At 55.8% G+C, this 49,036-nt stretch carries 34 protein-coding genes (1 of these 34 running past the window's edge); 27 read left to right on the plus strand and 7 right to left on the minus strand.

All coding sequences use genetic code 11. The features are described from left to right. The 3 genes from Pla52o_RS16525 to Pla52o_RS16535 all read left to right on the plus strand — a co-directional run. On the plus strand, positions 1 to 229 hold the 3' end of the coding sequence (locus tag Pla52o_RS16525; RefSeq protein WP_146595679.1) for a complex I subunit 5 family protein. The gene continues 1,268 nt to the left of window position 1, outside the view; only the last 229 of its 1,497 coding nucleotides appear in the window; its start codon lies beyond the left edge, outside the window; its stop codon occupies positions 227 to 229. Beyond that, complete coding sequence (locus Pla52o_RS16530) at positions 226 to 1,971, plus strand: complex I subunit 5 family protein (RefSeq protein WP_146595680.1); 1,746 nt, start codon at positions 226 to 228, stop codon at positions 1,969 to 1,971. Before Pla52o_RS16525 ends, Pla52o_RS16530 begins: the two co-directional genes overlap by 4 nt. A gap of 353 nt (positions 1,972 to 2,324) precedes the next feature. After that, positions 2,325 to 4,124 (plus strand): outer membrane protein assembly factor BamB family protein, encoded by a 1,800-nt coding sequence (locus Pla52o_RS16535; RefSeq protein WP_231612399.1) that lies wholly within the window; start codon positions 2,325 to 2,327, stop codon positions 4,122 to 4,124. 15 nt (positions 4,125 to 4,139) lie between these two features. Here the strand turns inward: Pla52o_RS16535 and Pla52o_RS16540 are convergent, their stop codons facing one another. Both Pla52o_RS16540 and Pla52o_RS16545 read right to left on the minus strand, forming a co-directional pair. Next, positions 4,140 to 4,502 carry a DUF971 domain-containing protein gene (locus Pla52o_RS16540; protein ID WP_146595681.1) on the minus strand — a complete coding sequence of 121 codons (363 nt, stop codon included), beginning with the start codon at positions 4,500 to 4,502 and terminating at the stop codon, positions 4,140 to 4,142. A 12-nt stretch (positions 4,503 to 4,514) separates the two neighbouring features. Then, positions 4,515 to 5,801 carry a phenylacetate--CoA ligase family protein gene (locus tag Pla52o_RS16545; protein WP_231612400.1) on the minus strand — a complete coding sequence of 429 codons (1,287 nt, stop codon included), beginning with the start codon at positions 5,799 to 5,801 and terminating at the stop codon, positions 4,515 to 4,517. A gap of 492 nt (positions 5,802 to 6,293) precedes the next feature. Between Pla52o_RS16545 and Pla52o_RS16550 the strand changes: the two genes are divergently transcribed. The 8 genes from Pla52o_RS16550 (at position 6,294) to Pla52o_RS16590 (ending at position 21,178) form a co-directional block, all read left to right on the plus strand. Beyond that, on the plus strand, positions 6,294 to 7,541 hold the full coding sequence (locus Pla52o_RS16550; protein ID WP_146595683.1) for a DUF1559 family PulG-like putative transporter: 1,248 nt from the start codon (positions 6,294 to 6,296) through the stop codon (positions 7,539 to 7,541). Between the two features lie 302 nt (positions 7,542 to 7,843). Next, complete coding sequence (locus tag Pla52o_RS16555) at positions 7,844 to 9,094, plus strand: DUF1559 family PulG-like putative transporter (RefSeq protein ID WP_197169287.1); 1,251 nt, start codon at positions 7,844 to 7,846, stop codon at positions 9,092 to 9,094. A gap of 197 nt (positions 9,095 to 9,291) precedes the next feature. After that, positions 9,292 to 10,512: a DUF1573 domain-containing protein gene (locus tag Pla52o_RS16560; RefSeq protein ID WP_146595685.1), complete on the plus strand. Its 1,221-nt coding sequence runs from the start codon at positions 9,292 to 9,294 to the stop codon at positions 10,510 to 10,512. Between the two features lie 573 nt (positions 10,513 to 11,085). Then, entirely contained in the window at positions 11,086 to 12,504 is a 1,419-nt protein-coding gene (gene miaB, locus Pla52o_RS16570) for a tRNA (N6-isopentenyl adenosine(37)-C2)-methylthiotransferase MiaB (protein WP_146595687.1), read from the plus strand. Positions 12,505 to 12,632: 128 nt separating this feature from the next. Further along, positions 12,633 to 13,877 (plus strand): M16 family metallopeptidase, encoded by a 1,245-nt coding sequence (locus Pla52o_RS16575; protein WP_231612401.1) that lies wholly within the window; start codon positions 12,633 to 12,635, stop codon positions 13,875 to 13,877. Positions 13,878 to 14,009: 132 nt separating this feature from the next. Next, the gene (locus tag Pla52o_RS16580) at positions 14,010 to 15,278 is read left to right on the plus strand and encodes a M16 family metallopeptidase (protein ID WP_146595688.1); all 1,269 of its coding nucleotides are present in this window, start codon (positions 14,010 to 14,012) and stop codon (positions 15,276 to 15,278) included. A 277-nt stretch (positions 15,279 to 15,555) separates the two neighbouring features. After that, positions 15,556 to 17,565, plus strand: coding sequence for a hypothetical protein (locus tag Pla52o_RS16585; protein ID WP_146595689.1), 2,010 nt, complete (start codon positions 15,556 to 15,558; stop codon positions 17,563 to 17,565). Between the two features lie 199 nt (positions 17,566 to 17,764). Beyond that, positions 17,765 to 21,178: a hypothetical protein gene (locus Pla52o_RS16590; RefSeq protein WP_146595690.1), complete on the plus strand. Its 3,414-nt coding sequence runs from the start codon at positions 17,765 to 17,767 to the stop codon at positions 21,176 to 21,178. Between the two features lie 41 nt (positions 21,179 to 21,219). Here the strand turns inward: Pla52o_RS16590 and Pla52o_RS16595 are convergent, their stop codons facing one another. After that, positions 21,220 to 22,416: an amidohydrolase family protein gene (locus Pla52o_RS16595; protein ID WP_231612402.1), complete on the minus strand. Its 1,197-nt coding sequence runs from the start codon at positions 22,414 to 22,416 to the stop codon at positions 21,220 to 21,222. Between Pla52o_RS16595 and Pla52o_RS16600 the strand changes: the two genes are divergently transcribed. Beyond that, positions 22,415 to 23,032, plus strand: coding sequence for a DNA-3-methyladenine glycosylase (locus Pla52o_RS16600; protein WP_146595691.1), 618 nt, complete (start codon positions 22,415 to 22,417; stop codon positions 23,030 to 23,032). The two genes, Pla52o_RS16595 and Pla52o_RS16600, sit on opposite strands and share 2 nt — an antisense overlap. A 3-nt stretch (positions 23,033 to 23,035) precedes the next feature. Here Pla52o_RS16600 and pncA read toward each other — a convergent pair whose 3' ends face one another. Together pncA and Pla52o_RS16610 are read right to left on the minus strand one after the other, a co-directional pair. Continuing rightward, positions 23,036 to 23,665, minus strand: coding sequence for a bifunctional nicotinamidase/pyrazinamidase (gene pncA / locus Pla52o_RS16605; protein WP_231612403.1), 630 nt, complete (start codon positions 23,663 to 23,665; stop codon positions 23,036 to 23,038). An 85-nt stretch (positions 23,666 to 23,750) separates the two neighbouring features. Beyond that, complete coding sequence (locus tag Pla52o_RS16610; RefSeq protein ID WP_146595692.1) at positions 23,751 to 25,238, minus strand: nicotinate phosphoribosyltransferase; 1,488 nt, start codon at positions 25,236 to 25,238, stop codon at positions 23,751 to 23,753. Between the two features lie 359 nt (positions 25,239 to 25,597). Between Pla52o_RS16610 and Pla52o_RS16615 the strand changes: the two genes are divergently transcribed. The 6 genes from Pla52o_RS16615 (at position 25,598) to Pla52o_RS16640 (ending at position 31,982) form a co-directional block, all read left to right on the plus strand. Beyond that, positions 25,598 to 26,080 carry a TadE family protein gene (locus Pla52o_RS16615; RefSeq protein WP_146595693.1) on the plus strand — a complete coding sequence of 161 codons (483 nt, stop codon included), beginning with the start codon at positions 25,598 to 25,600 and terminating at the stop codon, positions 26,078 to 26,080. A gap of 50 nt (positions 26,081 to 26,130) precedes the next feature. After that, a complete protein-coding gene (locus Pla52o_RS16620; protein WP_197169288.1) occupies positions 26,131 to 26,574 on the plus strand; it encodes a TadE/TadG family type IV pilus assembly protein in 444 nt (147 codons plus the stop codon). A 77-nt stretch (positions 26,575 to 26,651) separates the two neighbouring features. Continuing rightward, a complete protein-coding gene (locus Pla52o_RS16625; RefSeq protein ID WP_231612404.1) occupies positions 26,652 to 27,971 on the plus strand; it encodes a vWA domain-containing protein in 1,320 nt (439 codons plus the stop codon). Positions 27,972 to 28,150: 179 nt separating this feature from the next. After that, positions 28,151 to 28,609, plus strand: coding sequence for a hypothetical protein (locus Pla52o_RS16630; protein ID WP_146595694.1), 459 nt, complete (start codon positions 28,151 to 28,153; stop codon positions 28,607 to 28,609). A gap of 175 nt (positions 28,610 to 28,784) precedes the next feature. Then, entirely contained in the window at positions 28,785 to 30,725 is a 1,941-nt protein-coding gene (locus Pla52o_RS16635; protein WP_146595695.1) for a hypothetical protein, read from the plus strand. Positions 30,726 to 30,908: 183 nt separating this feature from the next. After that, positions 30,909 to 31,982 carry a sigma-54 interaction domain-containing protein gene (locus tag Pla52o_RS16640; RefSeq protein WP_146595696.1) on the plus strand — a complete coding sequence of 358 codons (1,074 nt, stop codon included), beginning with the start codon at positions 30,909 to 30,911 and terminating at the stop codon, positions 31,980 to 31,982. A 121-nt stretch (positions 31,983 to 32,103) separates the two neighbouring features. Here the strand turns inward: Pla52o_RS16640 and Pla52o_RS16645 are convergent, their stop codons facing one another. Continuing rightward, complete coding sequence (locus tag Pla52o_RS16645) at positions 32,104 to 32,991, minus strand: carbon-nitrogen hydrolase (protein ID WP_261343353.1); 888 nt, start codon at positions 32,989 to 32,991, stop codon at positions 32,104 to 32,106. A 32-nt stretch (positions 32,992 to 33,023) separates the two neighbouring features. On the opposite strand from Pla52o_RS16645, the gene bioD reads away from it, so the two are divergent. From bioD to Pla52o_RS16675, 6 genes are all read left to right on the plus strand, one after another. Further along, positions 33,024 to 33,755: a dethiobiotin synthase gene (bioD, locus tag Pla52o_RS16650; protein WP_146595697.1), complete on the plus strand. Its 732-nt coding sequence runs from the start codon at positions 33,024 to 33,026 to the stop codon at positions 33,753 to 33,755. Positions 33,756 to 33,952: 197 nt separating this feature from the next. Next, positions 33,953 to 36,424 (plus strand): excinuclease ABC subunit UvrA, encoded by a 2,472-nt coding sequence (uvrA, locus tag Pla52o_RS16655; protein WP_231612405.1) that lies wholly within the window; start codon positions 33,953 to 33,955, stop codon positions 36,422 to 36,424. Between the two features lie 91 nt (positions 36,425 to 36,515). Continuing rightward, positions 36,516 to 37,955 carry a cardiolipin synthase gene (gene cls, locus Pla52o_RS16660; protein ID WP_231612420.1) on the plus strand — a complete coding sequence of 480 codons (1,440 nt, stop codon included), beginning with the start codon at positions 36,516 to 36,518 and terminating at the stop codon, positions 37,953 to 37,955. A gap of 257 nt (positions 37,956 to 38,212) precedes the next feature. Further along, positions 38,213 to 41,314 carry a DUF1553 domain-containing protein gene (locus tag Pla52o_RS16665; protein ID WP_146595699.1) on the plus strand — a complete coding sequence of 1,034 codons (3,102 nt, stop codon included), beginning with the start codon at positions 38,213 to 38,215 and terminating at the stop codon, positions 41,312 to 41,314. A gap of 6 nt (positions 41,315 to 41,320) precedes the next feature. Then, positions 41,321 to 42,760 (plus strand): DUF1501 domain-containing protein, encoded by a 1,440-nt coding sequence (locus Pla52o_RS16670; protein WP_146595700.1) that lies wholly within the window; start codon positions 41,321 to 41,323, stop codon positions 42,758 to 42,760. 98 nt (positions 42,761 to 42,858) lie between these two features. Continuing rightward, entirely contained in the window at positions 42,859 to 43,245 is a 387-nt protein-coding gene (locus Pla52o_RS16675; RefSeq protein ID WP_146595701.1) for a DUF3127 domain-containing protein, read from the plus strand. Positions 43,246 to 43,413: 168 nt separating this feature from the next. Here the strand turns inward: Pla52o_RS16675 and Pla52o_RS16680 are convergent, their stop codons facing one another. After that, positions 43,414 to 45,432 carry a thioredoxin domain-containing protein gene (locus Pla52o_RS16680; protein ID WP_197169290.1) on the minus strand — a complete coding sequence of 673 codons (2,019 nt, stop codon included), beginning with the start codon at positions 45,430 to 45,432 and terminating at the stop codon, positions 43,414 to 43,416. A gap of 819 nt (positions 45,433 to 46,251) precedes the next feature. On the opposite strand from Pla52o_RS16680, the gene Pla52o_RS16685 reads away from it, so the two are divergent. From Pla52o_RS16685 to Pla52o_RS16695, 3 genes are all read left to right on the plus strand, one after another. Continuing rightward, positions 46,252 to 46,599 carry a hypothetical protein gene (locus Pla52o_RS16685; RefSeq protein WP_146595703.1) on the plus strand — a complete coding sequence of 116 codons (348 nt, stop codon included), beginning with the start codon at positions 46,252 to 46,254 and terminating at the stop codon, positions 46,597 to 46,599. 411 nt (positions 46,600 to 47,010) lie between these two features. Next, positions 47,011 to 47,940 (plus strand): DUF1559 family PulG-like putative transporter, encoded by a 930-nt coding sequence (locus tag Pla52o_RS16690; protein ID WP_146595704.1) that lies wholly within the window; start codon positions 47,011 to 47,013, stop codon positions 47,938 to 47,940. 190 nt (positions 47,941 to 48,130) lie between these two features. Beyond that, entirely contained in the window at positions 48,131 to 48,535 is a 405-nt protein-coding gene (locus tag Pla52o_RS16695) for a carboxypeptidase-like regulatory domain-containing protein (RefSeq protein ID WP_231612406.1), read from the plus strand. The last annotated feature ends 501 nt before the right edge of the window (positions 48,536 to 49,036 follow it).

The following is a 49,036-nucleotide window of genomic DNA, read 5'->3' on the forward strand; positions in this document are numbered from 1 at the left end:
GTTGAACGCGATCTACTTTCTGCCGATTGTGTACGCCACTTGGTTCAAACCGCCCGACGGTCCGTGGCCGCACGATCACGGACGCGGACGATTTGAAACCCATCTTCTGTTGCTGATCCCGCCGGTTTTGACCGCCATCTCCGTGGTCTTGGTTGGACTACTTGCCAGCATGCCGTTCAGTCCGCTGGACTGGGCGCGGCTGATCGTCGAGCGGGAGTACCGACCGTGAACGAAACGCTGTTACTACTGACGATTCTGTTTCCGCTGGTGCTGATTGCGGCTTGGCCCCTGCAGTCAACTCGCAGCAAATTGCAGCGGTTCACTGCATGGGCTCCACTGCCAGCGATCCTACTGTCGATTGTCGCGTCGGATTTTGCCGTCGATCTACCTTGGTTGCTGCTCGGTTCGCGACTGGGGCTGGATGCAACCGGACAAATCTTTCTGGCATTCACATCAATCCTGTGGCTGGCTGCGGGAATCTATGCGAATGCTTACCTGGCGAAGGACGCGGCGCGAGATCGCTTTGACCTGTTTCATTTGATAACGATGCTGGGCAATCTAGGAGTCATCGTTTCTCAGGACATGGGCAGCTTTCTGCTGTTCTACACCGTGATGAGCCTTGCTGCGTACGGACTGATCATCCACGATCGTCAACCGGCCAGCCTACGCGCAGGCCACGTCTACATCACGCTGGCCGTATTGGGTGAAGTATTGCTGTTTTGGGCCGTAATTTTGACGGCACAGCAAACGGATTCGCTGTACTTCGATGGCTTGGCCGAGAAACTCGCGGTGTCACCGTTTCGGCGCGTCATCGTGGGCTTGGTTGTGGTCGGGTTCGGAATTAAGTTAGGTTTGATGCCGTTGCACTTTTGGCTGCCGCTGGCTCACCCGGCGGCGCCCACGCCGGCCAGCGCGGTGTTGAGTGGTGCGATCATCAAAACCGGCTTGTTAGGGATGCTTCGCTTTTTACCGTTGGGCGCCCTCGCCATGAACGACTGGGGCGGCGCGTGCATCGTCGCCGGATTGACCTCCACCTTCCTGGCCGTTTTGTTTGGACTGACGCACGACAACCCCAAAACGGTATTGGCCTATTCAAGTGTCAGCCAAATGGGGCTTGTCGGCGTCATGATTGGCATCGCGATGATGACACCTCAGTCGTGGCCGATTGTTTCCACAGCCATCTTGGTTTACGCGACGCACCATGCCATCGCTAAGGCATCGCTGTTTCTAGGAGTCGGCGTCGCCCAATCTGAAATGAAGACAGCATGGCAGCGAAGGTGGGTAAACGTCGGCCTCATCATCGCCGCATTCTCCTTGGCGGGACTTCCGCTAACGACCGGATATGCGGCGAAAATGGCACTCAAAGAATCGGGCTCGGTGCTGGCCGAACCTTGGGCCGCGGCACTCGCGTGGATTCTGCCATTGACGGGAATCACAACCGCGTTGTTGGTTTCGCGTTTTCTGTATCTGGTCCGGCCCAACCGCTCGCATTCGCATGGCGTGCTCACACCCGCGATCGCGATTCCGTGGGCGATTCTAACGGTTTGTGTCGTGCTATTGTTTTTCGTATTGCGCTGGTCACTACCAACCGAAGCCACCTGGTTCTCGTTAGCCGCTTACAAGGTGTGGGCTGCTACCTGGCCCATCCTGACGGCGGCCGTGATGGTGTTGCTGGTTTTATTTGGGGGCGGACTTCGCCGACCTTTGCAAATCCTCCGCATCCCCGCCGGCGATCTGGTGGTTCCGCTAACATTGGCAATGAACCAGTGCGGACGTGCCTGGAAGTTCCTCGCCATCATCGAAACGTCGATGATCAGGAAGCATTCCAACCGCCTCGTCGCCAAACTCGCGTTTTCTTGTAAACGCCTCATCGACTCTCTCACTCGCGGTTTCGAAAACGACGCAGTGGCCGGTATCTTGATCGGCGTGATCGCGGCACTGCTGTTCGCGCTGAACGTCCTGTTAAGTTGATTGCGGGGTGGGCCGTGCAACCCCGAGCATACCTCTCTTAACGGCGTTTAAATTTCCGCAACATCTCCTTCGATAGCGATTACGGTGCACATCCATTTAGTGCCTTGAAACCACCTCCACACACTACTCCAATGGGGGGAAGCTCGTTACGACATGCCTTTGAGTTGCGAACGGAGTAGAAAAATGATTGCGTTTGAGATCCCTTGCCCCGGCTGCAAATGCGAGATGAGCCGGGTTCCGCGTCGATGGTACGAACGTTTTTTCTGTTCTGCGGTTTATCGCTGCAAACGTTGTCGAAAACGACGACGAATGGCCTTTGTGATCCAGACGCTGCTATAGATCGGATCGCTACAATGAACGAGAATCGGGCCTCGTCTTCTGCTGCGGCCCCTTCTTCCCATGTCCTAGGCCTCGTTGTGACCGAATCGAATCAAGCTGCCTCCCCCGACCCCGCGGCTGGAAGTGAACCACCAAGCGACAACGCCTCCCAACCTGATGACGCGTCGGCGCGCGTGATCGACCGCGAACCCAACTACCTGCTGCGGATGACGGTGGTTGCCATCGTTGCCGGTTTAATGGTCTATCTGCTCCAGCGTTTCGTTTCCGAACGTGATCACCAGAACGCGAACCTGTTTTCGTTTGGCGTGATCGGGGTCGCGCTGCTGATCCTGCTGACCCAACTTTTTCGTTTGGCACAGAATCACGGTCATCGGTTGCTGGTTCCCATTGCGGTCGTGGTGGTCACCGCTTTGCTTGCAACGCTGATTCGCTTCGATGGCTTTAGCGGCGAGATGATGCCTCAATTCAAGCCTCGATTTTGGAACGGGAATCAACCGGAGCGACCTTCGCTAGTGACCGGATCGCTCCAGACGCTAACGCCGCTCGAGGAGTCTGAGAGTACCGTTGCACTGGAAGGATCGAGCGGATTTCTTGGAAATAATCGCACCGGTTTTATCGCCCAACGCCATTTCCAGGTCCCCCGCAGTGAAGCGGAGGTCGAGGTGTTATGGAACCAAGGCATCGGCGAAGGATGGTCCGGATTCGCGATTGCCAACGACCGGGCGATTACGTTGGAACAGCGTGACCAAATCGAGTCCGTCAGCTGTTATCGATTGGGGGACGGATCGCTGTTGTGGGGAGTGAACCATCAAGCGAGGCATGAGCATCCGCTGGGCGGAATCGGTCCACGTTCGACCCCCACGATTGTGGGCGATCGTGTCTACGCGCTCGGAGCGACCGGCAAACTTTGGTGCATCGACCTGAACACAGGCGAAGAAATTTGGACAGCCGACCTGCTCGAACTCGCTGGATGGAACCAAACTCAATCCGAGACGGCCATTCCGTGGGGACGATCCGCATCTCCGCTGATTGTGGACGGATTGTGTGTGGTTCCGTTTGGCGGCTCCCGTGATCCCGCCATCCCGCCGTCCGACTTGGCCAAATCGGGTCGCAGTCTGATCGCCTTTGACGCCGCAAGCGGAGAGATTCGCTGGACCGCAGGCGAAGACCAAATCAGCTACGCCTCGCCGATCACACTGACGCTGGGAGGCGAACGCCAGCTTGTTTCGGTCAACGAGACGACCATTAGCGGCCATCGGATCCAAGACGGATTCCCGCTGTGGTCCATCGAATGGCCAGGCCAAACCAACACCTCAGCGAATTGCTCGACCGTAACTCCGGCGGGCGTGAACCGCTTTTTGGTTGGCAAAGGCTACGGTGGTGGGAGTGCGCTTGCCGAGGTGAAACGGGATTCGGATGCAACGTGGAACGCCCAATCCGTTTGGCGCTCCGGACGCATTCTCAAAACCAAGTTCGCCGACACCGTGGTCGTTGGCGAAACGGCGTACGCATTAAGCAATGGGTCGCTCGAAGCGGTCGCCATCGACGACGGCAAACGGCGTTGGCAGCAACCGCGTGGCGAACGGTCCGGTCAAGGCCAGATCTTGGTGTGTGAGGATACGATCGTAGTTCAGAATGAAACGGGCGAAATTCTGTTCGTCGAGCTGAACGAAGATCGCTATTCGGTCCTGCTCCGCTTATCCGCCCTCGACTCGAAAACATGGAACGTGCCCACGATCGCAGGCCGCCATTTGATCGTGCGAAACGATCGTGAAGTGATCTGTTTCCTACTGCCCGAACGCGAGTCATCTTAGGCATCAGCAAGGGAATTAGCCCAGCGGGTTGGCCAACAACTTAATCGGGAAGATGCCCGAGGAGTGACCGTCGCTAAAGGCGATTTGGTAGGCATAGGAGCCCACCGGACGCATCGATTCGATGCGTAGCGGTCGGGCCTCGGCGGCACTCAGCACCGGCAAGCTGAGCGAGGCCTTGGATGCTTCTTTTTTCTCTTGCCCCCGCTTTTTTTCACGACAGGTCGCGCACGGACACGCCGCTCGCAACTGGCTCACCGTCCACCGCGTGCTGGTGCCATCATTCCATTGAATTTGGATCACCGACTCGCCCTCTCGGGAGATCGCGAGGGGGGTCAGATCAGGTTCATCGGGCAGCGATTTGCTTTCGGAGGTATTCATCGTGCTAACGGTTTACCCTTGGCGGGTTCTTTGGTCAACGAGACGACGAGATTTCGCTTGGAAACGAGGCAGCGAATCGATGGCAACCGGGGTGACCTGGACCCGCAACGCGATTCGATCTCGCAGCAACTGGGCGATCTCCGCCGCCTGCTGCGACGTGCCTTCGATCTCGATGTGCAACTGGTCCATTTCGTCGATCTGTTCGACATTGATTCGATATTCCGCCAACTCGTTCGACTCGCGAAGAATCGCCTCGATACTGCTGGGAAAGATGTTCACGCCGCGGATCACGATCATATCGTCGCCGCGCCCGATAACGCCGCCTTGGAGCCAAACAAAGGACGAGGGTTGATCGTGATCGCGATAGGCACGCACGATGTCACCGGTGCGGTAGCGAATCGCCGGCCCGCCGAATCGCCCCAGGTTCGTGAGCACCAATTCCCCCATTTCACCCTCGGCAACCTCCGTGCCCGATGGATCGTCGCCCCCAAAGTCGAGCACTTCGGCAATGAATTCCGATTCGATCACATGCAGCCCCCGCCCATCCGCACTGCCGAATCCCCACGCGCCGAGTTCGCTCGCGCCCGCATGATCGACAAGCGCCGCGCCCCAGGCTTCCTCAATCCGTCTGCGCACCGCGGGCAGCGATCCGCCCGGTTCACCGGCAACGATGATGCGTGAAACGCGATTTCGGGTTAGATCCATGCCGATCGATTTAGCGGTCGCCACCAAATGCAATGCATAGGTGGGAGTGCAGCACAACACGGTACACCCGTAGTCGTCGATCATCTTCAAGCGTGATTCGCTCGAGATGCCTCCGAGCGGGACGCACAGTGCGCCGCGATCGATCATTGCATCATTCGCAGTCCAAAATCCAATAAAAGGACCAAACGAAAACGCCATCATGGCAATGTCTTCGGCCGTCACCTCGGCGGCATCCAAAACGTAGTGCCAACAGCGAATCCACCATTGCCAATCCGCTTGCGTATCGAGCACCGGCAGCGGCCAACCGCGGGTCCCACTGGTTTGATGCATGTGGGTGTATTGCGTGAGGGGCAGATCAAAAATAGCCGCGGGACTTGGTCGCGACTGCGGAATCAAGTCCGCCTTGGTCAGCAGGGGGATGTCACGAAGTTGTCTGAGCGAGGTCAACGGCAACGAAACGTTCTTGAGTCGATCGGCATAGAACGGTCGGGTCCGAGCCACTGCCAATAGCGCATTGAGTCGCTCGAGTTGCAGCAGCACGAGTGACTCGCGAGTGCCGTTTGCAGGGAAACGAGCAAGGTTCATGTCACTCATCCGAAATGTCCAGAGCTTTCGCAGTTAAATCGAGGCGGGAGGATTGGGAAGTCGCAAGAAACGAGACCCCCACTTTACCAAGAACCCCGCCGGGATGCGGCCCCCAGCGCATGAGCAACCCGTTGGCGACCAAGGCGTCATACGACGCTTGAGCCGCAACGTTCCCAGCCGCAGTGCTTAGCGGAACGCCGGAGCAAGCGAATGAACCTTATCGGACTGAACCGGGACCCTGCATCGAGAACGCATCAAAACGGGATCCAGACTCCGATTCTGACTTCCCCCGCTCATCCTCGAACGGGAATGCCCCACGCGAGCTCGTGCAAACAGGTGCGTTCGCCGACACCAGAGACAAATGGTGGCCAACGAACCACCCGGATTTAACGCAACGCTAACCTTGCAGCCATGTTGCCTTCATCTCGCTCGATTCTGATGCGAGCGACATGAACTTGCACCTGTACTTGCAAGCCGGCACCACTCCACCGAGAACCGCAGATGCCCCATCACCGAACGTTGACATCACGCGAGACGATGCGAGCGCCCCGAGCATTCACGTTAGTCGAAATGCTGGTGACCATTTCGATCATCGGAGTGCTTGCCGCATTGATGTTACCCGCGATCAACAAAGCTCGCGAGGCAGCCCGAGGCACGCAGTGCCAAAGCAATTTGAAACAGTTTGGCGTGGGGCTTACGTCCCGCACCATCACGTCCCCCGATTCGACCTTTTGTTCGGGAGACTTCAACTACGAGCGTGATGGCGTGCCGACTGAGTTTGGTTGGGTTGCGAATCTAATTGATCGCGGCGTTTTGGTGGGCGAGATGCGATGCCCGGCGAATCCCGCCAAGGCATCCACGGCGATTCAGCAATTGCTGACGATGGATATCAGCGAATTTAATTTATCGAAATTCGCGGGCTGCTCGCCTTGCCTTAGTTGCCTGAAAGACCGTCGACTTGGCAGTGAACCGTACGAAGATTTGATGGGGGATCGGATCGTGAACATCGCACGTGAAATCGACGAAAAATCCGTAAAGGATCTTGCCGGTCGCGCCGATCTGATCGACCGACGTTTGATCCAAAAAGGCTACAACACCAATTACGCGGGAACCTGGTTTCTCTTTCGCACCGAGTTCACTTTGGATGACAACGGTAATCCCAGCGTCAATCAACCGGTTTGCAGCGAGGCCAGCAGGAACGCATCCACCAGCAGCGCGTTCACAGATCTGGTCAACGACACGCGTGGTCGCTACACGACTCGCGGGCCATTGGCGACAAATCGAGTCGACTCGGGCAAGGCTCCAGCCAGCACGATCCCGTTGCTGTGCGATGCGGCAGCGGTCGGATTCCTCGAGACCGGGATTGGCGAAACCATCCCAGAAAGCTCGCTGTATGCCACTTCGATGGTAGGACAACCCGTTGCCACCAGCGATGGCACGGACTGGAAACGGCTCGATGTCCCCCGTATTCGCAGCGGCACTCCACGCGCAGGCATCTCGGGATGGTTGCGGATCTGGAACCACAAAACAAGGCAAGATTACCGGGGCATCGCTCCGCTGCATCAAGGCGTCGCTTATGCATTAATGGCCGACGGTTCGATTCAAGCGATTCCGGACCGCAATCGAGATGGTTATCTCAACAACGGCTTTACCCAACACCCCCATTACTGGACCAGCAGCGATGTCGAAGCCCCCGAACGCCTGCTGTCGAGCTACTACTCGCTCAACTCCAAAGGCAGCGAGAATTGATGCCACGGATCAATCTCATTTTGGATTCGTTACTAGAAGGAGGGCCAATCGAGCGTGGAACGCGAATTCGTTAGCGGCGAAATCGACGTCTGCAACTCAAGCAAACGCTAATCACCTTAACCATCTGAAATCTCATCGCGAAGCGTCAGGCACGAACCGCTGATGTGCTTGGTATTCAACCTCTCCACCGCGGAGACGGGCGACGACGCCACCACGCTCCGCCAATTTAGCCCTGTCAATTTAGCCCTGTCACTGGACGCATCACTCCGATGCGATCCCAAAATCCTCAAGGAAACTTACGAATGAAGACATCAAAAAGCGGTTTTACTCTCATCGAGATGCTCGTTGTCATCTCGATCATTGCGATTTTGGCAGCGCTCGCACTGCCCGCACTGGCCAAAGCACGCGAAGCGGCTCGCCGCAGTACGTGCTCGAACAATCTTCGCCAATTTGGCATCGGTCTTTTGACCTATGCCGAGCGAGACCAGGTTGGCCGCCTTTGCACCGGTGCGAGCGACTACCGACGCGATGGATGCATGGACACCTATGGCTGGGTCGCCGACTTGGTCAACTCGGGCTCCGCTCTGCCTTCGGACATGCTTTGCCCGAGCAATAGTGGCAAGGGCTCCGAGAAGTTGAACGACTTGGTGGGCACCGACACCACCAACGGCAACGGAACCTCACCGGCACGGCTCAACAAAGGCGCCTGCCGACAAATCTTTGGTTCCTCTCCTGCGCTGGCAGCCAACTCTGACATCCGAGCCCAATACATCGGTGTCGAGTTTATCGAAAAGGGCTATAACACGAACTACGCTGCCGGATACCACCTCGTCCGTAACGCGCCGCTGACTTCGGGAACCGGAACCAGCATCGTGTTGAACACCCGTTCGGCAAGCCAGCGTGATTTCAAACAACGCGAAGGCACCTACGGGCCGATCCAGTTGTCAATCATTGACGGCAGCCGGATTCCTTCGTCGAGCATCGCGTTGCTTGGCGATGCCGGCCCCGGCGACATCGACGAAGCGGTTTTGGCCGTCTCGATCACCGACAGCAACGGCGAAGAACTATTGCCCCAGGGAATGTTGTTGACCGAAGCGTTCAACGACGGCCCCGCCTACGTGAACGGCAGCGATTCGATTGAGCTGGCGAAGCAAAACGCCGCGGGTGGAGCGGACACTTCGCTACCGATCAGTGCCCAAATGGCTTGTGAAAAAGGGGGAGCAACAATCGCGAAGTGCTTTGATTTCACCTCCGGCATGGGCCCTACCGGGAAGGGCGGCAACAACCTCTACCTTCAAGACACGCGTGATTGGTTCGCACTGCACGGCGGCATCGCAAACATCTTGATGGCAGACGGTTCGGTCAAACAGTTCTACGACGGACGCAACGCAGATGGGTACCTCAACCCAGGCTTCCAATTCAGCGGCGGAATCGCCAACAACCCGCAAGTCAGCGGGTACGCCGATAGCGAAGTGGAATTGATGCCCAACGAAATGTTCAATGGACTGTTCATTGATTCCGCCACCCTCAAGGGAACGTTTGAAAATAACTAAATCGGTTCGCTGCTAAAGAAAGCCGATCGAAGTCGCAAAGGAACTCGCGGCCAACATCCGGCTGCGGCGGGAAACGGGCGTGAAAAACGACGTGCCCCATCATCCAAAAGCGGGAAGGAGCGAGGGTCGATCCCCAGCCCTCCTTCCCGCTCATTCCATTCACACCCTCTCTTGCTTGAATCCCGGATCCTCTCCCCATGTTTACACTTCGTTCCACCGGTCCACGCATCCTCTTGGGCTGCCTGGGGATGATGCTTGCCTGCTCGCTTGCCCTCACGATCGGATCGCAAATCAAGTACAAACCCTACGGAGTCCCCGACCATCGCCGATCCGAGTATGACACGATCCTGAGGAAGCTTGCCAAGCAGAGCCAAGCAATCGCGGAAGCCAAGCTAGGGAAAAACCCAATCGCGAAGCTGGAACAAAGCGAATACGACTTTGGTTTACTGGCCCCTGGAACCGCAGGCGCCAAGCACGACTTCTTGATTCACAACGAGGGTCAAGATGATCTCGTCCTGAGCTCAGTGGGAAGCAGTTGCAAGTGTACGGTGGCAACGATCGAGGACCGGATTGTTCCGCCGGGTGAATCTCGCCCCGTGACGCTGGTCTGGAACGTCGGCGAGGATCTCAGCGACGAATACGAACAGACCGCGTTGATTGAAACGAATGATCCCAGCAAACCACGCATCGAGTTGAAGGTCCGCGGCAGGGTTCGTTCAAGATGGGCGGTTAGCTCGAGCGACTTGGTCCATCTCAAAGGCAGTGCCCATCGAGCGATCGAAGCCTCGTGCATCTTGTACAGCCAGGTGTTCGAAGACTTTGTGATCCTCGAGACAGAATCTTCCTCTGGAGCAATCCAAGTCGCGACCGAGCCAGCCGATCCGCTCGACCTCAGCCCGCTCCAGGGACGCTGTGGATACAAGGTCAACATTCACTATCGCGCGCCAACAAAACACACCGGTCATTTTCAAGAACAGGTTCGCGTGTGTGTCTTGGACACCCAAACCGAGGCGACCGAGTGGATGGAATTGCCAATCCGCGGAACGATCGGAAAGCCACTCATTTTCCACGGCCCCGAACTCGACGCGAGCGGGCTAGACCTCGGCACCGTGGAAGTGGGGGATAAAAGGGAATGGTCCTTTTTTGTTCGCTTTCGAACCGAAAATATCGTCACCGATGCGGTGGTCCGCAAAGTGGCTCCGCCGGGCTTGGTGGCGGCGGTGGAACCGGTCAAGCGAGTCAAGAACACCTTTCGAGTCACGTTGAAGTTGGCGACGGATGCTAAACCACACCGATTTTATTTCGACGAACAAGGCTATGTCGAAATCAGCAACCGGGATGACCCAACCCAGGGCGATTGGATGTCGTTGTCGGGGCAAATCATTTCACCCGCAAACAAGAGCTTCGTCGGTCGATAGACGGGGTTTTACAATGTCGAGCCCCCTGTCCACTCGCTTCGATCGCAAATCGGATCGCAAATTTGGGCGGTGTCCCCCCGGCTGCCGTGTCCCCCCCCAAACCACTGCGGACCCGCGGCGCCTTCGCCACGGTGGGTCGCGATTGGCATTAGCCGGCCGGGATATTAATGGCTTGGCTGGCAGCTATTTTTTGCTTCGCTGGCAAAGGAAAGCCGAAAAGCGGCTCTCCGGGGCGTGCCATTCTGAGAGCGATTCACCGGTATTTTTTTGGCCATCGCCTTGATTTCGGGCAATAAACCGTAAAAAACGGCTCCCTCGAGCCTGATCGGTTGCCGAAGATGGCTACCGCACGGGATAGACAAACGGGTATCTTAATGGCATGTTCGCAGCATTCAGCCAGTTTCTAATATCGCCGCCCACCATTCTGTGGCTCGTATTTTCGTTGATCGCGGCGATGCTATTGTTCTCAGGACTCCATCGTCGTCGGGCCCGACTGACCGATGCTCTGCGATCCTTTGTCCAGCGCAGCCGAGATGAGATCGACACGCCCGAAAAGAAGAAATCAAAGTAGACATGAGCAAACGAGTATATATCCACACCGTTGGCTGTCAGATGAATGTGCTTGACAGCGAGATGGTCATCGCCGACTTGAAGCGACACGGTTACTCGGTCGTGGACTCGCCGCTCGATGCGGATTGCGTGCTCTACAACACGTGTAGCGTACGCGAGCATGCCGAAGACAAAATCTATAGCGCATTGGGCAAGATCCGCGTCGCCAAGGAAAACGACCCCCGCAAAACGATCGGGGTGATGGGCTGCATGGCGCAAAAGGACCAGGAAACGATCTTCAAGCGTGCTCCCTACGTCGACATGGTCGTCGGCCCCGGACAATTGCACACGATTCCTGAATTACTGCAGCGGATTGATCGCGGGGAAGGTCGCCAATTGGCCGTTTCGTTGTCCCGCACCGAGGGATCCCAGGCAACGATCGCGCGCAGCCACGAGACGTTTGATCCGTTGCGTGACCCGACAATGCGGCCGACTCCGTTCCAGGCCTACCTGAGAATCCAAATTGGTTGCGACAAATTCTGTACCTACTGCGTCGTGCCCAACACGCGCGGTCCGGAACAGGGGCGTCCGCCCGCACAAATCCTCTCGGAAGCCCGTATTTTGGCCGAACAGGGTTGTCGCGAGATTACGTTGCTCGGGCAAACGGTCAACAGTTACCGCTACCGCGACGGCGATCACACCACCGACATGTCGGCGTTACTCGAAGAACTGCACGAAGTCGATGGGATCGATCGCATCAAATTCGTGACGAACTATCCCAAGGACATGAGCGAACGTCTGTTAACGACGGTGCGTGATTTGCCTAAATGCTCTCCTTATCTCCATGTCCCCGCGCAGAGCGGTTCGGACGCGGTACTCAAGCGGATGAAACGCGGCTATACGATCGCCGACTACATGGAGATGTTCGAGCGGATTGAAAAGATCATCCCCGAAGCGTCGGTCAGCAGCGATTTCATCGTCGGATTTTGTGGTGAAACCGAAGAGGACTTTCAAAAATCGGTCGCGTTGATTGAGCGTTGTCGATTCAAGAACAGTTTCATCTTCCAATACAGCGTGCGTCCGGGAACTCAAGCTTCCAAGCGACTCGAGGACGACATTCCTCACGAGGTCAAGGTGCGTCGCAACAACGAGTTGCTGGCGGTCCAAGATGCAATCGCCAAGGAAGACAATCTGAAATTGGTGGGCAGCGTCGTCGAAGTGCTGGTCGAAGGGCCGAGCAAAAAGGCATTAAAATCCGACCCCGAAGCGAATGTGGTGCAGATGGTGGGTCGCACCCCCTGTGACCGCATCGTCGTTTTCGATGGCAATCGCCGCCAAGCGGGGCAGTTCTTGAAGATCAACATCGACGACGCCCTTGTTCACACTTTGATTGGTCGAGTACAAACGGTCGATGTCGTTTCCATCGATCTGGCTCGAACCTAAATGGCGTTAGCAGCGGAGGCTGATGGCGCTCTTTCGGACAGTGCTTTTTCGGCCTGGGAATCCCAGTCGAGATAGGCGCCGCGTCGCAAACTTTTTCAACTCACCTTGAAGGGCTTATTCTGAATACGTTGTCTTCTTCGACCGAAACCATCCGTATCGAAAAGCTTGATAATGGCATGGCGGTTCTCGTTCAATCGATGCCTTGGCTGCGAACAGCCGCGTTTTCGCTTTCCTTACGCGCCGGGGTGAACGCGGAAACGGACGAGAATGCCGGGCTCGCATCGATGGTTTGCGAAATGGTCCAGCGCGGTGCTGGAAACCATAGCAGCCGCGACCTAGTTGCGATCCAAGATAACCTCGGTATCGATCGCTCTTCGGGGGTTTCCACGTCGACGGTTTCCTACGGCGGGGCGATGCCAGCGGAATCGCTTCCCGAAGCCCTCAAGCTCTACGCCGATATCGTGCGGCGTCCCCACTTGCCGTCGGACCAGCTCGAAGACGCCAAAATGATGGCGATGCAGGAATTGCGTGCGATCGAAGACGAACCGACCCAACGTGTGATGATTCGCTTGCGTGAATTGCAGTACGGCAAACGACTCGGACGCAACAGCCACGGCACGCAACCGAGCTTGGCGGCGATGACTCCCGAGAGCATTCGTGACTTCTATACGTCTCACTATCATGCCAACGGGGCGATCTTGGCGGTTGCAGGAAAGCTCGACATCGATCAAGTGCTGGGCTGGGCCCATGAGAATTTTGGCGATTGGAAGTCGGGTGCCATTGTTCCTTCCGCCCCCTTTGAGGGCGTGGCATGCCAAGAGCACATCGATTCGCCATCGAGTCAAACGCACATTGGCTTTTCCTTTAACGGAATCCCCTTTGGGCACCCCGAGTATTTCAAGTTACGCGCCGCGATTGGAATTCTTAGCGACGGAATGAGTAGCCGGCTGTTTGATCGCGTTCGCGAACAACGCGGATTGTGCTACACGATCACGGCGGGCTGCCATTCACTCGAAAACCTCGGCGCCGTGTTTGGTTATGCGGGCACGACCCCCGAACGCGCTCAGCAAACCTTGGATGTGACCTTGGGTGAGTTTGATCAATTTGTTGACGACTTGAGCGTCGATGAACTGGAACGTTGGAAAGTGCGGATCCAAAGCAACTTGATCATGGAGCAAGAATCGAGCGCCTCGCGTGCCTCGTCGATCGCTTCGGATTACTTTCAACTCGGACGCGTGCTCTCAACGGAGCAACTTGAGCAGATTATCGAATCGCTCTCGCTCGAAGAGATCCGCGACTATTGGTTAGCCCACCGTCCCGCGAACTACCGCATCGTGACGCTCGGGCCCAAACCGCTCTCCGCCCCAAAATGACCTCGCGTTTCGCCGGCGCCCCCTCACGATCGCAAAGGGGGCGATGCCATCACGCTCGAATCCAAATCGGATCGGCAACGCTCCTTCATCCACCCAAGCTTTCTCTAGCCTATCCCTAATCCCGCATTGAATATGGCTCAGTTCCGACACCACACGCTTGCCAACGGTCTTCGCATTGCAGCGGAGATCGATAACCGATGCTACTCCGCAGCATTTGGCTACTTTGTTCGCGCTGGATCCAGAAACGAAACCGATGTCGAATCGGGGCTCAGCCACTTCCTTGAACACATGATGTTCAAAGGCACTGCGAAACGTAGCGCTGCAGATGTCAATCGCGAGCTCGATGAGCTTGGGGGCCAGAGCAACGCCTACACCAGCGAAGAACAAACGGTCTATTACGCAACCGTGCTGCCGAAGTTTCAAGATCGGATCGTGGAACTGTTAACGGACATGCTGAGTCCTTCGTTGGACGCAGGCGAATTTGAAACCGAACGCCAAGTGATCTTGGAAGAGATTGCCAAGTACGAGGACCAACCTCCCTTTGGCGCGTTTGAACGTGTGATGGAAAGGCACTTCACTCCTCGCGGGCTAGGACGTCGCGTGCTGGGAACGAGCGAATCGATCGAGTCGATGCGAGTCGAAACCATGCGTGACTACTTCAACCGCCGTTATCGCGGTGAAAACATCGTGTTGGCAGCCACCGGAAACGTGGACTTCGATGCGCTGGTTGCGGCGGTCGAAACGCAAACCCGCGCTTGGTCGGATCGTCCGCACCCCCCCGAACCCAAGCCCGATGACGTGTCCACCTTGCCCGCCGGGATCGCACTCGATGGGGAACTCGAGATCGAGGACGCGGCGCAGGCCTATTTTGTCCAGATGAGCCCTGGGCCGAGCATGGTCAGCGAAGACCGCTACGCCGCACGGATGCTCGCTTCGATCGTCGGCGACGAAGGAGGCAGTCGCTTGTTTTGGGACTTGATCGATACCGGGCGTGCCGAAGCGGCCACGATCTGGCCGCAAGAGTTCACCGACACGGGGGCGTGGTTTGCCTATCTCGTCTGTGAACCCGATGCGATGGATGCGAACCGAAAATGGATGCAGGACGTGCTTCGCCGCACCGCCGCCGAAGGTGTCACCCGCGACGAACTGAACCAGGCCATTAACAAAGCAACCGCAAGCTGTATCATGCAAAGCGAGCGACCCAGCAACCGGCTTTCCAGCGTGGGTAGCCGATGGTTAATTTGCCAAGAATACGCCAGCACCGACGAAATCCTTGAGCGTTTTCGCAAGGTCGATCAGCAAGCGGTCGCCCAGGCGGCACAAAAATATCTGTGCCAAGCGACAACCGATGTGTTGGCCACGGCAGGTCAAGCAACAGCACGCCAAGCCACGGCATCGTGAACATCGCGGTGATGCAAACCCGCGGTGAAACAAGAAACACGCTAAGCTATACACAAACCCAACGATGGCAAACAAAAAAACGCAGTCCCAATCGGGACTGCGTTTTCGAGAATGACGGTGGTCGAAACAGAATAGATAATAAGCAATCGGAAGCGTGGGCCCAAAAAAACCCGTCACGAGCAATCGCTCGTCGATGTTTCTCGCTTGGATAACCCGATTGAGTTCGACTTGGCTACGAGATTAGACGAAAACGGTTCGTTAGAAAAGAGCATTTCACTTGGATTTTTCTGAAACGAACGATATTCCGCCTCTGTTAAGAATCAGCCCTCGTGTGGCGGTGCTACCGGTGATCCATGGCAGCGGTCAATTTGCCTTGACCGTTCGGCGATGGTTCCTGGAGTACTCCTTTGACTGCTTGGCGGTCCCGTTGCCGGAATCGTTCCGCGCTGCGGTTGAGGCGGGGGTGCTCGACCTGCCTCGCGCATCGATTGTGCTGCAACCGCCCAAACCCAATTTCACCGCGAGCGAGTTTCGCTCCGAATGGTCCCCCCGAGCCTGGGATGAAGTCGACGCGGAAAATCCCGATGACGACGACGATCCTGAAACGCCGCCGACCAGCTATGTTCCCATCGATCCCTGCCAACCGGTGATCATGGCGATCCGTGCCGCGATGGGAGAGCATCTTCCGCGCGCGTACATTGATCTCGAAACCGATCCCTTTTGTCCTTATTCCACCGCAATGCCGGACCCCTATGCGGTGCGGCATGTGGCACCCGAGATCTTCGCCGCGGCATTATTGCCAAGCATCACCCGTCCTCCGGATGTTCAGTCGCGTAACCAAATCGTCCACATGGCGATGCGGCTACGGGAACTGGAAACGCGGCACGAACGAACGCTGTTGGTTTGCAGCGTGCTGCATTGGCCGTGGATTCGTGAAGCGTACAACCAACTATCGCCAACCGATCACAACGGCCCTCGAAACGAATTATCGGCCGACGTCCGTCTGCCCGAACATGATGCCGTGCAGCCTGCCGAGCGATTCGCTGTCAAAGATCGGACGCTGATGTTCTTGCATGGCGAGTTACCGTTCATCACCGGACTCTACGAACGTGCTCGGTCCGAACTCGAGAACGATGACAACATTCAAATTGATGGGGTCAAAGAACTTCTCATTGCGGCGCGCGACAGCTACCGCAACGAACTAGGCAATCGCGCTCGACGCGTGACCCCGCTATTGCTCTCGAAGTGCTTGCAATACATCCGCAACCTGTCGCTCATTCATCGACGCATGACGCCCGATTTGGTCACCATCGTGACCGCCGCGAAACAAATACTCGGGGATCAATTTGCGCTGCATGTCGCCGAGCTAGCCAATACCTACCAACACGGTCGGCGCGAAGAAGCATCCGAGCGCGGCGATACCGAGTCATTACCGGAGGTGACACTCGGGATCGACCAGGTCCGGTTACCCGACGGAGAAACGCATTCTCTGGTCAGCCGATTACCGGGGCCGCCGCTGATGTGGCAAACGATTCAATTACAGCGACGCGCCAGCGTGTACGAGAAAGAACGTTGGAAATACAAATGGAATCCGTATAGTCATTGCAGCTACCCACCCGAAGACGCTCGGATCGAAAACTTTAGAACCCGTGTTTTTGATCGCGCCCAGGCCATCATCGGTAACGATTTGGCCAAAACCGAAAAATTCACGACCAGCGTCAAAGATGGCATCGACATTCGTGATACGCTGCGACACTGGTACGAGCGACAAATCTACGTCAAAGTCGTGCCGCCAAGTCGCGGAGTACTCGACGCCTGTGTGATGCTGTTCGATTCCCCGGCCGATCCACGCAAGTATCCCTGGCGTACGACCTGGTTCGCCGAACATGTCGAAGAATCGACGCTCGCGTTATTTGCGACCCATTACCAAGATGAAATGGTGGGGCCCGGAATTGGGCTGAGCGTTTATGGCGGCGCCCTCTTTTTGTATCCTCCGGTGACGATTCCCGACATCTGGATCGATCCTCGACTCGACTATGCGGAAACGCTCGAAGAACGGCTGATCGCCGCAGCTTGCTTGCATTCGCGTGGACGAGAAATTGCCTTGCTATCACCGCTTCCTCCCGGCCCTGGATGGCAGCGATTGGCACGACGTCATCACAAACGTTTGGTCCACGTTCCACTGAGCTCCTTCAGCGACGAACAAGTCCAACAACTGCGGATGGTCCACGTATTGAACGGCAGCGAGGTGCGAAGTTTTGCGGCCGATTTCATCCGTCGAGTCTAAACCGACGCGTGAATTACGGGGAAACCCAAGGCAAAACCCCACTGAAGCCTCGATTTCCTTCTAAATCAAGGTCGACATGTGTCGCCGGTTCCTGATAAATGCAATCAAGCTGGGCGTTCGTTTGTGATACCTCATCACCGCGCCCCAGTGTCAACCACGTCGGTTGACGTTTCGCTTGCCATTCCATTTGGAATCGAAGATGACCGAGTTGTTTGGGCTGCCGGCTTATTCCATTCTACTATTTGTCGTCGCAGGAGCCTTGATGGGGCATCTGTTGTGGTACCGCGATGGATCCAGTGATCGCAAACGCATCCGAGAGAGCGAAGATCGCTATCTAAAATCGCGTGAGGTCGTTCGGCAACGAAAACAACAACTGCTCGATTTAGAATCCCAATTGAACGCCCAAAAGGCGGAATTCGAGCAGCACTCCGCCGAATCGGAGAAGCAACTTGCTCAACACCGCGAGCTTCAGGACGAACTCAACCGAGCGAACGCCGCCGCTGCCGAGATCGTCGCTGCGCGCGACGATGCCGCAACTCGATTAACCGAGGAAACCCGCCGCAACGAACTCCTCGTCTCGCAGCTCCAAGAGGTGCTTCAAAAAAGCACGGCAACCGAAGCCGATCTGCAACAAGTCGTGCAAGAACAGCAATCTCGTGACGCGCAGCTCCAAAGTCTTCGCCAATCCAACCAACAACTCACCGACGAACTTGCCCAGACTCAGGCCGCATTACACCAACAGCGGCACGAGACTGCCGAAGCAAACGAACACATCGTCATCACGCTGCGTCAGGAGCTTGAAACGGCGTTAGCCGACCAGCAACAGCTCGCAGAATCGAACCAACGAATCGAGCAAGAACTGTTGGATCGAACGGAACAGATCCAACAACGCGATACGGCCATCGATGAACTCAAAACACAGCTGAGCGAAGCATCACAACAGATTGAGCAGCAACAAGATCGATCCAATCAAATCTCAGACGAACTCACCAGCAACCAAACACGGCTGAGCGAGCTGAGTGAAGAGCTCGAGTCGACATTAACACTGCGTGCCGAACTTGACGCTACAAAGATTGAATTGGCCGAGCAGAAACAAGTTCACGATCAATTGATCGAGGATCATCATCGTCAATCCGAAACCATTGCCGAGCTAAACACTCGACACCAAGATTCCGACACGTTCTTCGATTCGCTACAGCAACAGCTGAGCGAAAAGGAGAGCCAAATCGCCCAAGCGAACGCAGAACAAGAGCAGCTGCTCGAAGAGAATCGACGGCAAGCCGAAACCATTGCCGAACTAAACACTCGGCACCAAGACTCCGACACGTTCTTCGATTCGCTACAGCAACAGTTGAGCGAAAAGGAAAGCCAAATCGCCCAAGCGATCGCTGAACAAGAGCAACTAGCCGAACAGAATCAACGGCAAGCCGAGACCATTGCCGAGCTAACCACCAAGCACCAAGACTCCGACATGCACTTCGATTCGCTACAGCAACAGCTGAGCGAAAAGGAAAGCCAAGTCGCCCAAGCGATCGCAGCACAAGAGCAACTAGCCGAACAGAATCAACGGCAAGCCGAAACCATTGCTGAGCTGACCACCAAGCACCAAGACTCCGACATGCACTTTGATTCGCTACAGCAACAACTGAGCGAAAAGGAGAGCCAAGTCGCTCAAGCGATCGCAGAACAAGAGCAGCTAGCCGAACAGAATCGACTGCAAGCCGAAACCATTGCTGAGCTGACCACCAAGCACCAAGACACTGACGCACACTTTGATTCGCTACAACAACAGCTGAGCGAAAAGGAGAGCCAAGTCGCCCAAGCGATCGCAGCACAAGAGCAGCTAGCCGAACAGAATCGACTGCAAGCCGAAACCATTGCTGAGCTGACCACCAAGCACCAAGACTCCGACGCACACTTTGATTCGCTACAGCAACAGTTGAGCGAAAAGGAGAGCCAAGTCGCCCAAGCGATCGCAGCACAAGAGCAGCTCGTCGAACAGAATCGACAGCAAGCCGAAACCATCGCCGAGTTGACCACCAAGCACCAAGGCTCCGACACGCACTTTGATTCGCTACAGCAACAGTTGAGCGAAAAGGAGAGCCAAGTTGCTCAGGCGATCGCTGAACAAGAGCAGCTGGTCGAAGAGAATCGACGACTAGCCGAAACCATTGCTGAGCTGACCACCAAGTACCAAGACACTGACGCACACTTCGATTCACTACAGCAACAGTTGAGTGAAAAGGAGAGCCAAATCGCTCAAGCGATGGACACCCAAGAGCAACTCAAACAATCGCTGGAGATGAAGGTTGCTGAGATCACCCGTCTCGAAGACGAACTGAGCGAGTTATCCCCACTTCAGAGCGTTGTTGCTGGGAAGCAAAGCGAGCTTGTGCAATTGCAACAACGGCTAACCAGCACGACGACGGAATTTGAGCGTCAAACCGAAATGCTGCAAGCCAAAGAGCATGAGATTGGTGCGTTGAAAGACCGATTGGCAACTTCCGACACCGTGCACGCCGAGCTAGAGCAAACCACACTTGAGCTGACTCAGACGAAGCATGAACTCGAGCAATTGACGAGCGAGTTGAACCAGACTCAATGGAACTTGAATGCAAGCCGAGATGAATTCGATCAAACGAAATCGAAATTGATTGAGACGACGCTGCAGCTCGAGGCGATGCAGACGGCACGCGATCAGCATCTCGCTGAGATTCAACAACTCAGCATCACGAGTGAGCACAATCTTGCCCTGCTAAACCAGACGAATGCTAAATACGAGCAGAGTAAGACGTTACTCGAACAACGTAAAACTCAGCTTGAACAGGCCAAGGTCCAGATCGAACAGTCCTCCGAACGGATCAAATTCTTGGCTGACGAAAACAGCCAGTTGCGCGGATCGATCCGACCTCGCCAAGCCGAGCTTGAGCAGATGCAATCCAAGTTTGCGGACCTCCAACGATCGGCCGAGGAGCTGGTCTTTGCAAAGCAATCGATTGCGGAACTTCAAGCAGAAATCGCATCCTTTGAGAAATCCAAAAACGAGTTTGCCAATCAAACCGAACACTGGAAAAAGGAAGCCGAAGCTGCGGCTTCCATTCGAGAGAAATTGCAGGTCACCAACGGGCAACTCGAAGAACTTCGTCGTGTGAACGAAGAGCGTCGCGGTGAAATCGCGGGACAAGCAGAGCAACTCGAAACGTTGAAAAGCCAGCTAAAGGATTTCAATCAAATGCGTGCTCAATTCGAGGATGTTCAACAACAACTCGACGAAGCCAACGAAGCACGGAACCTGATCCGAGCCAGTGTGGAAACGCAAACGACAACCATCAAGCAACTGGAAAATCAGTTAGCCGAAGCGAACGCACTGGAGCCGGAGAACCACGCGTTACAAGGCCGAGTGGCTGATTTGCTCGAACATCTCAATCGACTCACCGCTGAACTTGAAGACAGTTTGGATGCCAACGTTACCGCGGGCAATCGAATCCGCGACCTCGAAGGCCAGCTTCATGAGCATGCCGAAAAGATTCGCGACCTCCGTCGCGCCCGCGTGTCGGCTCCCGAGATCCACCGTCCCATTGTCAACGAGGACGACATCCATCGCGCGGCATAAACAACGCGTTTGACTTAGAAATCTCGCACGAAGGTGCCTTCCTAAATCACTCGCAACAAGCTTTGCTCCGCGAAATCACGAAACACTCCCTCGACCGTTTTGGCATGGGTCGAGACGCGATTGAGGTGTGGATAACCACCGGGCTGTATTCGGCCCTGGTTTGTTCGCCCCAAGGCATCGGCACCCTCGAGCGTGCCCATACCGAGCACAGTTTGGGGATCGAGGTCCGGCCGATGCTTGAGCAAAAACTGAATCTCACGCCAAAGATTCAAATCGGGATTGCTCGCCCGCGAATCGGTCCCCAGGGCAACACGCACTCCGCGCTGCAACAGTTGCTCAACCGGATGCTCGCCATAACCGAAAAACGCATGGGTCCGCGGGCAATAAACCACACTCAGCGTCGGATGCTCGGCGATCGTAGCGATTTCATTTTTTTGCAAATCGTTACCATGAACCAACAAGGCTCGCGGCGCTTTGGCGAGCTTAGCGATCAACCATTCAAAGGGCTCCGGTTCCCAGGGGAACAAGGCTCCGTCCCAGACGCCGAGTTGCTTGAGCGTCTCGGCAAACGGCCCCCCTGCTACGCACAATAGCTCCCGTTCCTCCGGCGACTCCGCGACATGCATCGCCAACGGGCAACGAAATTGCCGGGCCAATTCCACGCACTGCTCAATCAACGGCCGCGATGTCGAGTAGGGCGCATGGGGACTAATCGCCGCGTTGGGTTGTTCGTCAAGATGACGTTTTGCCGCTGCAACGCGTTCTTGTCCCCGCGGTAACGAAAGCCCGATCGTTTCTGCGAACGTGACAAGCTCAGGCAATTCGTTTGATTTCGAGTCATCACTCTGAGATGGATACTCACAAGGCAACGTTGCGATCTCGCCAACCAAGCTCACTCCCGCGGCGGCGGATTCGCGCAGCCCCTGGGCAATCGCGTTGGCTTTGGCCTCGACCGTCGTCGAGGCTCGTGCGGCAATCACTTGGCCAATCCACCGGTACAGCGGATTGCCGGGCTCGCCAATCGGAGCTTCGCAATCCGAAAACTCGAGATGGGTGTGCGCATTGACCAAGCCGGGCAGCAGCGCGACGTCGCCGAGATCCTCGGCATCCGCAGGTGCCGATCCTTGTCCCACTTCGACGATCTGTTGACGATCCACGCGGACCCATCCACCATGAATGGGCGGACTCGAAACCGGAAAGATCCAACGTGCCGCGAAGGCACGTGTGTTAATTGTCATGAAAAACTTGCCACTTCAAAAAGACCGTTTGACTCGCGAATTTTATGCGAGGCCAACCGAAATTGTTGCCCGAGAATTACTGGGCAAAATCTTGTTGCGTTGCACGAATCAACAATGGGTCGGTGGAATCATTGTGGAAACGGAAGCCTATTTGTCCGATGCCGATCCCGCTAGCCACAGCGCTCGCGGAAAAACCAAAAGCAACGCGTCGATGTTTATGGACGCCGGCACATTGTATGTTTATCCGATTCATGCGAAATACTGCATGAACGCCGTCACGGAAAGCCCGGGACGCGGAAGTGCGGTCTTGATCCGCGCGATCCAGCCGCAGTGGGGCATCGCACAAATGCAAAGCAACCGTCAAACGCAAATCTTGAAACGCTTGACCGGCGGCCCCGCCATGCTCTGCCAAGCCCTCGCCGTGGACCGCGGCGATGATGGAATTGATTTAACCAGCGATCGCAACATTTTCATTGCTCACGCCAACCCCCCGTCACCTGCGGCCGAGATCCACGCCGCGCCGCGCATCGGGATCCGCAAAGCGATCCACGAGCGGCTTCGATTCTTTTATCGCGGCAACCCCTTCGTGAGCGGTCCCAAGCGAGATCACCAGTGAAGGTCATCCGAAGATTTCATCGCTGTGAATGATTTCCACTCCCGCTGCCTGCATCTCCTCGATCGCCTCTTGGAGATCCTCGGAGCTCTGGCTGACGCTGCGACATCCGTCGATCAGCACCGACGTTTCGAAATTCAACATCGCGGCATCCAGCGCGGTGTACTTGACGCAGTAGTCGGTCGCCAGCCCCATGATAAATAGACGATTGATCTGATGCTCGTGAAGGTAATCGTGAAGTCCCGTGGCGTGTTTGTGACCGTTGTCGAAAAATCCGCTGTAGGAATCCATCGTCGGATCGGTGCCCTTTCGAAAAATGGCGACATCACAGCGAATCTCTAATGCATCAGCAAACGCGGCTCCTTCGCTAAATTGGACACAGTGATCTGGCCACAATACTTGATCGATATCGCCCACCTTTACGACGTCACCGATGCGGTGCCCCCGATGATTGCTGGCGAAGCTGGCGTGGTTTGGCGGATGCCAGTCCTGGGTGGTAATCACGTTATCGAATTCGGGCACCCATCGGTTTGCCACCGGGATCACTTCGTCACCCCGAGTGATCGCCAAGGCACCGCCCGGCAGAAAGTCGTTTTGAATATCGACAAGGATCAAGGCTTCGTGTTTCGATTTCAAAGTGGAACCCCTTCTTCAAATGTTGCTGGTCGTTACGGCGATTGAATCGATACAGTCGAGCGGCGCGATGCCATCTACTTTGACACTACCCAGGTGTTTTTTGTAGCGGTGCAGCCTCAACCAACTTCTTCTTGACCGCAAAGAGCTTCGGATCTAACCCCGTGGGATAAACCAACGGATCGACCAATCGACGAATGTCGGGGGAAAACATTTGCAATTGCGTTGCGGCACGGTCACGAATCTGGTGAAGACTCGGCGACGTGCCCACCCGACGTCCTTGCCTCAGCACAGGGATCAACAAATCCTCGTACTCCCAATTGCCATCGCATTGCACGGTTCGTAGCGAAGCCGTGGGATCACACAGGAACGGCATCATCCGTGGCGTGTCCCCCATGACATCCCGATTGTCGTAAATGACGTCGGCCTTTGCTTGCCCTTGGCTGGTAAAGCGGCGTACTTGCTGAATGCCCGGATTGGAAACTTTGACCGGCTGTTCGGACAACTTCAACCGGTCAAGCCATCGACCTGTGGAGTCACCGATCGCCGAAAGTTTGTAGATGCCATCCAATGCCGGCTGTGCGTATGCGGTGACCAAGCGCGTTCCGACTCCCCAAATATCCACTTCCGCTCCCGCCCGTTTGAGACGCTCAATCTCATGTTCATCAAGATCGTTGCTGGCAACAATCTTTGCCTCCGAAAAGCCTGCTTCGTCGAGCATCACACGAGCTTGCTTGCTCAACGAAAGGATGTCACCGGAATCCAACCGTATGCCGATCATTTCATGACCTTGATTTCGCAACTCGATCGCAACGGAAATCGCGTTTCTAACGCCGTTGAGACTGTCGTAGGTGTCGACGAGAAAGATGCAATTGTTTGGCATCGCGTTGGCATAGGCCTGAAAGGATTCACGCTCATCCTCAAACGCCATCACCCAACTATGAGCGTGCGTTCCCTTGATGGGGATGTCATAGCGTTTGCCGGCCAGCACGTTAGAGGTGGCATCACAGCCGCCGATGTAAGCAGCTCGGCTGGCCGTCATCGCACCATCGATTCCCTGGGCCCGCCGCAGACCAAACTCCAAAACCGTGTCTCCCTCGGCGGCATGACAAACGCGTGACGCGCCAGTGGCGATCAGGGTTGGAAAGTTAATGCCGTTGAGCAGAAACGTTTCCAAGATCTGGCACTGCAACAGTGGCCCCTCGACGCGGAGCAACGGTTCGTGAGGAAAAACAACCGTCCCTTCAGGAATCGCATCGATGTCACAGCTCAAGGCAAGGTCCGTCAAGTATGCCAGAAACTCGCTCTCAAAAAGCGGTTGGTGGTCATTACCACGAAGAGTGCGGAGGTACTCGATGTCGTCCGCAGAGAATCGAAAGCCCTCCAACGCCTCAAGCACCGGAGCCAAACCGGCGGTGATCGCATAGCCCCCCCGAAACGGATTAGTGCGAAAGGAGAGATGAAAGACGGACGGTTGTTCGTGCCGCTTCGTTTTCCAATAGCCGTACGCCATGGTCAGTTGATAGAGGTCCGTGATCAGAGCAACCGAAACGTGCCCCCCAAGGTATCCGCTCATGCTCGCATCCCCGCTTAGTGTTCGATACACACCAAGATAGATCAACGAGAGCTGCCATGGGGTTCACGGTCGTTGCGTCACTTGGCAAACGGGTTACCAGATCGCTGCGGCAAAGCGGCAGCCCCATGCAGGCTGAGGACAGAAAGGCAGGGGAGAAGGGGCTGTTTACCCTTGTTTTTGCGGACCGCTGGGCTTCGCTGCAATCACGGACTCTGCCCCCCCCCTAGCGCATCATTCGAGCTCAGGCAAATCATTTTCCCAAAAAGTCTCGACTTCCTGTGAATTTGCGAGCTAGGTTTTCGATAGAGCCGGAGCCCCCTCCTTCTCCCCCGGTCCAAACCCTTCAGTCTCTTGCAATCATGTTCACACGACGCACCCCCTTTCACGGCAATTCACGACCCATCGGTCGCGGCGTCCATGGCATTTCCCGTCGAGCTCGCCGCGGCGTTGCAATGGTCGAATTTGCGGTTTGCATCCCTGTTTTGCTTGTCTTGACGCTGGGTACGATCGACCTTTGTTCGATGTTGTTCCTGCGAGAATCGATCACGTTAGCGGCGTATGAAGGCGCCCGTCGCGGCGTCGGACGAGGTTACACCAACAATGACGCGACGACGCGAGTGCTTGAGTTTTTGGATCAGCGCAACATTCGGCACAACGGTAGCGGCTCGGTGTCATTCAGTTCACCTGGCTTTGACAGCGCAGCAACGCTGCAAAACGTCACGGTGACCGTCACCATTCCCTGTTCGGGAAACCTACTGGTTCCCTCGGGAATGTTCACTGATTTGACCATGACAACCAATGTCACCATGCGAAAAGAGTACCAGAACCTCGACTCGAACTAGACACCCATGCCACACCGACATCGACTCCTTACCTGACCGCAACCACATCCATGAACCGTCGTCCCATTCCAAACGCAACATGCCATCGACGCTCGCGCAAGAAACGCGCTGGCGCCGCGATGGTGGAGTTTGCCATCGTCGCCAATCTCATGTTCGTGGTGATTTTCGCCTGTATGGAGTTCGCACGAATGAACATGGCTCGCAACTTGGCTCAGGATGCGGCTTACTTCGCCGCGCGCACTGCGATGGTTCCTGGCGCGACCAGCGACGAGGCGACCGCCGAAGCCGATCGCATCATGGGCTCGATGCTGGATGAAAGCGGCTACGACGTCACCGTTAGCGATGTCAACTTCCAATCCTCCACCATCTCCGTAACGGTCAGCGTGGACCTCAAAGCGATCGCAATGTTCACCCCCATGTTTTTGCCAAACAAAACGATTGAAACCACGGCGGTGATGAAGACCGAACGTTATGAAGGTTTCTACGAACAATAGCCTCAACCATCTTTTTGCCACCCCTTGCTTATTGGCGCCACCGGGACATTTCTTCGTCTTTTGCTGCGATAACCACCATGATGCCTCTCACTCAACCTCGTTCCACCTCGCGTTTTTCCACCACTTCGTTTGTGCAATCGTCACGTCAACGACATGGAGGCGTGTTTGCGTTGATGGCGTTGATTTTGCCTGTTTTGGCATTACTTGCCGCCTTCTGTATCAACAGTGCTCAGATGCAACTCAATCGCACCGAATTGATGGTCGCGACGGATGCCGCAGCCCGCGCTGGCGGTCGTGCATTCAGTGAGCATCAAACGGTCGAAGCGGCAAAAATCGCTGCGATTGCGACCGCAGCAATGAATAATGTCGATGGACAACCGCTGCAGGTTCGCAGCGACGACGCAGCGAACGAAATCGAGTTTGGCATTACGACTCAACCCAACGGTTTGGCCGGGCGATACGAATTCCAGAAGCTACCCACCGATGTGGTTCGCCAGGGTTCCTTGGTCGCAAGTGCCGTTCGAGTCAATGGTCGACGAGATACGGGGTCGTTATCCGGCCGCGTACCATTGTTCATTCCGGGGATGCTCAACGCGAGTGACTTCGGAACGGCTCAAGCTTCCGTTGCCATGCAAGTCGACCGCGATATCTCGCTGATTCTCGACCGCAGTGGATCGATGGTACCGGACCTCGATTTCGATTGGCCGCGAGGCAAAGACCCCTACTCCACCGACGTCAAAGAAGCCGCTGTTGATGCCGGCGTCATGAACAAGACCATCCGAAACAGCAGGCGTAGAACGTACACCTCGTACGATTATGCCAGTGGCTATAACGAAATGACCTACAACCAATGGGTGTGGAAAGAACATTTCAATCTGCCGGATTGCCCGACGCAACCATGGCAAGATTTGGTCGCGGCGGTCGATGCCTTTCTAAACGTGCTCGATACGACCGTGCAAGAAGAACAAGTCTCAGTGGCAAGCTACGCTTCGAACGCGTCGCTGGATATCTCGCTCGTCAAAAATTTCACTCTAATCCGATCGATCGTCAATTCGCTCAACCCCAATGGGTACACCGCGATCGGCGATGGCATGGAATCAGGCATCCAGGCGTTACTAAATGCCGCAGCACGCCCTTACGCGGCCAAGACGATGGTCGTGATGACCGACGGAAACCACAACCGTGGAACCGATCCCGTCACGGTGGCGAGAAACTTTGTCAGCCGCTATCCGCTCACGATTCACACCGTCACGTTTGGTGACGGGGCGGATCAACAACGCATGCGGCAAGTCGCCGCCATCGGCGGTGGCAAGCACTACCATGCCGATAACGGCGAACAATTGATCGCGATCTTTGAAGAGATCGCAAACAACCTGCCTACCATCCTGACGGAATAAACTCCACTCCAAGCCACAGCGCACGCCCCGGCATCAGTGAGGCAAAATCGCGTCTGCTTCAGTCCCTCGCGTTTGCTTCAGGGGAGGGTTTGCTGGAAAAGCGGCAATCGCCCAACTTCGATACACGCGTCTGTGGCCTTCCCAATCGCCCTTGGCCTTCCAAACACTTGACAAGTACCATGGAAAATACTCCATCACCCACTCTGCCAACTCCGCCAACGTCCCCTGCAACCCCTTGGATCTGGCTTTCCATTCTCGCGTCCCTGGGCGTCATCGTGTGGGCATTCACAATCCCGATGCGTCATAAGCCGGACGATGCAGTGAATCGCTCCCAGCAGAGCGTCTCCACGACGACGGTATCAAGGCAACAGAGTGCATCCGATGACATCGCGATCCGAGCCCAGCAGTATCGGGCTCATGCCATCGAAATGGATGCCCAATTGATGAAGATTCAACGCAAGAAGGACGAGGCTTACCAAAATCAAGTTTTGCCGGGTGAACAAGAGGCCCAAGCCTATCAGGCGAACTATCGAAAACGGATCCTGGAGAAAATTAAGCGACTGGCGACGGCAGAAAAAGGATCCCCCGATTGGGTTTATCGCCAACGGTTGATCGACTCACTCGAGGCCCCTCAATAGCGAGCGGTCAATGAATCACCGCCCCGCAGCTCGCTTTGATCGCCCCTTTCGGATCGAGATTTGACGTCAACGCGGCAATTTCCGAGATGAATTTTGCCATCCGTTGCCATCGATTTACTTGATTATGATGGAAGGGCTGTCTCCCCATGCATTCCTGTAAACTCCTACGGTTCTCATGTCCTTCTCTCCCTCTGCCATCCTGCTTTCCCTATTGCTCCCCGCCTTGATTCTGGTTGGGGGATGGACGGAACGCCTGAGCGCTCAAGACGATTTGTTTGCCGAGCAAGCCGGAGAGGGGATTTTTGGTGCAGCGGCCCCCCCCGCCACGCCAGCGTCATCCGACGCCGAACAAACCGAGGATGCGTTGACCGAGCAACTGAAGCTGAAAGCCCGGCGCAGTAATATCGAATTCGCCGAATCGATCTCCGCATTGATTCGGGTCGGTCGCTGGGAAGATGCCAATACACTTCTAGGCGAGGTCGCAGGACGCGAAATCAACGAATCGGTGTTGGCCGCGATGGCCGATCGCATCGAGCCCGCCTTGCGACTTCGGATCATTGGCTCCGAAAAGATCGATGACAAAGCTCGTGGTTTCATTGAAAGGTTGTCCAAGGCGGCCACCTCGTTCGCTCAATCGGAAAAGCGGTTGAGCGATGCGGTCGATCAACTCGATGCTGCGTCGGTGGATACGCGCATCGCTGCGGTGCGAACCTTACTCAATGGCGGCAACCAAGCGATCAAGGTTTTGGTGGCCAGCGCGGTTTCCCAATCCCCCACCGCACCACGCGATGATATTTTGCGAACCATGCTGCGTTTGGGTGACGGTGGTCCCCAAGCCCTACGGCAATTGGCACTCTACGCCGCTCCGCCGGAACGATTGGCGGCACTGCAATCACTCGTACGGATTGATCGTGATGCCGCGACCGACGAAATGGTCACGGCGTTGTTGGCATTCGATGCCACAAAAGATGAAATCGACTATGTGAGCGATCATTTGCGTGGTGCATCCAAAGCGTCAATCGATCGCGATCGGGGGATCGGATTCTTAGCGAACCAATTGAGACGTTATCGGTCGATTGCACAAACGATTGACAACGACGACCAAGTGCAAGTGCTATGGAGCGTCAACAAGGACAAAAACGGTGTCGAGTTCAAAGAAGTGCAAATGATGCTTGCCGCCTATCGTGATGCAGCCGATGCCGCTTCACGACTCCGTCGCATTAGCACGTTACCCACTCCGATTGCCACCGAAGCGATCACAGCGGCACTCAGCTATCGAGTCATCCTTGATCAAGATTGGGGAGATGCGGAACAACTTGCATCGTTTCGTAGCGAGTTTAGTTCGACACTCCAAAACGTCTCGTTGCTCGACATGTTGGCAACGACCCTGCAAACCGCCGACATTCCTGCGGCGATTGGTGTGTTGCGATTGATCGGTTCCGTATCCGAGTCCGATGATTTGGCGAGTTTACGATTATCGGCCGCCTCGCAACCCACCACATTGGTCGCAGCCGCGATCTCGGCTGAGCCTCGGATTCGATACGAAGCCGCCGCCGTGATTGCTCGCTTGAGCGCCTCGGACGATGCTCCACGAGAGTATCCGGGCAGCAGTCTGGTGTTGAAAACTTGGTTTGAAATGGCGTCGTTGAACAGTCTTCCCGAGGCGATCTTGGTGGAAACGCGTGCCGAGGTGATTCTGACTCAAGAGATCATCCTGAAGCGTCTTGGATACACCGTCACGGTCGTTCATTCGGTGGCCGGTGCCGAGCGTGCCGTTGCGGCCAGTCGTGACCTACGGATGATCGTTTCGAAAACGCAATTGGCCGATGCGACGCCGATTGAGTTGATTGATCGGGTTCGCCGACAACCCCAAGGCGAACAGGTGCCGATTGTCTTCTTTGGTGACGACGTCAACGGCATCAACCAACATCGCTGGTCCGCCCCGATCCGCTCGTTCACGGAACCCCCCTCGTCGCCGCTAGCGTTCGCCGAATTACTCGATGCGATGCAACTCCGTAGTCGGATGCCCGAATTGACTCCCTTGGACCGAAAACTGTACCGCCAAATCGGCACCGAAGCGTTGGAGCGATTGAGAGCCGACCGCGAAGGAGCATAGCGGTTGGTTTGCTGAATGGACCGACCGGAGTCATCGGGTACCCAAACTTGGGGCGGCAAGTTATTTTCAAGGGCTGAAACGCGATATATTAGCGATTCAAGACGAGGCGACGTCGAAGATCTTATGACGTCGCGGCACAGCTCGGCGATTATCGCTCGACCAGGAACAACGAACCTACCTTCTATGGCGATGCTCGGCATATCCTCAAACGGTCCCGGCGAGGCACCGATCGCAGGCATTATTGGCAATTCGCCAGCGATGCAGCAGGTCTATCGCGTCACACGCCGAGTCGCTCCCAGCAACGCTTCGGTGCTGATTCTCGGGGAAACCGGGGTGGGAAAGGAACTGATCGCCGGTGCTGTTCACCGTTTGAGCCATCGCAGCGGGGGTCCATTTGTTCGCGTCAATTGTGGAGCCCTGAGCGAAAGCTTGCTCGAAAGCGAACTGTTTGGGCATGTCCGCGGTGCGTTCACCGGGGCGGTCGCCAATCGCGCCGGTCGCTTCGAGGCGGCTCAAGGGGGTACCATCTTTCTGGACGAGATCAACAGCACGACGCTCACGCTGCAGGTCAAATTGTTGCGAGTGCTGCAAGAGAAAGAGTTTGAACGGGTCGGCGATACGAGCACCTTCAACACCGACGTGCGCATTATCGCCGCCAGCAATCGCGATCTAATGAACGAAGTTCGCGAAGAACGGTTCCGTGAAGACCTGTACTGGCGTTTGAACGTCGTTCCGATCGAAATCCCGCCCCTGCGTCGACGCCGTGAGGACGTCCCCGCCTTGGTCTCGTTTTTTCTCGAACACTATAACGAAATCAACGATCGCTACGTCGCTCATATCGCCCCAGGAACACTCGACGCGCTGCAAAGCTATCACTGGCCCGGCAACGTCCGCGAGCTGCAAAATTACATCGAACGCGCCGTCGTGATGTCGGAAACCGACGAATTGACGCTCGATCTTTTGCCACTTTGCGTGACCAACAACGACGTGCCGGTCGGTACCGAGAAACCGACGGGCGACATGAACGAACTGACACGCGAAGTCGTCATGAAAGGACTCAGCGAAGCGGACGTTGACGAAGGAGGCGTCCATCGCTTGGTGGTCGATCGCGTCGAAAAAGAATTGATCGCTCAGGTCTTATCGGCCTGTGCAGGTGTGCAAACCAAAGCGGCAGCGATGTTGGGCATCAACCGCAACACGCTGCACAAAAAAATCAAAGACTATGGTCTGGACGAGACCGACAACGAATCACCCTAATCCAAACAGCTCAAGCAGGCCGAAGCGGGGCAGGCCGAAGCAGGGCGGGCCGAAGCGGGGCGGGGCGGGCCGAGGCAGGGCGAAGCGAAGCATCATGAAACCGGGGCATCGCGGATGCCGATCAACTGGGACGCATCAATGGCGAGTCGTCGTTCCAACGATTCAACAGCCCACCATAAGCATCGATTCGCCGGTCGCGCAAGAACGGCCAATGCGTGCGAACCAAATCGATTTCATCGAGGTTGCATTCGGCAATCAACAGCCCTTCGTTTTGATCGCCTTCGGCAACCACTTCGCCGCGTGGCGAAACGATGATGCTAGAGCCCCAAAATTCTAAATTGTCTTCGATCCCGACTCGGTTGGGAGCGCCCAACCAAAGTCCGTTGGCGATCGAATGGGCGCGCATCGCGGTTTGCCAGGCATCGCGTTGCCCGGCACCAAATTCTTCCTTTTCCTCGTGAATCCAACCGATGGCGGTGGGGTAAAGGAGGATCTCGGCACCCGCCAATGCGAACAACCGAGCCGCCTCGGGGAACCATTGGTCCCAACAAATGCCAATTCCGAGCTTGGCAAAGCGAGTTTGGATCGGTCGAAAGCCAAGGTCCCCTGGGGTGAAATAGAACTTTTCGTAGAACAAAGGATCATCGGGAATATGCATTTTGCGATAAACGCCTGCGGTCGATCCATCGGCATCGAGCACGACCACGGTATTGTGATAAAGTCCGGGGGCACGGCGTTCGAAGATCGGAGCCACGATCACCACCTCGAGCTCTTTGGCGAGTTTCGCCAACGCCTCGGTCGACTCACCCGGAATCGATTCCGCCCAATCGAACATCCGATGATCTTCGCTCTGACAAGGATAAGGTCCATAAAACAACTCTTGCAAACAAATGATCTGAGCTCCCTGGCGGGCGCTATCGCGGATCCATTGTGAGGCGTTTTCGATCATCGCTGACTTCGAGCCAGCGTCTTTCATTTGCACGAGTCCGAGTTTGACGTTGCGTGTCACGAGTACTACATCCAAGAATTAAAGAGGCAAACATGAACCAAGTTAAACCAGCGGCATCCCCCCCATCATCCGCGACGGGTATTCGACAAGCACGCCGATTGTTCATTTCCGGAACCGATACCGATGTCGGAAAAACCTTCGTGGCCAGTGCGATGGCGAAGCACTACCGACATTCTGGCATGAAGGTCGGCGTCTACAAGCCGGTAGCAAGCGATTGCCATCCCGAAAGCGAACAAAGCGGGGCGAAAATCGTGGCCGCCGACGCCCTTGAATTGTGGAACGCTGCGGGAAATCCAAGGACGCTTGCCGAGGTGTGTCCGCAACGCTTCCGCGCTCCGCTGGCTCCCACCCGCGCCGCCGCTGCCGAAGGGCGAACCGTCGACGCGAATCAACTGCGGCAAGCCGCCGAAGCGTGGCTCACCGGCTTCGACGTCGTGATCATCGAAGGCGCCGGAGGCCTACTCAGCCCACTGGCCGAAGGCGTTCTGAATCTTGATTTGGTGAAACAATTGGCGCCGATCGAGTTGGTGATTGTCGCCGCCAACCGATTGGGCGTGATTCACCAAACGCTGGCGACCTGTGCCGCCGCGATCCAAGGGGGGGTTACTCCGACCGGCATCGTGCTCTGTGACACCTCGGAAAACCTGGACGCCTCGGCTCACGAAAACGCGGCCGAAATCACACGCTACACATCAATTCCAATCCTGGGACGCGTCGGGTATGCGGCGAGCGAGGTCCCCTGGGCCGATCGCTTGCTCAGCTAACAATTGCAAACACCGCAAACAAATCACTTGGCCATGAGCCGCATCGGGTGCGTGAGTTTACCGATGGCACGAATATTGCCGTGGTTTATGATGACGCCCGTCCAAGCACGCAACCGTACGATCTCCTCTAACGAGACTGCACCATCGCCCGAAAGAAAGCCAAGAGCGTCCCCTGTGATTCGGAACACTGCATCCAAGTGCGCGGTGCACGCGTCCATAATCTCAAGAACATTGACGTTGATCTACCGCGTCACGCACTCGTTGTCTTTACGGGCATCTCGGGATCGGGAAAGTCCTCGCTTGCGTTCGGGACGTTGTTTGCCGAATCACAGCGCCGATATCTCGATTCCGTGTCCCCTTACGCGCGTCGTTTGATCGACCAAGTTGGCGAACCGGACGTCGATTCCATTGACGGGCTGCCTCCCGCGGTCGCACTTCAACAACAACGCGGAACCCCATCGGCACGATCGTCCGTGGGCAGTGTTACCACGATTTCCAATGGCCTGCGGATGCTCTATTCGCGTGCTGGGGAATACCCGCGTGCTCAGAAGATGTTGTACGCAGACGCGTTCTCTCCCAACACACCCGAGGGCGCGTGTCCTCGATGCCATGGCATCGGACGCGTGTTTGAAGTGACTGAAAAATCTCTCGTCCCCGACGATACAAAGTCGATTCGAGAGCGAGCGATCGCGGCATGGCCGCCCGCGTGGCAAGGCCAAAATCTGCGTGACATCCTGGTTTCGCTCGGGCACGATATCGACAAACCATGGAAAAAACTGCCAAAAAAAACTCGCGACTGGATTCTTTTTACCGACGAAACCCCCGTGGTACCGGTCTACGCCGGGTTCGATCTTCAGGAATCTCGCCAAGCGAGAGAGCGAGGGGAGTCGCCAAGTTACATGGGCACGTTCGCCAGTGCGAGACGCTACGTGTTGCACGCATTTGCGACGACGGAAAGCCAGCGGACCAAGAAACGCGTATCTCAGTTCATGCAGATTTCGAAGTGCCCCGACTGCGACGCAAAGAAACTAAAACGCGAGTCGCTGGCGGTGAAGTTCGCGGGACTCGACATTGGCGAATTGTCACAACTGACGCTGACCGAGCTCGCTCGACGACTGCGCGATGCGGCCGATGCCAAACCGGCCCCCAGCGACCTGCATCGCGAAAAGGCGATCGTGGCTCAGCGGATTGCCAGCGACATTCTTGCCCGAGTCGAAGCGCTGACGACCTTGGGCTTGGGATACTTGTCGCTCGAGCGCAGTACGCCCACGTTATCGCCCGGTGAACTCCAACGTTTACGGTTGGCCACTCAGATTCGTTCACAATTGTTCGGCGTCGTCTATGTTCTCGACGAACCATCGGCCGGGCTGCATCCCGCCGACACTCAGGCCTTGCTCGGCGCGCTCGATGAACTCAAACGAGCGGGCAACTCCTTGTTCGTCGTCGAACATGATGTCAACGTTATCAAACACGCCGACTGGATCGTCGACATCGGCCCGGATGCGGGAACTCATGGCGGCGAAGTGATTTACAATGGCCCCCTCGACGGCCTGGGCCAAGTCAAAGCGTCGCACACCGCTCGATATCTATTCTCAACCGATGATCCGACGCAAGCCACGCCGCGAAAGCCAACCAAATGGCTGAAGTTAGAGCGGATCGAGCGGAACAACCTGCGCGGACTCGATGTTCGATTTCCCCTCGACGTGTTGACGACCGTGACGGGCGTGTCGGGGTCGGGAAAATCGAGCCTTGTGAGCCAAGCACTTGTCGAACTCGTTAACGATGCGCTGGGACAAAAAAAGACCGTCGAAGCTCCCAATGGCGAGGTCGATTTGCTGGAGCGAGAGCTGGAGACGACCACCGGCGGGCGGATTGTGGACGGCATGCAATTCGTGCGGCGATTGGTGACCGTTGACCAAAAACCGATCGGTCGCACCCCGCGATCAAACCTCGCCACCTATACCGGTTTGTTTGACCACGTTCGTAAACTGTACGCGGCGACTCGCAAAGCCAAAGCTCGCCGCTACGATGTCGGTCGTTTTTCGTTCAATGTTGTCAAAGGTCGTTGCCCTAATTGTGAAGGAGCGGGCTTTGTCAGCGTCGAGCTGCTGTTTCTTCCCAGCGTCTACACGCCGTGCCCCGTGTGCCATGGCCAGCGGTACAACGAGAAAACGCTCGAGATCACCTATCGCGACAAAAACATCGCCGAAGTGCTCGATTTGACCGTCGAATCCGCATCCGAGTTCTTTGCCGATGAAACTCCGATTCTGCGCGCCCTCGATGCGTTGCTACAAGTGGGTCTGGGCTACCTGCGGCTTGGTCAACCCGCAACCGAACTCTCGGGCGGCGAAGCGCAACGCATCAAACTTGCAACCGAACTACAACGTGCACAGCGAGGCGACACGCTCTACGTGTTGGATGAACCCACAACCGGTCTGCACCCCGCCGACGTCTCGATGTTGATGGCCCAATTGCAGGGATTGGTTGACGCAGGCAACACGGTCATCATGGTCGAACACGACATGCAAGTTGCTCGCAGCAGTGATTGGATCATCGACATCGGCCCCGGCGCTGGCGAGGAAGGTGGGCGCGTTGTCGCCCAAGGCCGCCCAGGAAAAGTCGCGAAATCGAAAACCAGTCGCACCGCCCCATTCCTGCGTTGCGATTGAACCGTCAACTCCGATGCCGGGAATCGCGAAACTCACGTGGCGCTAAGGCCACAACCGCCCACAACCAACTCACCGAGGAACTCCATTGACCGTGCTGGTTCAAGGACTCGCAATCGCACACACGTTGACCGTGCTCGCTTTTTCGATACGCATTCTGTTGCGTGACGATCTTTCTTCTGCGGCTCGATTGGCATGGTTCCTCGTCATGTTATTTGCACCCTACGTCGGTGCGGTCATCTACTTGTTGTTCGGCGAAATCAGCTTGGGACGAACGATCCACCAGCGTCACGACGAAGTATTTACGAAGCTTCGTGCCATGGCGGATCCGGCGTTGGGAAGCTGTGATCGGAACCTCGACGGCAATGTGGAACAGGGTTATCAAACGGCGTTTCGAGCCGCCTCGGTCGACGGTTTTGAAACGACCGCGGGAAACCGTGCCGAGCTGATGCCTGATGCCGAAACCGCTCGCTTGAGGCTGGTCCAAGACATCGACAACGCGGCCGAAAGTGTACAGGTTCTGTACTACATCTGGCTTGATGACAACACGGGAAAAAACGTCGCTAATGCATTGATCCGCGCGGCTCAGCGAGGCGTCACTTGTCACGCCATCGCCGATGGGCTGGGTTCGCGAAAGTTTGTCCGCTCCAAGTGGTGGCGGGACATGCGCGACGCAGGCGTAAAGTTGACGGTGGCACTGCCGCTCAAGTGGGTTGTCAATACGATTCTGTTCAGCCGTCTGGACCTGCGAAACCACCGCAAGATCACCGTCATCGACAGTCGGATCACATGGTGTGGCAGCCAAAACTGCGCCGACGCCGAGTTTCGTGTGAAGCCGAAGTACGCCCCTTGGGTGGACATCATGTTGCGGATCGAAGGTCCGGTGGTAGCCCAGTGCCAGCTGCTCTTTGCCTCGGATTGGCTGCTCAACAGCGGCGAAGAAGTGCCCGCTTCGCTGCAACTCAAAGCGGACGGATTTGACGACGGCTTTGCCGCACAAGTTTTTGCCGACGGACCGACGGAGCGGCGCGGAGCGACCCCTCAATTATTCGCGACCATGCTGACACTCGCTCGCCGCGAAGTGGTGATCTCGACGCCCTATTTCGTGCCGAATCCCACCGTTCTCGATGCGCTGTGCGCTGCGGCGATCCGCGGAGTCAACGTGACCATGATCTTTCCTAAACGCAACGACTCGCGGATCGTTGCAGCGGCCAGCCACAGCTACTACCGACAACTGCTCAAACACGGCGTCAAAATATTTGAGTTTCGCGATGGACTGCTTCACTCGAAAACGTTCACGGTCGATCGCGCACTCTCATTGATAGGCTCGACCAATCTCGATCTCCGCAGTTTTGATCTCAACTATGAAAGTGACATTTTGCTGCGCGACGATGATCTGACGCAATCGATTTTTGAGCGCCAGCAAGAGTACCTCTCTCAGTCCGATCCGGTGACACTCGGCGACGTCAACGCTTGGTCGTATTCACGCCGTATTTGGAACAACGTCATTGCCACGGTCGGCCCCATTTTATAGTTCAACCACGTCTCGCCAATTTCTTAACTCCCAAGTAGGCCTCGCTGGTTCTTCAACACTCAACTCCTAATCTTGATCCCGTCGGCGCCACTGCGCTGGACCGAAGCCAAGCGGAGAAGATTGGGATCGAGAATAAGCGGGGAGCCAAACACGACCTCAAAGAATAGTCTAACGTGGCGATCCAGAGACCAACTCTCTGAGAACGGTGTACAATGGTTTCTGAAAGCGGAGCCGCGATGGACCCAAGTAGGAAATGCATGAGCGTTGTTGAACCACGTCGTTTTGCAACTTTGACGTTGCTGTGTGCGGTTGCGAGCTTCGCTTGGGGTGAAGACTCCTCCGGCTCGGATCGCGCCGTCGGCTTCAATCTCGATGTCCGCCCGATCCTCTCGGAAAACTGCTTTCATTGCCACGGATTTGACGAAGCGGCACGTCAAGCCGACTTACGACTCGACACCGAAGAAGGTGTTAAAGAGAACGCGATCGAGCCTGGCGATGCGGCCCAAAGCGATCTCTATTTGCGACTCATTTCGGACGATCCTGATCTTCGCATGCCGCCCCCAGGCTCGGGACGTTCGCTTCGCGAGGATCAAATCGAAACCATTCGAAAATGGATCGACCAAGGAGCGGATTATGAAGGCCATTGGTCGTTTGTGGCCCCTCAACGCCCCGAGGTACCCGAGCCTAACGCAGGCCAGCGCGCCTACAATGCGATCGACCATTTTGTCCAAGCCAAGCTAACGAAAAACAATCTCTCGATCGCACCCGAGGCCGATCGTGAAACCTTGATTCGCCGAGTCACCTTTGATTTGACTGGATTGCCGCCCACGATCGAAGAGATCGATTCGTTCTTGGCCGACGATTCAGAGGATGCCTACGAACGATGCGTCGATCGGTTACTCAAACGCGACGCTTACGGCGAACGAATGGCCGCCGATTGGCTCGATGTGGCGCGCTACAGCGACACCTACGGTTTCCAAGTTGATCGTGACCGGTTCGTTTGGCCGTGGCGTGACTGGGTGATCCGGGCGCTGAACCAAAACATGCCCTACGACCAATTTATCACCGAACAACTTGCTGGTGATTTGCTACCGGGCGCCACCCGCGACCAGATATTGGCAACCACCTTCAATCGATTGCATCCCCAGGAGTGCGAAGGGGGTAGCGTGCCCGAAGAGTTCCGCATCGAATCGGTCGCCGATCGTACGCAAACGGTTGCCACTGGGATCATGGGTTTAACGATGGAGTGTTGTCGTTGCCATGACCACAAATACGACCCACTGAAGCAAAAAGAATACTTCCAATTGTCCGCGTTCTTCGACAACATTGCCGAAGCCGGCTTGTACTCTTTCTTCACCAACGCGATCCCCACCCCGACGTTGCCGCTGCCCACGCCGGATCAAGAACAACAGCTCGCTACGACCACAACAGCCGTTGAATCGGCCTGGCAAGCGCTGCGAAACGCGGTTACCGCACGTCAGGAGGCAGCGGCTAAATGGGCCGCGGGTCTTGAGTCGCTCGACGCCGAATCAAATGACGTCGAAACCCAGCTTGCCCCCCCGATCCTGGCTCTCGATTTCGAAGACACACCGTCTGCCCCCAATACGCAAACCGAAGGCGTTATCGGAAATGCTGTAAAACTAACCGGGGATGATCCGATCAACACCAAGGTCGGCAATTTTTCGCGTTTTACGCCTTTTTCAGTTTCGTGCTGGATCAAATCGCCCGATGTCAAATCGCGGGCGGTGATCTTCCATCGCTCGCGTGCTTGGACCGACGCCGCCAGCCGCGGCTATGAACTGCTCATCGATGAAGGCCGACTCAGGTGGTCGCTGATTCACTTTTGGCCTGGCAATGCGATCAGCATCCGCAGCCATGAAGCGATTCCCACCGACCAATGGATCCATGTCGTCGTTAGTAACGATGGATCCAGCAGCGCCGCGGGATTGGCGATTTACGTCGACGGAAAACAAGTCGAAACCGAAACGGTTCGCGATTCGCTTACGAAAAATATCACCGGCGGCGGTGGTGACACCATCGCCATTGGCGAACGATTTCGCGACAACGGATTCAAGCTGGGATCGGTCGACGAATTTCAGGTCTACGATACCGAGTTGACCAAGCTGGAAATCCAACGGCTTTGCGCAGCGAAACTGCCCGCCGCAAACCCCACGGCGGAAACGGCCCAACTGCTTCGCGACCATTACCTGGGTCGCATCGACGACACCGTAGAACGAGCTCGCCAGCAGCTGAAAGAAGCTCGCAAAAATCTCTGTGCGGTGCAGGATGCCGTCGACGAGATCATGGTCATGAAGGAACTGTCGGAACCGAAACTAAGTTATTTGCTTGAGCGTGGTGTTTACGATCAACGCGGCGAAGCAGTCGAGCCAGCGACGCCAAGTATCCTACCAAACTTTCCCGAAGATGCTCCGCGCAACCGGCTCGGACTCGCGCAATGGCTCACCCGCAACGACCACCCGTTAACCAGTCGTGTTGCCGTCAACCGTCTTTGGCAAATCTGCTTTGGTGAGGGAATCGTGCGTACGCCCGAGGACTTTGGCAGCCAAGGTGCACCGCCTACGCATCCCGAATTGCTTGATTGGTTGGCGGTCGAATTCATCGAGAATGGCTGGGATATCAAGCGGATGCTCAAACGAATTGTAACGTCGGCAACCTATCGGCAATCCAGTCAAAATCCCGATCCCCAATCGATGGCGACCGATCCCGAAAACCAACTGCTCAGCCGTTTTCCCAGCTATCGACTGCCCGCCGAGATGATTCGCGACAACGCGTTAGCGATCGGCCAGCGTTTGGTCACGGCCGCCGGCGGCCCTCCGGTCAAGCCGTACGATATCGAAGAATCGTTCAGTCCCTCCAAGCGAGACAGCGGCAACGGCCTGTACCGACGCAGTCTCTACACGTATTGGAAGCGGACCGGCCCCGCCCCCACAATGATGACGCTTGACGCAGCGAAACGCGACGTGTGCCAAGTCAAACGTGAACGCACTTCGTCGCCTCTGCAAGCGTTTGTGCTGATGAACGGGCCTCAATTTGTCGAGGCAGGGCGTGTCACAGCGGAAACGCTCATACAACTGCATGGCGATGACACGGCTGCCATTCTAGTCGATGCGTTTCGTAAAACGACCAGCCGGAAACCGAGTGCGACTCAACTCGAAACGTTACAAACGCTTTACCAAGCTCAACTTGATTACTTCACACAGCACGATGGTCGCACAACTCAATTTTTGGCGATCGGCGACGCGGAAATCGATGATGGAATAAATCGCGCCGCGTTAGCGGCAACCAGCGTGGTGGTCGGCACTCTAATGAACTTTGACCTTTGCGTGATGAAGCGATAACAAATCATGAACAAGCACCTAACAAGCGACTTTGCTTTTCCTCGCCGCACGATGCTCAGTCAAATGGGGATGGGTTTCGGCGCCCTGGCGGCAAGCCAGATGCTACATACCGAGGCGACTTCGCCATCGAGCAGCAACGGAATCCTCAAAGCCCTGCATCATGCCCCCCAGGCAAAACGGGTGATCTTCCTGTTTCAAGCGGGTGCTCCGTCCCAGTTGGATCTGTTCGATTACAAACCGCTGCTTAATGAGAAACAGGGCAGCGAATTGCCCGGCGAAGTCCGTGGCGGCCAACGGTTAACCGGGATGAGCGGGAACCAGTCGAGCCTGCCGTTGATCGGGTCGCCATTCGAGTTCAAACAGTACGGCGAAAGCGGAACGTGGATGAGCCACTTGTTGCCGCATACCGCCGGAATTGCCGACGACATCTGCGTTGTCAAATCGATGTACACCGAGGCGATCAACCACGGCCCTGGAGTCACATTCATGCAAACCGGCAGCCAATTTCCCGGGCGACCGAGCATGGGGGCGTGGATGGACTACGGGCTGGGCACCGAAAACCATGACCTGCCCGCCTTCGTCGTAATGGTTTCCAAGAACGGGAGCGGACAACCGTTGTCATCGCGGTTGTGGGGCAATGGTTTTCTGGCCAGCAAGCATCAAGGCGTTCAATTTCGCAGCGGTAAAGATCCTGTGCTGTATTTGAGCAACCCGGATGGGATTGATAGCAGCAGTCGCCGCACCGCTCTGGATGCACTGAACCAATTGCACGAAGGACAACTCGCCAAGGGACCCGATCCGTATGTCGAGACCCGGATTGCTCAATACGAGTTGGCATTTCGGATGCAAAATTCGATTCCCGAAGCCACCGACTTTGCGGACGAACCCGAATCGGTGTTCGAGTTGTACGGCAAGGATTCTCGAAACCCAGGAACGTTTGCGGCCAATTGCTTGCAAGCACGCCGACTGGTTGAACGAGGTGTCCGTTTCGTACAGCTGTATCACCAAGGTTGGGACCACCATGGTGGGTTGCCCTCGGGATTGCCGCGGCAATGTGCGGCGACCGACCAAGCATCGGCGGCATTGGTAAAAGATCTGAAGCGGTGCGGGCTACTCGACGACACCCTCGTCATTTGGGGTGGTGAATTTGGCCGGACCAATTACTGCCAAGGCAAATTGACGGAAAACAGCTTTGGTCGTGACCATCACCCACGCTGTTTTTCGATTTGGATGGCCGGCGGCGGGATCAAACCTGGAATCTCGTACGGAGAAACCGATGAATACGGTTACAACGTGACCGAAAATCCGGTGCACATTCACGATCTGCATGCCACGATCCTGCACCTGATGGGGATCGATCACGAGCGTTTGACCTACAAGTACCAAGGACGCCAATTCCGTTTGACCGATGTGCATGGCAGCGTCGTACACGATATTCTCTCGTGATTCCGGACGGTTGCCAGATCGTGGTCGCTTTCACCATAATGGCGCAATCGGTATCACGAATTCTGAAGTTTTGAAGCATAAGAATAGAGCAGTTTGGTATGAGCGACTCGAAAGTCAGCGGCGTAGTCCATTTGATCGAAGACACCAAGACCTACGGAAACAAAGGTTTTCGCAAGCGTCTTGTTGTGCTTGAGCAAGAAAAGGGAAGCTTTACCAACTACGTTCCGCTTGAATTTGTCAAAGATGGCTGCGACGCCGTGGATGACATCAAAGTCGGCGACGAAATCGAAGTGGTTTACCGCTTAAGCGGACGCCGCTGGCAAAAGGACGAGCACAGCGAAGCGAAGTACTTCCTGAACGCCGAAGCGTTGTCGTTCCGACTCGTTAACGGTGGCGGCGGTGCAGGCGACACGATGACCGAAAAGGTCTCGCGTTCAGCGAACGATGCCTTCGACGAAGCCAACGAAGACGACGCCCCGTTCTAGTGCAACGTCCGTTGATTGCTCCGCAATCAAAACGCTAGAACCTCGTTTAGAAGTCAAATCAATTATTGACGGATTTCCCCGTAGCGAAAGTCGTCAAGACGTTCGGCTCCTCCAAGAACTCCCGAAACTCTGGGCGAGGTTCGCTAGGAGAGACGTATCCCACGTTGATCAGTCCGACTCGACGTAGTCCGCTAACACGGCGGCCATCCTCGGTGCGGCGGCAGGGTTCTGCTTGATCACTGCCGCAGCGGTGACTGCGAGCTTGCCGAGATAGTCTTTCTCGGCAAATACGTCAGAATGCTTTTTCAAGTACAGCAGATTCTCGGCGGCCACGCTGGCTCCGGCTGGCAGCGCGCCGTCAGTGGGATTTTTCATCCGCACGATCAATAGCGACTGCTCGGCAGTCGTAAAGAAAAATCCGCCCACCGTTTCATCCCAGAACAACTCGATCTGCTTCTCGGTCAACGACTCAGCCGCCTTCATCCATTTTGCTTCGCCAGTGGCTCGATGCAGGGCAATCAGCCCCGAGACAAAAAACGCATAATCATCGAGATAGCCGTCAAGCTTTTTCGCGTCCGAGGCATAGTCGCGTCGCAACGTTCCATCATCAGCAGCGAGTTTTGCGAGTATAAAATCAGCAGCCTTCGTTGCCGCTCCGATGTAATCGGAGCGATCGAGCAATCGGCCACAATCGGCTAGGCCCGCGATCATCAACCCATTCCAAGCCGCCAACACCTTCTCGTCTCGCAACGGACGCTCGCGTTTCTCGCGGATCGTCAGCAACTCGGACTTTACGACCTGCATTGCATCCCACAGGTTTTCATAGGTTTGCTCGCTTTGCTTGGCGATCTCAGTCAACGAGTGTTTCGGCGCGGGTGCAAAAAACTCGACTTCAAAATTTGGTTTCTCGTGGAATTGATAGATCGTGGCGAACCGCTCAAACCCTTTGAGCGACTTTTCGAGCGTTTCGATTTCTTCCTTATTCCAGCGATAGAACTTTCCTTCCTCGCCTTCGGAATCGGCGTCGAGCGAACTGTAGAACGTAGCATCATCGGACTTCAGTTCCCGCAGCACGAAATCACAGATCGCGATAGCTACGTCGCGATACTCTTGCCGCTTGGTGATCTCGAAAGCCCATGCGTACACCGACGCCAATTGACCGTTGTCGTAAAGCATCTTTTCGAAGTGGGGAATTTGCCAGCGACGATCGACGCTGTAGCGATGAAAGCCGCCTCCGATGTGATCGAACATCGCTCCGCTAATCATTCCATCGAGCGTTCGCGTCAGCATCTTCAGTGACGTGTCACGCTGGGCTTCCGACGTCGACTCACGATCGATTCGGTCCATCAAGAAATAGAGATTCGAAGGTTCGGGGAATTTGGGACGGTTCGGTTCGGCATCCGAAAAACCGAAACCACCATAGATCGGATCGAATTGTTCATCGAGCGAAGCAGCCACGCGGTCGATTAAGTTTTGATTCAGCGCCGCTTCAGCCGTATGCAACTCCTCCTCGGCAATCCCACTGCGATTTTGCTTGATCATCAACGTCAATGCTTCGGCTTGGGTTTGGACCGCATCTTGCTGCATTGTCCATGCCTGGTCGATCTGGCCAAGGATACTCAGGAAGCCCGTCGATTGACCGCGATCGCCGGTTCGAGCTGGAAAATAGGTGCCTGCCCAAAACGGTTTTCCCTGCGGCGTTAAAAACACTGACATCGGCCAACCGCCATTGCCACGATTAACGATCTGAACCGCTAACATATAGATCTGGTCGACATCGGGGCGTTGTTCACGATCCACTTTGATGCAAACAAAGCGATCGTTCAGCAGCGCTGCGATTTCAGGATCGACAAACGACTCGCGTTCCATCACATGACACCAGTGACACGCGGCATAGCCGACCGACAGGAACACCATCTTGTTTTCGCGAACCGCCTTCTCAAAGGCCGCTTCGCCCCAGGGATACCAATCGACGGGGTTGTGGGCGTGTTGCAGCAGATACAGACTCGATTCGCCGGCAAGCCGATTGGCGGGGCGAGCGTGTTTCGCTGGTTCGCCCGCGGACACTTCTTGGTTTGATGATTCTTGCTTTGACGCTTCCTGCACGGGCGTTTCTTGCCCACGACACGCACATGTCGCGAACATCGTCAAAGCGGTAAAGATCAACGAGTAATAAAATGAGGTCATCTGGCAGCATCCTGAAGAGGCAATGGCGGATGATGGCTCACGTCTTTGCAGCAACAGGAGCGAACCATCTCGACTCATTCTAACGCACGCCCCCGTCGTGGATTTTGCTGAAGATCCTTTTCTGCGAGGTTGGGAAAGTTCATCCGATGCTAGGCAAGGGACGTGTAGCCACGTCCACTACGGCAGCCAAAATGCAGAGCAGTATAAAACTTTGTCATCCGACGGGATCCTTGCGTGTCACGGTGGATGAAGATTTTGATGGGTGGCACTAACTCCCCTAACTCCCTAACTCCGTTTCGACCGAGTGATTTCGCTCCTTCGTAAACAAGGACTGATGCAACTGAAACGTAGTGGATCTTGCTAAAGACCCTTTTCTGCGAGGTTGGGAAAGTTCATTCGATGCTAGGCAAGGGACGTGTAGCCACGTCCACTACGGTAGCCAAAATGCAGAGCAGTGCAAAACGTTGTCATCCGACAATGATCCTTGCGAGTTATGGTGGATGAAGATTTTGATGGGTGGCACTAACTCCGTTTCGACCGAGTCGATTTCGCTCCTTCGTAAACAAGGTCTGATGCAACTGAAACGTAGTGGATCTTGCTAAAGATCCTTTTCTGCGAGGTTGGGAAAGTTCATTCGATGCTAGGCAAGGGACGTGTAGCCACGTCCACTACGGCAGCCGCAGAACAGTAGAAAACTTTGTCATCCGACGGGATCCTTGCGTGTTACGGTGGATGAAGATTTTGATGGGTGGTACTAACTCCGTTTCGACCGAGTGATTTCGTTCCTTCGTAAACAAGGTCTGATGCAACTGAAACGTAGTGGATCTTGCTAAAGATCCTTTTCTGCGAGGTTGGGAAAGTTCATCCGATGCTAGGCAAGGGACGTGTAGCCACGTCCACTACGGCAGCCAAAATGCAAAGCAGTGCAAAACGTTGTCATCCGACGAGATCATTGCAGCAGTGGTTGCCTACCATGTGTGGAACGCTACGGACTACGCCGCATTCCGTAGCGTCGCCGCAGGCCGCGACATCGCAGCTTGGCTTTGCCGGCGATGGTCACCGGCCACACTCCGAGAAATGGGACCGCGGTTTAGTCTGTCAGGCGTCGACAGTGTTTCGAACCTGGTCCGTCGAGCGGAACGTCGGCACAGGGAGTCCTCGCTGTAGCGTCAAGACGCTGAAAAGATTGAGCAGCCGCTTCACTTCAACACCCAAACACAAGTCGCTGCCCCCGACGAAGCCCTGACACAATGTTGTTACCGCAGTCGAACCTCCGCCAGAGACCGAAGTCGGTGGCTAGTCGTTCTTCGTAAGAAACTTTCACTCTCTATCGAAAACCGGTTTTATCCCAGCACTACCGGACATCGTTTCCTCATTCAGGGGTTGACTGCGCCCCTATGAGGTATTACTCTCGCCCTAACGGGCATTAACTTCGCCCTAATAGGCTCTAATGGGCCACACAGTGTTTGTTGCAAGACAACACAAATAATCTTCGGGCCACCGTGTTTGTTGCAAAACAACACAAATAAATTACTAATCCAGGCCCAGCTTTTATCACATTCTTTTGGGGAAATTAGCATGCAATGTTTTAAGAGGTTTTCAGGAGCGACCCGCGCCGGCTTTACGCTCGTCGAGTTGCTCGTCGTCATTGCGATCATTGGTGTTTTAGTCGGATTGTTGCTGCCAGCGGTCCAAGCGGCGCGCGAGGCGGCGCGGCGGATGCAATGCAGCAACAATTTCAAACAGATTGGTCTGGCACTGCACAACTATCACGACACCTTCAATAAATTTCCGCCGGGTGAGATCTCCTTGAGCCGGATCGGCGTCTTGGCCCTAATCTTGCCACAGATCGAGCAAGGGGCACTGCACGATCAGCTTTCCACTGCAGGCGCCTTCATTGCCCGAGGTACCGCCGAGGCACCGAGATGGCAGGACAACCCGGCCATTATCTCGACCGGAGCTACCCCCTTGGCAAAGACGGTAGTCCCTGCCTACATCTGCCCGTCCGACCCCAGCCCCGATCTGAACGAGCGGCTGAAGTCAAACGTCAGTGGCGCATTCGCCAAGGCGAACTATGTCGGTGTTTATACGTCCGTCACTTACAACACCGCTGGCGCTAAGACCTCTGACAAGTTGGCGACCTTTTATAACGACTCGGAAATCAGATTCCGCGATATCATCGATGGAACCAGTAATACGGTTGTCATGGTCGAGCGTGCCGGCATATCTCCTTGGAACGCTTCGTTGTGGATCGGCTGGCATGACCTGACCGGGTCGATCAACAACAGTTACCAGTTCGGACTTCGAGTGCGGATGAATCGATTATCCAACGACACGGACTACCCGATCAACGGGCGCGGTTCCTACGCGGCCAGTAGCCTCCATCCCGGTGGTGCCCAATTCCTACGCGGCGACGGATCGGTCGTCTTCCTTCCCGAGACGATCAGCCTGCCAACCTATTCCGCGTTGGGGACGATCAACGAGGGTGAGGTAATCGGCGAATATTGATCCGCTTGGTGAAAAACGCGGTCGCGGCGTTATAGGAATCTCACCCAATTCAGGACGCGGCTTATCACTAATGCACCAGATTGCGACGATCGTTTACGTCGCAATCTGGTAATCCAATCCATGCGAAGCATCGTCTTCGCATTACGATTGGACTAACCTGTACACGCTAGATCAATGGAGCAGAGCTGGAATGCATCGATATCACATTACATTGTCGCTAATGGTTTGCTTGGCCATCAGCCTAACCGGGTGCGGGTCAAGCGGGCCAACCCTGGCGGAGGTCAGCGGAACCGTCACACTCAACGGGCAACCGCTACCCGACGCCATGGTCAGCTTCTATCCGACCTCGGGTGAACGATCGGCTCACGGCGTGACCGATGCGGCCGGCCACTACACTCTAATGTTCACCGGCCTCAAAGAAGGAGCCCTCGTGGGTCCACACTCTGTCCAAATCGAGACGGGTGTGCAGGTCGGCGAGGAAGAGATAAGCCCCGCCGCAAAGGTCGCCCAACTGCCCGCCAAGTACAACAAAGAGACGGAGCTAACCGCCGAAGTCGAACGAGGCTCGAACACGCTCGACTTCGACCTGCAATAGCCCACGACAGGCGGATTTCAGTGGGTCGGTGTTGCTTGCACAACTGAGAATATTGCGTGTGGGAGCAATGCCGAGGACGAGGTTCGCGGACACTTTTTGGAAACTCGCTTTCGTCGTCAAATTTTGTCGACGAAGCGAGTTTTTTTCGTGTACGCAGCTTAGGTGGACCTACGAATAGCGAACCTCGGCGGCCCTTAACTAGGATGGTCCCTTCTTTCGCAATCGAACAAATGCTGGCTGACTGCGTGCTCAACACTGGATTCGCGTGGGGACGATTCGTGTGGGGACAGAGCTCAATGCTCGGAGGTATCGCATGGGGACAGAGCCCAATGCGCGGGGGTTGACTTCGGATCATGTGGGGCGAACGATTGAATGTTGGCCAGTTACCCTGTTGCTGCTGCCGTTTTGCGAGGTGTGATCGTGGCTCGTCTGACACGCTCGGAAGTCTTTGATCCCGGTGAAATTGCGATCGCCCACATCTGTAGCCGGACCGTGCGGCGA

This window comes from Novipirellula galeiformis, from assembly GCF_007860095.1.
In the GTDB taxonomy this organism is placed as follows: Bacteria; Planctomycetota; Planctomycetia; order Pirellulales; family Pirellulaceae; genus Novipirellula; species Novipirellula galeiformis.

What these genes read in the sequence shown, in the direction of transcription:
- Pla52o_RS16535 (WP_231612399.1), top strand. Translation starts at nt 2,325, where the DNA reads ATGAACGAGAATCGGGCCTCGTCTTCTGCTGCGGCCCCTTCTTCCCAT.
- Pla52o_RS16540 (WP_146595681.1), bottom strand. Translation starts at nt 4,502, where the DNA reads ATGAATACCTCCGAAAGCAAATCGCTGCCCGATGAACCTGATCTGACC.
- Pla52o_RS16545 (WP_231612400.1), bottom strand. Translation starts at nt 5,801, where the DNA reads ATGAGTGACATGAACCTTGCTCGTTTCCCTGCAAACGGCACTCGCGAG.
- Pla52o_RS16550 (WP_146595683.1), top strand. Translation starts at nt 6,294, where the DNA reads ATGCCCCATCACCGAACGTTGACATCACGCGAGACGATGCGAGCGCCC.
- Pla52o_RS16555 (WP_197169287.1), top strand. Translation starts at nt 7,844, where the DNA reads ATGAAGACATCAAAAAGCGGTTTTACTCTCATCGAGATGCTCGTTGTC.
- Pla52o_RS16560 (WP_146595685.1), top strand. Translation starts at nt 9,292, where the DNA reads ATGTTTACACTTCGTTCCACCGGTCCACGCATCCTCTTGGGCTGCCTG.
- miaB (WP_146595687.1), top strand. Translation starts at nt 11,086, where the DNA reads ATGAGCAAACGAGTATATATCCACACCGTTGGCTGTCAGATGAATGTG.
- Pla52o_RS16580 (WP_146595688.1), top strand. Translation starts at nt 14,010, where the DNA reads ATGGCTCAGTTCCGACACCACACGCTTGCCAACGGTCTTCGCATTGCA.
- Pla52o_RS16590 (WP_146595690.1), top strand. Translation starts at nt 17,765, where the DNA reads ATGACCGAGTTGTTTGGGCTGCCGGCTTATTCCATTCTACTATTTGTC.
- Pla52o_RS16600 (WP_146595691.1), top strand. Translation starts at nt 22,415, where the DNA reads ATGAAAAACTTGCCACTTCAAAAAGACCGTTTGACTCGCGAATTTTAT.
- Pla52o_RS16595 (WP_231612402.1), bottom strand. Translation starts at nt 22,416, where the DNA reads ATGACAATTAACACACGTGCCTTCGCGGCACGTTGGATCTTTCCGGTT.
- Pla52o_RS16610 (WP_146595692.1), bottom strand. Translation starts at nt 25,238, where the DNA reads ATGAGCGGATACCTTGGGGGGCACGTTTCGGTTGCTCTGATCACGGAC.
- Pla52o_RS16615 (WP_146595693.1), top strand. Translation starts at nt 25,598, where the DNA reads ATGTTCACACGACGCACCCCCTTTCACGGCAATTCACGACCCATCGGT.
- Pla52o_RS16620 (WP_197169288.1), top strand. Translation starts at nt 26,131, where the DNA reads ATGAACCGTCGTCCCATTCCAAACGCAACATGCCATCGACGCTCGCGC.
- Pla52o_RS16625 (WP_231612404.1), top strand. Translation starts at nt 26,652, where the DNA reads ATGATGCCTCTCACTCAACCTCGTTCCACCTCGCGTTTTTCCACCACT.
- Pla52o_RS16630 (WP_146595694.1), top strand. Translation starts at nt 28,151, where the DNA reads ATGGAAAATACTCCATCACCCACTCTGCCAACTCCGCCAACGTCCCCT.
- Pla52o_RS16635 (WP_146595695.1), top strand. Translation starts at nt 28,785, where the DNA reads ATGTCCTTCTCTCCCTCTGCCATCCTGCTTTCCCTATTGCTCCCCGCC.
- Pla52o_RS16640 (WP_146595696.1), top strand. Translation starts at nt 30,909, where the DNA reads ATGGCGATGCTCGGCATATCCTCAAACGGTCCCGGCGAGGCACCGATC.
- bioD (WP_146595697.1), top strand. Translation starts at nt 33,024, where the DNA reads ATGAACCAAGTTAAACCAGCGGCATCCCCCCCATCATCCGCGACGGGT.
- Pla52o_RS16665 (WP_146595699.1), top strand. Translation starts at nt 38,213, where the DNA reads ATGAGCGTTGTTGAACCACGTCGTTTTGCAACTTTGACGTTGCTGTGT.
- Pla52o_RS16670 (WP_146595700.1), top strand. Translation starts at nt 41,321, where the DNA reads ATGAACAAGCACCTAACAAGCGACTTTGCTTTTCCTCGCCGCACGATG.
- Pla52o_RS16675 (WP_146595701.1), top strand. Translation starts at nt 42,859, where the DNA reads ATGAGCGACTCGAAAGTCAGCGGCGTAGTCCATTTGATCGAAGACACC.
- Pla52o_RS16680 (WP_197169290.1), bottom strand. Translation starts at nt 45,432, where the DNA reads ATGACCTCATTTTATTACTCGTTGATCTTTACCGCTTTGACGATGTTC.
- Pla52o_RS16690 (WP_146595704.1), top strand. Translation starts at nt 47,011, where the DNA reads ATGCAATGTTTTAAGAGGTTTTCAGGAGCGACCCGCGCCGGCTTTACG.
- Pla52o_RS16695 (WP_231612406.1), top strand. Translation starts at nt 48,131, where the DNA reads ATGCATCGATATCACATTACATTGTCGCTAATGGTTTGCTTGGCCATC.